Origin of the sequence: Martelella sp. NC20, assembly GCF_013459645.1 — a bacterium.
Taxonomy (GTDB): domain Bacteria; phylum Pseudomonadota; class Alphaproteobacteria; order Rhizobiales; family Rhizobiaceae; genus Martelella.
Genome location: NZ_CP054861.1, coordinates 228895 through 285748, shown reverse-complemented (window position 1 = coordinate 285748; position 56854 = coordinate 228895). Strand labels below are relative to the sequence as shown.

Here is a 56854-nt window from a genome sequence, read left to right as displayed (position 1 = left end):
CAGATGCGAAGGTGAGGATCGCGGCCAGAGAGGTGGCTCGGTTTGTCTGAACAGTTTCGGGCGTTTGGTTAAGTGGATTTCCGCCTGCTGCGGCAGGTGTCTGATCGTCTTCTCAGCCATCCTCTGGATATCTCTCCCGACTTGCCGAGCGAGAGATGATCGAACGCGATCGCCGTAAGGTCGAGCGTCGGATCGGGGCCGCCAGATTCCCGGTCGACAAAAGCCTCGACAGCTTCGGCTTCGCCGCCATCTCCGGGTTGAACAGTGATGCGCGCTTGCACGCCTCTGCCCAATGTGAGCGTCGATGATCGAGAGCGGAAAAACGTTGGAGGGCAGGCCGCGACGTTCTCCATCTCGTTCACGAGCTTGATGAAAAGGACGCATCCCTTCGTGTACTTGAACCCGAAGTCACGGCGGCCGGAAGCATTGGCCGAATGATCGTCACCCTCGCCATTGAGGCGATCCGGAGGCTGATCGGTTTCCCCCCGCAAGGACCTTTTCTAAAGCACGGCCTGAACCTGGGGCACGCGGCCTGCCGTCAGGGTTCGCCATGTGGCCGGTAGAGCGCGCGGAAGCGGGCATAACCGTCATCATAGACCGCGCGGTTCGACGCATCGGGCCTAACCGTGACGCCTTGTCCGACAAAGGCCGAAACGCCCGCCCAGTCATCGACGAGCCCGGCGCCCATGGCCGCCGTCCAGGCAACGCCCAGGCACGAACCGGGATGCCCGGTCAGGCATTGCACCGGCTTTTGCAGCACATCGGCGACGATCTGCATCCAGATTTCGCTTTGCGCGCCGCCATCGGAAACCAGAAAGCGCGTGGTCTCGAGGCCCATGTCGTTCAGCACGTCGATATGGTGTCTGAGCGCATAGCCATAGGATTCCAGCAGCGCCCGCCACAGATGGCCGATATCATGCGACAGGGTGAGGCCGGAAATCAGCCCGCGGGCATCGGGATCATGGATCGGCGTCTTCTCGCCCAGAAGATAGGGCAGGATCACCACGCCCTCCGCGCCCGCCGGACGGTTTTCCGCCAGCCGGTCGAGATAGCGATAGGTCGAGATGCCCTCCGCTTCGGCAGCCTGCTGCTCCTTGCCCGCAAAGGTTTCGATGAACCAGTTGAGCGCCGAGCCGCCTGTCGACATGCAGCCATTCGGCATATAGAGGCCGGGGATCAGATGGTAGTCGAGAAACAGGCGCGGATCGGGGCGCACCTTGTCTGTCGCCGTCAGGATATCGACCGCGCCGCCGAATTTCAAAAGAACATCGCCGGCTTCCTGAACGCCCGCGCCGAAGGCCGAGGCGACCATGTCGGCCGCGCCGCCGACAACGGGGGTTCCCGCGCAAAGGCCGGTAACGGCGGCGGCTTCATCGCTGACGGTCCCGAGCACTTCATGCGAGGCGATCTTGGGCGGAATGGCATTTGCCGGCAGATGGGCCCAGCCGATCAGGTCGTCGTCGAGCGCGCCGCTGGCGACATCGACGAAACCTGCTTCCAGCGCCCAGTTCTGCTCGACGGCGCGTTTGCCGGTGAGTTTGAAATTGATGAAATCATAGGAGCCGAACACCGTGGCGATGCGAGCGAAGACATCCGGCTCGTGCTTTTCGATCCAGCGCAGCTTGGCGGTTACAAGCTGCTGGTTGATGCCGTTTCCGGCCTTTGCGATGAAGGCGGCCTCGTCGCGCTCGCGGCGCATGGCCTCGACCTCGCGTCCCGAGCGCCCGTCGCTTTGTTGAATGCTTGGGCGCAGCACGGCCCCGGCCTCATCCAGCAGCACCACGGCCGGCAACATGCCGGTGACGCCGATGGCGCCGATATCGGCCGGGTCCGTGCCTTCCAGCGCCAGCAGTTCGCGGGTGATCGCCTGCACGTTTTGCCACCATTGCAGGGGATCTTCCTCCGCCCAGCCGTGATGCGGCGAGGACAGCGCGACGGGTCTCGAGGCGAGCCCCACGACCCTGTCCGGCAGCGCGATCAGGATGCCGATCGTGGACGTGGTCCCGATATCGAGACCGATCACATGGGTCATGGCTGGCTCCGGCTTTTTGTTTTGACCGAGGGTCAGCGCAATGTCGCGACCTTGTCCATGAAGCGGCTGACGCGGTCCTGGTCGACCGGGTTCCAGGTGTTGCCATCGACCTTGAAATGCGTGCCGATAATGCAGCCGTCGGCAACCGACATGACGTCGGTGACATTGTCGATATTGACGCCGGTATTGGCAAAAACCGGCACTTCCTCGATCGTCTCGCACACGGTTTTCAGGTCCGACTGGTCGGCGGGCTGGCCGGTAATCGGGCCGGAGACCAGAATGGCGTCTGCCATCGAGGAGAACACCGCGCTCCTGGCGCGCAGCGCGATCGGCCGCTGGTCGAGCGGATGAGCGAATTCGGCGTTGATGTTGAACAGCAGCTTCATGTCCTTTGCGCCGAGATTGGCGCGAAGCCGCGCGGGCGTGGCGCAGTCGGGCGCCCAGACCCCCATGTCGGAGGCGAAGACGCCGGTGAAGATCTCGCGCACGAAGCTTGCGCCGGTGACCGCGCCGATCGCCACACTTGCTTCCGGGTCCCAGAGGTAGTTGACGCCGAAGGGCACCTTGATTTCCGGCTTCAGCGCCTGCACCACGGCGGTCATTGCGGCAATGCCCTCGACGGGGGCCTTCTTCACATAGGGACGGTCGTTCTCGTTGCCGAACATGATCGCGTCGACGCCGCCGGCCTGCAGTTTCCCGATATCGGCAAGGACGTCCGCGATCAGCTTGTCGAGGCCGCCATCCTTGTCATATTGCGGGGAGCCGGGCAGCGCGCCGATATGGGCCATGGCGATCACCGCTTTTTTCCTGGCGCCAAAGAACTCGAAAACCATTGAAATACTCCATTTGGGAAAGCGGTCCGGCGGGCCGGGCCCGGAAATTGCGGTCAGGATGCCATTTTGCGCGCCGGGCTGGCGATGCGGATTTCGACCCTGGCGTCGGCAAGCGCCTTTGCGAGGTCGGCCGGCGGCTGGGCATCGGTGACCAGCACGTCGAACTGTTCAAGTTCGGCGACATGAACCAGCGACATGCAGGAAAATTTGGAGGCGTCGCACAAGACGACCTTCCGCGTCGAGCGGCTCAGGAACACGCGCTTCATCTCGGCGTCGTCGAAGGAATAGTCGTATATCCCCTGGGCGGTCAGCCCGGAAATGCCGATGAAGGCGATGTCGAACCAGAGCGTGGTGAAATCGGCGATTGCCGCCGGGCCGGAGATCGACATTTCGTCGCCGCGCATGCGCCCGCCCGGCAGATAGACCTCGGCCAGGCCCTCGCCGAGGAAAAAGGCGTTGCGGACGGAACTGGTGAAGATCTTGGTGTGCTGGCGGTCCTGCAGCCTTCTGGCCAAGAGCAGTGCCGTGGTGCCGACATCGAGCGCGATGGTGCGCGCGCCGGCGGAAAGCGCCTCGGCTTCGACGGCGATGGCCTGCTTGGCAAGGGCATTCTTGACGGCTCTGAGCTGGAACGACGGTTCGCCGGGAAGGGCTGTCGGGGCAAAGGCAGCGGTCTGTTCGGAGCGCACGGCGCCGCCATGGGTGCGGGCAAGCTTGCCCTCCTTTTCCAGTTCGGCAAGATCGCGGCGGACCGTCATTTCGGAAACGCCGAGCTGCCCGGCAACGTCGGAGACCGAAAGCGCGCCGAATTCGGCCAGAACATCAAGGATGCGCGAATGACGCACCTGCGCGAGAACCTTGGTCTTTTCTCCGGTCTTTTCTTCCTGGCCACCCTGCAAGACGGATCCTTTCGGCACGATTGAGATTTCGATCAGGCGCAGCGTATTCCGCCGCGGGCCGATCAAGACTGAACGTCATGATTAGCAGCAGGTTCGAACAAATTCAAACATTATTTTCTCTTGTTGTGTATGTTTTTGTTGATATATGATCGAACGAACCAATAAGGGGAACGAAAAATGACACACCCGATCTTTCCGGAGTTTGAAGGCCGCAAGGCCGTCGTCACGGGCGGCGCCACCGGTATCGGGCGCGCCATCGTCGAGGTGCTCAGACGCCAGAAGGTCGATGTCGCGCTGTGCGATATCAACCCCGAAACGGCGGCAAAGACGGCGGCCGAGACCGGTTCCGTTGCAATTGCGATCGACGTGCGCAAGCGGGCTTCCGTGGAAAAGGCGTTTGCCGAGGCGGAAGAAAAGCTTGGCGGCTTCGACATGCTGTTTGCCAATGCCGGCGTTTCCACCATGCAGCACGCGCTGGAGCTGACGGACGAGGAATGGGACTTCAATTTCGACGTCAATACGCGCGGCATCTTCCTGAGCAACCAGATTGCCGGCCGGCGTTTCAAGGCCAATGGCAAGGGCGTGATCGTCAACACCGCCTCGCTTGCCGCCAAGGTCGGCGCGCCGCTTCTCGCGCATTATTCGGCGAGCAAATTCGCCGTGCTCGGCTGGACCCAGGCGCTGGCGCGCGAGCTTGCCGGTGACGGCATCCGCGTCAACGCGATCTGCCCGGGCTTCGTCAGGACTTCGATGCAGGAGCGCGAGGTAGCCTGGGAAGCCAGTCTGCGCGGCATGATGCCGGAAGAGGTGATTGCGGATTACGTCTCGCAAACCCCGCTCGGCCGGATCGAGACGCCGGAAGACGTAGCCGATGTGGCGATCTTCCTTGCCAGCAACGCCGCCCGCTTCATGACCGGGCAGGGCGTGAACGTGACCGGCGGCGTTTACATGACGTGAAGCCCGCCTTGCGGCAGGCAATGAACTGACGAGGCAAAACCGGGAAGCGCAAAATGGCGGACATTATTTTCGACGGTATCGGCAAGCGCTATCCGGACGGGTATGCGGCGATCGCCAATCTCGATCTCCATATCAGAGACGGCGAGTTTCTGGTGCTTGTCGGCCCGTCGGGCTGCGGCAAGTCGACCGCGCTGCGCATGATTGCGGGCCTTGAGGACATTACCGACGGGCGGCTGATCATCGACGGCGTCATCGCCAACAACCTTGCCCCGCGCGACCGCGACATCGCCATGGTGTTCCAGTCCTATGCGCTCTATCCGCATCTCAATGTCGAGGACAATATCGGCTTCGGTCTCAGGGTTCGCGGCGCGGAAAAGCAGGCGTTGGCGAAAAAGGTGCGCGAGACCGCCGAGCTTCTGGAGCTTTCCGAGCATCTGAAGCGCAAGCCCGGTCAGCTTTCCGGCGGTCAGCGGCAGCGTGTCGCCATGGGCCGGGCGCTGGTGCGCAATCCCAAGGCCTTCCTGATGGACGAGCCGCTCTCAAACCTCGATGCCCGGCTGCGCGGGCAGATGCGCACCGAGATCGCGCGGCTGCAGAAACTCACCGGCGTCACCACCGTTTATGTCACCCATGACCAGGTGGAAGCGATGACCATGGGAGACCGCGTCGCCGTCATGCGCCATGGCGTTCTCCAGCAGCTCGATACGCCGCGCGCGCTTTATGACGCGCCCGCCAATCTGTTCGTTGCAGGCTTTATCGGCGCGCCGTCGATGAATTTCATGGCGGCCGACCTTGCCGCCGCCGATGGCGGGATCATTGCCCGCGTCGGGCCGTTCGATTTTCTGTTTGCCGCCGGTGATCTGGCCGCGCGGCCGGGCCTCAACCGCTCGATCGGCGACCGCGTGATCCTCGGCATTCGTCCGGAAATGTTCACGCCGGTCGAACATCCCGACAGCGCGGTCAACACCGTGACCGGCGAGGTCGTTTTCGTCGAGGATCTGGGCTCCACGCTGCTGGCGCATATCGACATCGGCTCTGCCGATGGCAGCCTGCGCGAGATCGGCCATGACGGCGAGGGTGCGCTGTCGGCGCCGCGCCTGCGCGTCGTTCTGGATGGCCGGATGCGGATCAGGGCCGGCGAGACCATCACGCTCGCCGTCGATGGCGGAAACATCCACGCCTTCAACGCGCAGACGGAAGGCGCGATCCGGGACTGAACGGGTAGGGAGACCTCGGGCTGCTTTTCGCAAGCCGGCCAGCCTTCGGAAGCGTCGTTCAGTGAATCCCCTTGGTCAGCCCCTGCACGAAATAGCGGTTCAGAAACAGGATCACGATCACGATCGGGATGGTTGAGAAATGCGCCAGCGCGCCGAGCGTCCCCCAGGTGATGTCCTTGGTGCCATAGGCCGACAGCAGTGCCACGGAGAGCGGTTTCGAGTCCAGCCGGGTCAGGAACATCGGGTAGAGGAAATCGTTCCAGGAAAACATCAGGCAGAACAGCACACAGGCGATGATCCCGGCCATCACGGCGGGCAGCGCCACCTTGAAGAAAGCGCCGAACTGGGTGCAGCCATCCGTCAGCGCCGCCTCCTCAAGCTCCGGCGGCAGGCCGCGAAAGTAGGAAAACATCAGCCAGGTGACGAAGGCCGAGTTCAGCATCGAGTTGATCAGCACGACAGACATCCAGCTTCCCAGAAGCCCGATATCGCGCATCATCAGATAGAACGGAATGAGGGCCGCGACCGAGGGGATCATCCGGATCGCCATCAGGAAATAGGCAATGCCCATGGCATAGCGGCTTTTGGAACGGGCCAGCGCATAGCCCGCCGGAACGCCGAGCGCCAGCGACAGGATGACGGAGCCGGTGGCGATCAGAACGCTGGAGCGCAGCAGGCTCCAGACATCGAACAACCGGAAGATCGTGCGGAACTGGTCGAGCGTGGGCGAGAACGCGAATGTCGGCGGAATCGAGAAGATTGCGCTTGAAGGCTTGTAGGCGGTGGTTGCCAGCCACAGGAAGGGCGCCAGGAAAAACACCAGCATGACGAGAAGAAAGGCGCGGCGGCCTGCGTGAGCCCAGTAGCTTGCACTCATTTCCCGTTGGCCTTCCTGTCGGCATGGCGGATCAGCAGCACGAAGCCCGCGGCGATCAGGGCAATGATCAGCAGGGTGAGGTTTGCGATTGCCGAAGCCCGGCCGATATTGAAGAATTCGAGCCCCTGTTTGACCGCATGCAGCATCAGCGTGTTGGTGGCATTGCCCGGCCCGCCGCCGGTTGCCACATAAACCGTATCGAACACCCGGAAGGCATCGACGGTACGCAGGATCAGCGCCAGCAGAACGGCCGGCAGCATCAGCGGGATCACGATGATCCTGAGTTTCTGAAGGCCGGTTGCGCCATCAACGGAAGCGGCTTCGAGGATGTCGGACGGCAGCGCCTTCAGCCCCGCCAGCAGGATCAGCGCCACCAGCGGCGTCCACTCCCAGACGTCTATGAAAATCAGTGTGGCAAGGGCTGCGTTCTGGTCGGCCAGCAGGCCGCGCGGATCGGTCAGCCCCCATTGGGCGAGGAAATAGCCGATCATGCCGTAGTCTGCGGCCAGCAGCCCCTTGAAGATCAGGCCGACGACCAGCGGCGTGATGGTCACCGGGATCAGGATCAGCGCCAGCGCCAGCCGGTTGAACCGGTCGTCGCGCCACAGCGCCAAGGCCAGCGCAAAGCCGAGCAGAAGTTCGAAAAAGACCGCGCCGACGGTGAAGATCGCGGTGTTGATCAGGGCCTGCCGGCTGACCGGATCGGTGACGATCTCGATATAATTGTCGAGGCCGGCGAATTTGGTCCGCTGCGGGCGGATCAGATTGTAGTCGTAAAGACTGTACCAGATGCCCTGCGCCAGCGGCCAGATGCCGACAACCAGCACATAGGCGACGACCGGCACGGCCATGGCCGCGAGAAACACCTTTCGCTTTGTGGCAAAGGGCAATCCTCTGGGTTCGATCAGCCGGGCGGGCAGATGATCTGCGATCGCATTCACGCGCGCATCCTCGATTTCAGGAAACATGCAACAGCCGGACCGCGCGGCATCAAAACGCGCGGTCCGCAGATTTCAGCGCAGGTCTCAGAACAGCTCTTCGGCCTGTGCCTGTGCGGTATCCAGCGCTTCCTTCGGATCGGCATCGCCGACCAGCACGGAATTGACCGCCGTGCCCAGGAAATCCTGGATCTGCGGATATTCCGGAATGCGCGGACGGTAATCATAATTGCCGTTCTCGAAGGTTTCGGCAAGCACCGGCAGGAACGGGAACTTCGCCAGAAGGTCCGGGTCGGTCATCTCGCTCTTGCGCAGGAAGCTGCCGGCGCCCATCAGGTTGAATTCCTTGTGGATTTCAGGGCTGTTCAGCCATTTGATGAAGGCCCAGGCGGCTTCCTGTTGTTCCGGCGAGACATCGGCATTGATCGCCATGCCCCAGCCGCCGATGCCGTAGCTCGGCTCCATGCCGGCCGAATGCGGCGCGGTGGTGATGGCGACATCGTCAACCACCTTGGAAATCTCCGGGTTGTAATAGCCCGGCGCGCCGACCGACCAGGTCTGCATCAGCGCTGCAACGCCCTGGCGGAAGCTTTCCTCGCGGCCGCCCCAGTCATAGCCGGCAGCGCCGGGCGGGGCCGAATTGCGGAACAGGTCGCGATAGACTTTCAGGCTTTCGACATTGGCGTCGGAATTGAGCGTCGGCATGCCGTCCGCGCCCATGATCGCGCCGCCCATTTCGCTGTTATACTGCATCCAGTCCTGGGCGCTGGCGGGGCCTTTCTGGCCGTTGGCGACGAAGCCGTAGAGGCCGGCGTCGGGGACGGTCAGTTTTTCGGCGGCGGTGACGAACTCTTCTATCGTCGTCGGCGCAGCAAGGCCGGCCTCGTCAAGGCGGGTCTTGTTATAGGCCAGAACATTGGCGTAGCCGGCAAACGGGAAGGCGACCTGCCGGCCTTCATAATTGCCGAGGCCCATCATCAGCTTGGGGTAGATGTCATCGACGTCGATTTCGTCGGCATCGCGTTCGATCAGCTCGGAAAGCTCGACCGAATAGCCGTTCTCGGCATATTCCCCGGCCCAGACGATGTCCATGGTGACGATGTCATAGCCTTCGGTGTCGCCGATGTAATCGGCAGTGGTCTTGGTCAGAAGCGAGCCGTAGTCGAGGATGTCGACCTTGACGGTTGCGCCTGTTTCCGCCTCGAATTTCGGCGCCAGTTCGGCGATCACCGGTGCGAACTGGTCGTTCTGCGAGGCGATGGTAAGCGTGATGCCGGAAAAAGGCTTGTCCTGCGCAAGGGCCGTTGAGCCCATCAGGCAGGCCAGCAGCCCGGCTGTCGCATATCTTGCGGCGTTAGCGTTGTTCATTCCGTTCCCCTTTATATCATGCATCTGTTGTTCTCATAAATGTCATGATCGATAACCACTATACATCAAACAAAAACGCACTCAAGCGCACTTGACAAAAAAACAATTCAAGTAAAAAATCACAAAAAAGAACATAATCGCCCAAATTTCAGACAAAAGAGACCGTTTTTGCCTGAAATTTGAGCAAACGCCTGATCGGGAACCAGAATGCAGCGCCTCACCAACCACCAGAAGTCGTTTTCCGACGGTGTCGAGCATCGACTCGAACAACTTGCCGCGCGTGCGGACTGGGAAATGGCGTGTATCGAGGCCGAAGCGCCGGTTTGGCTGAAAAAGCCGGAGGCTGATGCGCATTACAATGTCGTCATCGTTGGCGGCGGGCTGAACGGGCTATCCGCCGCGTTCGCGCTCAGACGGCGCGGGATCGAAGGCGTCCTCGTCATCGATCAGGCCGAGGCCGGGTGCGAGGGGCCGTGGATCACATCGGCGCGGATGAAAACGCTGCGTTCGCCGAAAACGCTGGCCGGTCCCGATTTCGGCATTCCGAGCCTCAGCCCGCGCGCCTGGTATGAAGCGGTCCATGGCGAGGAGACCTTTGCGGGGCTGGAGAAGATCGGTCGCGAGGACTGGATGCGCTACATGCTCTGGTTCCGCAAGGCGAGCGGCGTCACGGTTTATAACCGGACGCGGCTGGAGGCTGTCGCCGAGGCAGAAAGCGGCGTCCGGCTGACGATCTCCGGCGCAGCCCCCGTGCCCCGCGAAATCACCACCCGCCGGCTGATCATGGCGAACGGCATGGATGGCTGCGGCGGGCCCTATGTGCCGGACAATGTCCAAGCCCTTGCCAAAGCGTTCTGGACCCACAGCGCCGAGGCGGCCGATGACAGCCATCTCAAGGGCAAGGATGTCATCGTGCTCGGCTCGGCCACATCCAGTTTCGACTGGGCGGTGACCGCGCTGGAGGCAGGCGCGCGCCGCGTCACCATGGTGGCCCGCGCCAAAGGGCTGGCCTGTACCGAAGCGCTGGCCTGGACCAATTTTCCGGGCTATCTCGGCAGTTTCGCCGAACTGCCGGATGATGAAAAATGGCGTTTCTCGCGGCACTACTACGACCTGAAAGTGCCGCCGACGCAGGATCAGTATGACCGCGCAACATCCTGTGCCAATTTCGTCATGGAACTCGGCAGCGGGGTCGCATCGCTCGCCATCGAGGACGGCCGCATCCGCGCGGAGACCAAAAACGGCATAATCGCGGCCGATCATATTCTGCTTGGAACCGGCTACGGCGTCGATTTTTCGATGCGGCCGGAACTTGCCGGCCTTGTCGGGCGCTTTGCCCGCTGGCAGGATCGCTACGCCCCGCCCGATGGCGAGGATTGCCAAACGGTCTTGCAGGCGCCTTATCTTGGGCGCACATTCGAATTGACGCCGATGGACGCGGTGCGCGATCAGTGGGTTTCGCGCATCCACATGTTCAATGGCGGCGCCGTGCCGAGCCTCGGTCCGATCAGCAACGGCATTACCGGGGTCAAATACGGTATCGCCCGCATTGCCGACGGCATGACGCGGGCTTTCTTCCTGGAGGATGCCGCGCAGTTTCGGGAAGAGCTTGCGCACTACCGCGAACAGCATTTCAATCCGCGCGACAGGATCTCGGCCTGAGGGCCGGGGAGGACAATATGACCACACCGCTGACACTCGATGCCGTTCTGGCAAAGGCCCAGACACGCAGCGTCGAATTTCCCTATCTGCTCGCCAATCACGTGCCGATGGTGCTGATCGCGCTTGATCGCCTCGGCGCTTCGCCCGAACGGCTGGACGAATGGTACGAGACCTATCGCGATGCCCATGCCGTGCCGCCGATCCCGGAGCCGGTCGCGCCGGTCGATCCGGCAGACTGGCAGGACGCCCTCGGCGATCGTTCGCGCGAGGCGGATTATCGCGGCTTTTTCGTGGGCGAGGTGCAGCGGCTCGGCATCGACCGGGCGATCCGCGCCTACCTGCCGGCAACGACCCAGGGGATTTCGGCAAGCGCCACCCATCCGTTGATGCGGCTTGCCTATGGCGTGTTGAAGAATGACGCCCGCGAGGTTGGCCATGCGCTCGGCTACTGGGCGGCGACCTATCTGCCGCTGCCGGGTCCCGGCCGGTTTGAAGCCGATACCGATGATCCGGCGGATGTGCTGGCCGGCATCGTCGATATCGAAGGCATCCGGGACTATGAAACCGAGACCGACCTGCTCTGGCACAATATCCGCGCCGTTGGCGCGCTGCCGGGGTTCGCGCCGGTGATCGACCGTTTGCGGTTCGATGACAGCACGGTGCGGCGCATGACCGAGGTTTCGCTCGTCGCCTATGCCTTCACGCTTGATTTTTCCGCCCTTCACGCCGTCACCGGCATGCACTGGATGCGCCTTGTCACCGCTCATGTGGATGAGGACAGGGTCGAACCGCTCTATCGCGCCTTCTGGCAGGTGATCGCCGCCCTCGTGCCGAAGATCGGCTTTCCTGTGTTCCCGACGGCCGATGAGGTGGACGCCATGCGCGCCCGCGCCGCGCCGGAATGGCCGGAGATCAGGGCGGCGGCGATTGCCTCTTATGACGAGCATGATGTCAGCTTGACGTTCTCGGCCTTCGAGGAGCAGAAAGCCTGGGGCGGCGACCGGCTCTATCGCGTCGCCGCCGCCCGCCGCCTCCGCCTGATCGATTGAGGAAAGCTTCTTGTCTGAAAGTCTCGTGGTCGAGAATATCCGCAATACCGCAGGCGAAAGCGTGACGCTCCTGATCGAAGACGGGCGCGTGGCGGGTCTGGGCCCCGCCGCAAGCCTTGCCATCTCCGACAGCGCCGAACGGCTTGACGGCGCGGGGCGGATGATCCTGCCGGCCCTCGTCGACGGGCATATTCATCTCGACAAGACGTTTGTGGGCCTGCCCTTCATTCCGCATATCCCCGGTGAAACGGTTGCCAAGCGGATCGCGGCGGAGCGCGAATTGCGCCGCACGGTGTCGCTTCCGGTGACGGCGCGCGGCGGGGCGCTGATCGAAAGGATCGCGGCGCTGGGCACGGTCGCCGTCAGAAGCCATGTCGATATCGATACCGAGATCGGGCTCAAGGGGCTTGAGCAGGTGCTTTCGCTGAGAGAAAGCCACGGCCATCTGGTCGATATCGAGATCGTCGCCTTTCCGCAATCCGGCATCATGCGCGATCCCGGCACGGCGGAACTGCTGCATGAGGCGGTCGCCGGGGGCGCGGATCTTGTCGGCGGGCTGGACCCGGCCGGCATCGATGATGATATCAACGGTCACCTCGATGCGGTCTTTGCCGTTGCCGAGCGGCACAATGTCGGCGTCGATCTGCATCTGCATGATGGCGGGCCGCTTGGCGCGTTCGAGTTGCGCCAGATTGCCGGGCGCACGATTGCGCTTTCGCTTCAGGGTCGGGTTGCCGTCAGCCATGCCTTCTGCCTTGGCGAACTGGATGATGCAGATTTCGGAAAGACTGCGGAGCTTTTGGCGCGGGCCGAAGTCTCGATCATGACCAACGGGCCGGGGCCCGTGCCGATGCCGCCGGTCAAGCGGCTTCAGGCGGCGGGCGTGCGTGTGTTCTGCGGCTCCGACAATATCCGCGATGCCTGGTCGCCCTTCGGCAATGGCGATCTGATCGAGCGCGCCGGCATTGTCTGCGACCGGCAGGATTTCCGCGCCGATGACGATCTCGAGCGCGCCTTCGATCTGGTCACGCGCGTCTCCGGTGCGGTGCTCGGTCGTCCGGAGCCGCTTTCCATTGGCGCTACCGCCGATTTCATCCTGGTCGACTGCAGCAGTATCGCCGAGACGCTTGCCGAGCGTCCGCTGGCCCGAACCGTTTTCAAGGCCGGGCGCAGGATCGCCGAAGCCGGGCGTCTGGTGTAGAGCGATGGCCGGTATCGATTTTCTGATCCGCAATGCCCGTCTTGCCGGTGGCGGCGCTCCGGTCGATATCGCCTTTGCCGGAAGCCGCATCGCGGCGGTCGCAAGCGGCATCACCTGCGATGCGCCCGCCTTTGATGCCGGTGGGAAGCTCGCGACGACAGGGCTCATCGAAACCCACATTCATCTCGACAAGGCCGGGATTATCGGCCGTTGCGCGCTTTGCGAGGGAACGCTGTCGGAGGCTGTGCGCGAGACGGCCAGGGCCAAGGCGGCGTTTACCGAGGCGGATGTCTACGCCCGCGCCGCGAAAGTCGTCGAGCAGGCGATCGGCCACGGCACCACGCTGATGCGCACCTTTGTGGAGGTCGATCCGCGCGCGGGCTTCCGCTCGTTCGAGGCGATCAAGGCGATCCGGCGCGACTATGGCGATGCCATCGAGATCATCATCTGCGCCTTCGCGCAGGAGGGTCTGACGAATGACCCCGGCACCGAGGAAATGCTGGCCGAAGCGCTGGCAGACGGCGCCGATCAGGTCGGCGGCTGCCCCTATACCGATGCGGATCCGGCCGTTCACATCGCCAGGATTTTCGATCTTGGGGAGCGCTTTGGCGTGAATGTCGATTTCCATGTCGATTTCGACCTTCGCCCGGAAGGCTCCAATCTGGCTGCGATTATCGCCGAGACGCGGAAGCGTTCCTATCAGGGCCGTGTCTCAATCGGGCATGCGACCAAGCTTTCAGCGCTTGCCCCCGAGCCATTCGCGGCGGCGCTCACCGGGCTTGCCGAAAACGGCATCGCCCTGACGGTGCTTCCGGCGACCGATCTCTATCTGAACGGCCGGGAATTCAGCCATCTGGTGCCGCGCGGCGTGACGCCGGGCCACAGGCTGATTGCGGCAGGCGGCGTTGCGACGCTCTCGACCAATAATGTCCTCAACCCGTTCACGCCTTTCGGCGATGCCTCGCTGATGCGGATGGCCAATCTCTACGCCAACATCGCCCAGCTCGGCACGGTGGAGGCGCTTCAAACCGTCTACGACATGATGAGCGGCCAGGCCGAGCGCCTGCTGGGGCGGGAGCCTTCGGCGATTGCGGCGGGTGCGCCCGCCAATGTGGTGCTGTTCGATGCCGAAACGCCGGCGGAAGCCGTGGCGACCATCGCGCCGACGCTGTGCGGCTGGCGCAACGGTCGGAAAACATTCGAGCGGCCACGGCCACGGCTGTTCCGCGCACCCGAAGGCAATTGAGTTCTCGAAAGCCGCTGAGCGGCACGGGAATTGCATGGGAATACTTCGGGAGACCGTTTTGCGCTTGTGAAAGGCATTTTGCATGATCACGGATCAGAACGGCACGATTGATGTCCGATTTTTACGCACGACCTTCCTTCTGTTGAGCGAACAGAATGTCTCGCGCGTTGCCGGAAAGCTCGGCCAGAGCCAGCCTTCCGTCAGCGCCGTGCTGAAACGCGCGCGCCAGGTTTTCGACGACCCGCTGCTGGTCAGGAGCGGGCAAAGCATGGCCGTGACCGAACGCGGCGAGGCGGTGCGCGCCTCGCTTTGCCGCATCCTTGCCGAGCTCAGCGAAACCATCAGCCCGGAAGAGGTTTTCGATCCGGCCACCACGGCCTTTGCCATGCGGGTGTCGGCGATGAGCTGCTTCAACGGGTTCCTGATACCGCCGATTGCCGAGCGGCTGCGCAAGGAAGCGCCGATGGCCTCCATCGATTTCTTTGCGCCGGCCGAGAGCGATGACCTGACCGAGCAGCTCAGTTCCGGCGCTTCCGACCTGCTTGTCGCCAACTGGCCGTCGCCGCATGAAAGCCTGCGCTCCAGCACGATTTTCGATTGCGAGACCGCCTGCATCATGCGCGCCGACCATCCCTTTGCAAAAACCGGCGACATGTCGCTGGAGGACTATCTGGCCTGGCCGCATCTGTCGCTCGGTTCCGTCGTCCGTCCGGCCTTCAGTCCGATCGGCGGGCGGCTCAAGCAGCTTGGCGTCAATCGCCGGGTGGCGCTCTCCGTGCCCGAATACGCGCTGGTGCCGCCTGTGATTACCCGCACGGACCTGATCTTCACCACGGCGCGGCCTTATGCGGAATTTGTGGTGGATCGCTATCCGGATTACGGCCTGCGCGTTGTCGGCGCGCCGCGCGAGTTCGGCAATATGCGGCTTTATCTGCTCTGGCACGAGCGGGCGCACAAGAGCCCGGCAAACCGCTGGGTACGCAACCTTATCCGTGATGTTTCAAGGCGTTACGGGGCCGATCTGCAAGAGCGTCCGACGCCGGCCGGGATGGCGGGGCTTGCCAAACTCGCGGCGGTATAAGCTGAGGCCTATACCACTTATAAGCCGCAGCGGAATTGTTGAATGTCAAACGACATGACCATAATGTAGGCACAAGAAGTAATTGCATAAAACTTAGTCCGGTAAGCCAGCCGTGCCCGAAATCAGAGGTTTCGGGACGCAGGCGAAGCTTTGCCCGGACGACAGAAGGAAGGGTTTTGAACATGCCGCTGAAATCGCACTGGTGGTGGGATCACACGACCAAGGACTTTACCGACATGGACATGTCGGAATTCGTCGCGATCCTGCCGGTGGCAGCCGTCGAGCAGCATGGCCCGCATCTGCCGGTTCGCGTCGACAGTGCCATCAATGCCGGCATCATCGCCCGTGCCGTCGAGATCATGCCCGACGACATGAAGGCGCTGGTGCTGCCGATGCAGGCCGTCGGCAAGTCGGTCGAGCATCTGGAATATCCCGGCACGCTGACCTTGTCCTACGAGACGCTGGCCCGCGTCTGGTTCGAAATCGGCGAGAGCGTGGCGCGCGCCGGCTGCAGGAAGATCATCTTCGCCAACTCCCACGGCGGCCAGCCGCAGGTGATGGAAATCGTCTGCCGCGAACTCAGGATCAAATGCGGCATGTTCGCCGTCTCGTCGTGGGTGTCGGCGGGCGCGAGCCAGGCCGATCTCTACAGCGCGCACGAGTTGAAGCACGGCATCCACGGCGGCGAATCCGAGACCTCGACCATGCTGCATCTCCACCCCGAACTGGTCGATATGCAGTATGCCGACGATTTCCAGCCGATGTCGATTGAGATGGAGCGCGGCAATCAGGTGCTGACGGCCGAAGGCCGGATCGGCTTCGGCTGGCAGACCCAGGACCTTCACCCCTCCGGCGCCTGCGGCAATGCGGCCGCCGCCGATGCCGAGCGCGGCAAGACCTATGTCGAACGCTCTGCCGAAAGCCTGGTGGCGCTCGCGCAGGAGGTTCTTGCGTTCCCGATGGAACGGCTGACCCAGAAGACCATGTTCAAGGATTGAGCGCTTGCTGGCACGAACCCCGACATCTGCTGTTTCCCGGACCGTCGAGCGCCTCACCCTCTCAGATGGCGTGGCGCTGGCTGCGGATGTCTATCGTCCCGCCGGCGAGGGGCCGTGGCCCGTCCTCCTGATGCGCCAGCCCTATGGCAAGGCGATCGCCTCCACCGTCGTTCTCGCCCATCCGTCCTGGTATGCCCGCATGGGCTATGTCGTGGTGGTTCAGGATGTGCGCGGCATGGGTGCGTCGGAAGGCGATTTCGACTGTCTTCGTCAGGAGATCCGCGACGGCGCGGAAACGGTGGAATGGGCCAGAGGCCTTGACGGGTCGAACGGAAAAATCGGGCTTTATGGCTTCTCCTATCAGGCGATCACGCAGTATCTGGCGCTTGCCGGCGGCGCGAAGGTCGACGCCATGGCGCCGGCCATGGGCTCATTTTCGCCGGAGAAGGACTGGGTCTGTGAGGGCGGCGCGTTGCGTTATGCCGGCATGGTCGGCTGGGCCCTGCAGATGGCGTTGCTGAAAGCCGCCCATGACGGCGATTTGGAAACCCATGCGGCGCTTTCGGCATTGAGCGGCCTGGAGGAGACGGCCCGATTCCTCACACAACGCCCGGACCTGTCCCACCTGAAACGCTGGCTGGACAATGGCGGGAGCGAATGGGATCAGGTCTCTCCGGAACGGCTCCTGCGGGGCCGCGCGCTCGATATTGCGGTGCTGCACACCGGCGGATGGTATGATTTCATGCTCGAAGGCACGCTTGCCGCCGACCGGGCCTTTCGCAAGGCATCGCCTGCGACCGCGCATCTTGCCATCGGTCCCTGGACGCATATGCCGTGGAACGGGGCGAGCGGCGGATCGCGCATGCGCGAAGCCGAGACCTGGTCCGTCGATCGCGCCAATGTCGCCTTCTTCGATTTCTACCTGAAGCACAAGGGCAGTCCACCGCCGTCCCTCACCCTGTTCGATATCGGGGAGCGTCGCTGGAAGACGTTCGATCGCTGGCCCGAAACCCTGGAGAAAACGCTGGCGCTCGCCTCCGGCGGTCTTGCCGCGACGCTGGCAAACGACGGCAGGCTTGCCGGTGAGCCGGGTGATGTGGATGGCGAGGACGTTCTCGTCAGCGATCCCTTCCGCCCCGCGCCGCTTGTCGGCGGCCATGTCGGCGAACCGGCGGGCTTTGCCGATCGCGCGGCGGCGGATGACCGCTCCGATGTCGCCGTCTATACCACCGCCCCTCTGGCGCAGTCCTTCACCCTTTGCGGGCCCGTCAGGGCCGACATCACCGTCAACACGGAAGCACCGGTCTTCGATCTCGTTGCCACGCTTTCCCTGGTCACCCCCTCAGGAAGCGCAAATGTGATCCAGACCGGGATAACCCGGACAAGAAACACGGGCGCGCCGGTGAGCGTCGGTTTGCGCGCGGCCTTTGTCACAGTGCCGGCGGGCTTCAGCCTCCGCCTGTCGCTGCAGGCCGCGGCCTGGCCCGCCTTTTCTCTCCACGCACAGGACCCGGCGGATGCCGGCGTCATGGATGCAGCGCCGCTGACGCTTGCGATCCGTCACGACGCCAGCCGTCTTGTGCTTTCCGTTTTGAAAGAGGACACCGTCAATGGCGCCTAAGCCTTATCTCACCCTCGACAATGTTTCGGCGACCTATGGCGATACCACCGCCGTTTCCGGCCTGACCATCGAAGTCCCGAAGGGCGAGCTTCTGTCGCTTCTGGGGCCGTCGGGCTGCGGCAAGACCACGACGCTCAGGATGATCGCCGGTTTCGTCGAGCCATCCGGCGGCCGCATCATCCTCAATGACAAGGACATCAGCCGCAAGCCGGTGCACAAGCGCAATATCGGCGTCGTGTTCCAGTCCTACGCGCTGTTTCCGCATCTGACCGTGATCGACAATGTCGGCTTCGGGCTCAGAATGCGCAACGCCTCGCGCGCCGAATGGCGGGAACGGGCGGGCAAAACGCTCGAAACGGTCGGGCTTACCCCCTATGCCGATCGCTATCCCGCCCAGCTTTCCGGCGGTCAGCAGCAGCGCGTAGCACTTGCCCGCGCGCTGGTGATCGAGCCGGATGTGCTGCTGCTCGACGAGCCGCTTTCCAATCTCGATGCCAATCTCCGCGCCGATATGCGCAACGAGATCCGTTCGCTGCAGCAGCGTCTCGGCATCACCACCATCTTCGTCACCCACGACCAGTCGGAAGCGCTTTCGATGTCGGATCGCGTGGCGGTGATGAGCAAGGGCGTGATGAGCGAGATCGGCACGCCGCTTGCCCTTTGCGATGCACCCAAAAGCCCCTTCACCGCGACCTTCCTCGGCCACCGCACCGTCATTGACGGCAAGGTTGAAAACGGCGTGTTTTCAGCGCCCGGCATCACCTGTGAAGGCGCGCCGGAAAGGGCCACCAAGCTGGTTCTGCGCGCCTCGCGCCTGCGCCTCGGTGAAGGCAATTCTCCGCTTTCGGTTTCAGGCACGCTCGTCAATGCAGCCTATCTTGGCGAGACCTATGAAGCCGATATCCAGGCTGCCTGCGGCATGATCCGGCTTGTCGTTCCCTCCGACACGCCGCCGCCGCCGGTCGGCACTGCCTGCCGGGTCACCGCCGAACCCGGCGGGACCACCTTCATCTGAAAAACATAAAACAGGAGAACAGCTGACATGAATATCAAGAGACGTTCCTTCAACAAACTCATCCTGGGCGGCGCTGCCTCGCTTGCCGCCCCCTATTCCTTCGTTCGCGCGCAAACGGCCGATCCCAAACCCGGCGACGAGCTTGTCGTCGGCATCTGGGGCGGCACTCAGGAAAAGATCGTCAAGCAGTATATCGAGCCGGTTCTGGTCGACAAATACGGCTGCAAGATCTCCTATGTGCTCGGCGGTACCGTCGAGCGCCGCGCCCGCGCCTATGCCGAGCGCGGCCGCCCGAGCTTCGATGTGCTCTATCTCAACATCTTCGAGAGCCGCCAGGCCGTGAAGGATGGCGTGACCCAGCCGGCGACCGATGCCGTCGAAAACGCCCAGTACCTCTACCCGATCGCGAAGAAGGGCGGCTATGGCGTGGCCCTCAACCCCTGCACCATCGTCTACAACAAGACCAAGGCATCCGCGCCGATCACGTCCTGGAAGGATATGTGGAAGCCGGAATGGCAGGGCCGGATCGCCTGGCCGAACGGCCTTGGGGCCGAAGGCATTTCCGCGCTGATGATGTCGACGCTTTCCTGGTTCGGCGACCAGTCCAAGATGGCGCCGGAAGGCTTCGACAAGGTCAAGGAACTCAAACCCTTTGCCGCGATCCAGGGCAGCCAGGCGCAGCTTTTCGACATGTTCGATCAGGATATCGCCGATCTTTCGGTCGAGTTCGGCAGCTTCTGCGAAAAATACATCGAGGAACGCAATCCCGACTTCGCGCTTGCCAATCCTGAAGAGGGCAAGGCGCTCGCCATGAACGTTGCCTGCATCACCGAGGGTACGAAGAACCAGAAGCTTGCCGAAGAGTGGGTCAACCTGCATTTGTCGCCGGAAGTCATGCTGGCCTATGCCAGCGAGATCTACTACTCGCCGACGGTCGACAATGTCGAAATCCCGGCCGACCTTCAGAGCAAGCTGATCATGCCCGACCAGATCGACACCCTTGTCGACTTCGACTGGGATTACATCAATGCCAACCGCAACAAATGGCAGTCCATCTACGACCGGGAGATCGCCGGATGAGGAAATGGCTTGGACCGGCGCTTTCAGCGCCGGTCACCATCTGGCTCCTGATCGCTTTCGCCGCGCCGCTCATCGCGGTGATATTCCTGTCGCTGCATGAATATTCCGATCCGTTCGGACCGCTGATCCAGTCGCCGTCGCTCCAGCAGTTCATCGATATCGGCTCCGACAGTTTCTACTACCGGGTGGTGTTCGAGACGATCTGGCTTTCGCTCGCCGTGACCATTGTCTCCGCGCTGCTCGGCTATCCCGTGGCCTACTGGCTGGCGCGCATGCCGGGCAAATACCGCGCCTTTGCCTTTGCCATCGTCCTGATTCCGCTTTTGACCAATGTGGTCGTGCGCTCGCTCGGCATCATTCTCCTGCTGTCGCCGGAAGGGCTGATCAACATCGTCACCGGCTGGTTCGGCATTCCGCCGGTCAAGACCATGCTGTTCAATCATGGCGCGGTGATCGTCGCGCTCACCCAGGTCTACATGCCGTTCATGGTGCTGGCGCTTTACGACAATCTGCAGAACACATCGCCGCGCGTGCACGAGGCGGCGCAAAGCCTCGGGGCCTCGCCCGCAATCCGTTTTCTGACTGTCGATCTGCCGCTTTCGCTACCCGGGCTCAAAACCGGCACGATCGTGGTCTTCCTGCTGTCGTCGACCTCCTATGTTTCGGCCACCATGCTGGGCGGCAAGAAGGTCTGGACCACCGGCATGCTGGTGCTGCAGGAGGCCATGCACAACCTCAATACCTCGCTCGCCGCGGCGCTGGCGCTGGTGATGACGGCGACGGGATTGCTGTTTGCCGTGCTGGCCACCATCACGCTCAACCGGCTGATGACCTGGCGCTATGGCGGCAGGAGCCGTCCGGTTTCCCTGCCGCGCTTTATCGAGCCGGTTGTCAATCTTGCCGGTCCGGTTGTCTCCCGGCTGCTGTTTGCCGCCGCCATTGTCCTGCTGCTTCTGCCGCTCGGTCTCGTCTTCGTCCAGAGCTTCAACGATGTTGAACTGGCGACAGCCGCGGGTTTTCGAGGGTTCACGCTGCGCTGGTATCACGAGGTTTTCGTTTCGGGCTACTACACCGATTCCTTCGTCGTCTCGGTCAAGGTGGCGCTTGCGGCCCTTGCGGTCTCGCTGATCATCGCCGTGCCGGCTGCCTTTGCGCTTGCGCGCTTTCCCTTCCGTGGCCGCTCCGCGCTGCTCGCCTTCTGGCTGCTGCCGCTGACGCTTCCGCATGTGGCGCTTGGCGTCGGCATGCTGAAACTGCTGCAGATCTATGTGGCCGTGCCTGCCTTCATCGGCCTTGTCGCCATTCATGTCGTGGTGATCCTGCCGTTTGCGATCACGCTGCTGACCGCTTCGGTGATCGGCCTTGACGAGGCCCAGGAAGAGGCGGCCGCAAGCCTCGGCGCCAATGGCTGGAAGCGTTTCCTGCTGGTAATCGTGCCGGGGCTGATGCCGGGCCTGTTCGCCACCTCGATTGTCGGCTTCCTGCTGAGTTTCGACGAGGTGACGGTGACGAGCTTCCTGACCACGGCACGGCTGACGACACTGCCGGTGCGCCTCTATGCCGAGGCCTCGTTCGAACTGAGGCCGACGGCGCATGCGCTGTCATCGGTGCTGATCCTGCTGACGGTCGTGCTGCTCGCCATTGTCGGCCGCTTTGTCAGGCTGGACAGGCTTTATGCACGGTAGCCCCCATCTCAGTCGGCCATTTCCCGCATCACGACCCGGACATTTTCCACGAACACGCTGGCAATCGCGGAGATGTTGCGGCGGCCGCCGATCAGCATCAATTGCTGGGTGTCGGACTGGAACTCCCGGACCGGCACATAGACGAGGCGGCCCATGCGGCTTTCGAATGCAATGTCGAAGGGCGTCAGGAAGGTGAGGTAGCCTTCGCTCATCGCCAGATGCCGCATCATCTCGATCGAGTTGGCCTCGACCGCAAACGATATCTGCAGATTGGCGCGTGAAAACACCTGTTCGATATGGGGGCGGATCGCCGTTGTCGGATCGGCGCCGGCGACCGGATAGCCGATGCATTCCGAAAGGCGGACGCTGGTGGAGCGCGCCAGCGGATGGTCCGGCGCGACCGCGATCCCGAGCCGGCCGATGGCGATTTCCAGCACGCCGACATCGGCATCGGCCGGAAAATCGAAGCCGAGGCCCAGATCCGCCTCGCCGGCCCGCACCGCATTGCGGATATCGTCACCGGTGGTCATCAGCATCATGCGCGCGCTGACGCCGGGATTGGCGCGCTGGAACCGGCCGACGGCGCGCGGCAGAAGATTGGCGGCCAGCCCGCTCATCAGCGCGATCGTCACCACGCCGCGCCGCAGGCCCTTCAGATCCTCCATCATCGCTTCGGCGCGGTTCATGCCCTTCAGCGTCTCGCGCACATGGCCGATGAGGATTTCGCCGGCGGCCGTCAGCGTCAGCCGTCTTCGGCTGCGGTCGAACAACTGGGTGTCGAGGGCTTCCTCAAGGGCTGCGATCTGGCGCGAGATGGCGGAGGCCGAAACATTGAGCCGGTCGGCGGTCTTGCGCACAGATCCCGTGCGGGCAACCTCGTCGAGATAGTTGAGCAGACGGCCATGCAGCATAGGCTTTCCTCTTGTTGCCTTTTAGGCAACATTCTATGCGAAAATAAATGCTTTTAAAGCGACAAAAACTACCTCAACATGCTGTCAGTACTGAAGGCGCAAAAGGCCACCGCAGAGCAGTTCCCCCAGCGAAGCGGCGGCTTCAGTCTTCGGTTTCCGGCATGAGCGGCACTATAAGGTCTCCCACCACCTTGATAATGCTCCGCGCCGCTCATGCCGGCCCCTATTCGTGTTTTGTAGTTTCCAGAGGGTCCCATGCTCACCTACGCATTCGAACAGGTCGAAAAGGCCGAAGTCTTCAGGATCGCGCCGACCGACACCAATTATTTCGCGATCCTCTTCGATCCCGAGAAGGACGGGATCGACAACATCTTCGTTATCGAGATCTTCACCGTCGGCGGCGCGACGCCCCCGAACGAGCACAGCCACGCCCATGAATTCTTCTATGTGATCGAGGGCGAGGGCATCGCCGCGAGCGACGGCGAGGAAATGCCGATCAAGAAGGGCGATGCGCTGATGCTGCGGCCGGGCTCCGAACATGTCGTCAGGAACACCGGTTCCTCCAAGCTCTATACGCTGACGGTGATGACGCCGAACCAGGATTTTGCCGAGCTGATCCGTTCCGGCGAGCGCGTGTCGCTCGACGAGGAAGACCTGAAGGTGCTGGCGGGGAAGGCCGGCTGATGCAGCAAGACGCCGATGCCCTGCCGCTCGGCCCCTCGCGGCTGAACCGGTGGCAGGTCTCTGGAGGCCGGGTCGATATGATCCGCCCGCAGCCTGAGCCACGTCCGCTGTCGGTGAAAGACCGCGACCGCGAGATCGTGCTTGATCTCAACCGCACGGCGATCGTGATCGTCGACATGCAGAATGATTTCTGCCATCCCGAAGGCTGGCTTGCCGGCATCGGGGTGGATGTGACGCCCGCGCGCGCACCGATCGCGCCCTTGCAGCGCCTTCTGCCCGCGCTCCGTGAAGCCGAAGTGAAGGTCGTCTGGCTCAACTGGGGCAACCGCCCGGACAAGGCCAATCTGCCGCCCGCCACGCTGCATGTCTACAAGCCGACGGGTCGCGAAACCGGGATCGGCGATCCGCTGCCCAACGGCGCGAAAGTGCTGGAAAAGGATAGCTGGGCCGCCGCCGTCGTCGATGAGTTGGAGATCGCCGAAACCGATATCGCGGTCGACAAGTTCCGCATGTCCGGTTTTCAGGACACGGAACTCGACAGCATATTGCGCAATCTCGGCGTCACCACCGTCCTGTTTGCGGGAGTAAACGCCGACCAGTGCGTGCTGTGCACCCTGCAAGATGCCAGTTTCCTTGGCTATGACTGTCTGCTGGTGGAGGATTGCGCGGCGACCACATCGCCGCAATTCTGCATGGATGCGACCCTTTACAACACCCGCCAGAGCTTCGGTTTCGTGTGTTCCTCGGACGATATCGTCGCCGGCCTTTCCCGAGTTGAAGCATGACGCAAGACAAACAGGCCGCGGTTCAGCCGGTCAATCTCCCCGAGATCCTGGAAGAGGTCACGAAACTCTGCGATCTTTACGAAAAGGCGCTGATGGAAAACGACCTCGATACGCTGGATGCGCTGTTCTGGGAAAGCGAGCAGACGCTGCGCTACGGCGTCGGCGAGAACCTCTACGGCATTTCCGAAATCCGCGACTTCCGCAAGGGCCGGTCGGGCGGCTCGCCCCGACGCGATGTCATCCGCCGCCAGATCACCACCTTCGGCAGGGACTGCGCGGTCTGTGATCTCGAATTCCAGCGGCCGGGCGCCGCCGTTCGCGGCCGGCAAAGCCAGACCTGGATCCGCACGGCTTCCGGCTGGAAGGTCGCCGCCGCCCATGTGTCGCTGATGGGAAATTCCCATTGATGCCGGCTTCTGGGCCGTGGTCCGGCTCAGGCTGCTAACAAAATCCTTGCCAAGCTCATCCGTCATGCCGGGCTTGACCCGGCATCCAGGGCCGCTTGTGGTGAATTTCAGACAAAAGCCTTTGCGCGCAAGGACCTGGCGCTTGCTGGACCCCGGATCAAGTCCGGGGTGACGGCGGAGAGGGATGCGGCTCCGTGACCACTTACGCAGTTTGTCGACAAACTGCGCCGGGCTTCAGCCCGGCTTTTTCGGGCGTGATCTTCGCATTGCGTTTTCAACGGCCTGCGTGCATGCTCCGGCCATTACTCCTCCATTAACGGGCATGTTTCATGACGCAATCCATCGGTCCCTTTGTCGAACGTTTCGAGCCTCCGGTCATCGCGGAAACGCCGGTTTCAGACCGGCTTTCGGGGCTGACCGTTGCGGTCAAGGACAATTTCGACATCGCGGGCGCCGTCACCGGCGGCGGCAATCCCGAATGGGCGGAGGATCAGGCGCCGGCAGCGCATCATGCGTCCGCGGTCCAGACCCTTCTCGATAATGGCGCCGCTCTCGTCGGCAAGGTCCATATGGACGAGCTCGCCTACAGCCTGATGGGGGTCAATGCCCGTTTCGGCACGCCGGAAAATCCGGCCGCTCCGTCGCGCGTCCCGGGCGGCTCTTCCTCCGGCTCGGCCTCTGCCGTCGCATCGGGGCTTGCCGATATCGGGCTCGGCTCCGATACCGGCGGTTCGGTGCGTCTTCCGGCCTCCTTCTGCGGGCTTTTCGGCTGGCGTCCGACCCATGGTCTCGTATCGGGCGAGGGGCTTCTGCCGCTGGCCGAAAGCTATGACGTGCCGGGCTTTCTGACCCGCGATCTGGAAACGCTGTCGCTGCTCGGCGACGTCTTTGCCGGCGGGCAAAGCGCCGATGACGACGTCCGGCTGGTGTTCCCCGCCGATGTCTGGCGGCTGTGCGAGGATGCGGCGGCGGCAGCCCTGAAATCAGCCCTGCCGAAGGGTGACCGCAACGACAGTCCGCTGCTTCCGGGCGGGGACTTGAAATCGCTGCTGCCGGTTTTCCGCACCCATCAGGGTTATGAGGCGTGGCGGCATTTCGGGTCGTGGATCGAAAAGCGCGAACCCGATTTCGGCCCCGGTATCCGCGACCGTTTCGCCATGGCCGCGAAGATCACACCGGAAGAGTTCGAGGAGGCGAAGGCAAGGCGCGCGGCGTTCCGCGCGCATCTGAGCCGGGTCCTGTCGCCGGGGACCGTCATGGTCTACCCGACCTCGCCGGGCCCCGCGCCGCTTCTGACCGACGGCAACGACCTCGTCGAGACCTTCCGCAACCGCGCGCTTTCGATGCTGGCCATTGCCGGCCATGGCGGCCTGCCGCAATTGTCGGTTCCGCTCGCGGCAGTTCAGGGCTCGCCGCTCGGGCTTTCGCTGGTCGCGGCACCCGGCAGCGACCGGCTGCTGATCGAAACGGCGCAACGCTTCATCTGAGGGTATCATGCTTCATTCCGCGACAGGCTTTGACGGGGCGTTTTCCGCTCCGCACCGTGCAGCAGCGCTGGCGGGACGCGACATTCTGCAGGCTGGCGGCACGGCGATCGAGGCCATGGTCGCCGCCGCCGCAACGATTGCCGTCACCTATCCGCACATGAACGGGATCGGCGGCGACGGCTTCTGGCTGATCCACCGACCCGGCCGGCAGGTAACCGGCATTTCCGCCTGCGGGCAGGCCGCCCGGCTTGCAACGCCTGAATGGTATGGCGAACGCGGCTTTGTTGACGCCATGCCGACGCGCGGGCCCGTTGCCGCCCTCACGGTTCCGGGCACGGTCGGCGGTTGGGAAAAGGCGCTGTCGCTGGTGGAAGATGAAAAACGCCTGCCGCTCGAAACGCTGCTTTCCTCGGCAATCGGCTACGCCGAAAACGGCATCGCCGTCACCGGGAACCAGTCGGACTGCACGGCCGCCAAACTTGACGGTCTGCGCGATGTCCCGGGCTTCGCCGAAACATTCCTGATCGATGGCGCGGTTCCCGAGGCGGGGGCGCGGCTTTGCCAGAAACCGCTGGCGGCGACATTGCGGGCGCTCGCGGCTCTAGGATTATCTTCCTATTATTGCGGCGATCTTGCGCGCACCCATGCGGCCTTCCTTGAGGAGAGCGGTTCTCCGCTGCGTCTGGAAGACTTCGCGGCCTATGAGGCCCGCATTGTTGACCCGCTCCGTGTCGAGACGTCGCATGGCAGGCTGATGAACATGATCCCGCCGACGCAAGGGGTCGCCTCGCTGATGATCCTGGCGGTGTTCGACCGGCTCGGGGTTACAAAGGGCGAAGGATTTGAACACCTCCACGGCCTGATCGAAGCCACGAAACAGGCCTTCATCGTGCGCAATGCCGGGCTCGGCGATCCGGATTTCATGGCCGAGCCCGCGCAGGACTGGCTTGCCGATGACCGGCTCGATGCGCTTGCGGCAAGGATCGACATGAAAAACGCCTTCCCATGGCCCCATGAGCCGGCGGACGGTGACACGATCTGGATGGGGGCGGCGGACCGCTACGGCAATGTCGTTTCCTTCATCCAGAGTGTCTATTGGGAGTTCGGCTCGGGGCTGACTTGCCCTGAAACCGGTGTGTTCTTTCAAAACCGCGGCGCCGGATTTTCGCTCGCGCCCGGACCGAACCGGCTTGCGCCGGGAAAACGCCCGTTCCACACGCTGAATCCGGCCCTTGCGCATCTGAGGGACGGTCGCGTGATCGCCTATGGCACGATGGGCGGCGAGGGACAGCCGCAGACGCAGGCGGCTGTGTTCTCGCGCCATGTCCTGTTCGGCGAAGACCTCCAGGCCGCCGTGACCGCGCCGCGCTGGCTTCTCGGCCGCACCTGGGGCGAGGAGACGACAACGCTGAAGCTCGAAGACCGGTTCGACCCGGCGCTGGTCGCCCGGCTGAAAGAAGCCGGTCACGATGTCGAAATGCTGCCTGCCTTTTCGGATGCGGCAGGCCACGCCGGCGCCATCGTGCTGCATCAAAACGGGCTGATGGAGGCGGCAAGCGATCCGCGCGCGGACGGCCTTGCGCTTGTGGATTGAGGGGCGGTTTTAGCCGGAAACCAGGTTGTCGATTTACACTTCAAACGGTTCTTCCTCAAAGCCTGTGGTTAACAGAGCGTTAGCGTGGCAGTTGCTATCTTCGGGGGATGCGAACGAAATGGTCACCCGGCCCAGGGGCTAAAGTTCTGGGTATCACACTTCAGGATGAAGAAAATTGGATTGTTTCCACTGAGGCAAAACCTGTCGGAATGTGCCCAGATTGCGGTATGCGAAATCGACACAGGCATGGTTGGCACAGCCGCTGCCTCCAGGACCTACCTGCTCAGGGTCAAGTGGTGAAAATCAAACTCGCGTTGAGCCGGTGGCAATGTAATACCAAGGCGCGAAGATGCTGACGCATCTTCGCGCCTTGGTATTATTGGCGAATAGGCACTTGGTGAGGGTTTGAAGTCGAATATGGGGATCGAAAACCCGGCGTTCCGGATTTTATCCGCGCAATCCTCACCCCCAGCTGAATGATGGTCCTTCCTCGCGGAAGCGGTCGAACTGTTCGATCGCTTTCAGCGAGCGGCCGTCGTCGATGGCGGCGAGGTCGAGGATCACGGTATTGGCGATGGTCATCGGCACGACGAGCGACTGCGACTGGCCAAGCGCTCCGCGCGAGACCGTGATGTGGTGGTCCGGCGGCGGGTCGAAACGGCCGCCTGCGACATCGGTGATCGCGAGCGTGGTCGCGCGCCGGTCGGCCGCCACGGTGCGGATATCATGCATCAACGGCGGCGGGCTGCGGAAGGCGAACAGCCACAGCACGTCCCCGTCGGACATGGTCATCAGCGTTTCGCGCAGCAGGTTCGGCGTCGCCGTCAGGTCGGTGGCGTTGTAGCCGGAGCGGTTGAGGCGGAGGTTCACCAGATAGGCGAGCGCGCCGAAATGGCCGAGGCCGACCACGAAGATCCGCCGGCAGTCGCGCACAGCTTCGGAAAAACGCCTTATCTGGCCGTCATTGACCGCCTTGCGCGCGCTTTCGAGTGCCGCGATCTCGCTGTCGATGACGGAGGAGACCAGCGCGCCCTCATCGGCGCGCAGCAGGCGGGCGGCGACGCGGGCGGCGCCATTGTCGAAATCCTCGCCCTCGTCGACCAGGCTGTTCTGCAAGAAGGTGCGGAATTCCGGATACCCCTCGAAGCCGAGCCTGCGCGCAAGCCGGACGGCGGAGGAGGGGTGAAGGCCGGCGCGATTTGAAATTTCGCGCCCGTTTTCAAGGGCCGCACGCATCGGGTTCTGCATCAACACGTCGAGGAGGCGGGCATCGGCCTCCGTCAGCCGCTCGGCATTGAGCGCCACAAGCTCACTCAGGTGCTGGGGAATATCGTCTGCTCTGTCCATGTTCCTTCCCGGTTTCAGCCTTCCTGAACGGCGAATTCGCGGCGCTCGCCGGTCCCGCTGTCGAAGAAATGCGCGGCCTTCATGTCGCAGGCGATCCAGCAGTCGTCAAGATTGGCGGGAAGCGCGCTGCGATGGGCGGTCAGCGTAACCCGGCCGGCCGGCGTCTCGCAATGGAGCACGACGTCGGAGCCGGTCATTTCGCTCAAGGTGACGCGGGCGGGAAGCGCGACACCCTCGGGCTTCGCGCCGACGAGCGTCAGCGCGTCGGAGCGCAGGCCGACGGTCAGGTTCCCGGGGATGCCCGTGCCCGGCACGGCTTCAAGGAAATTCATCTCCGGCGCGCCGATGAAGGAGGCGACGAAGCGGTTCGCCGGCCGGTCGTAGATGGCCTCGGGCGTGTCGAATTGCTGCAGGTAACCGTCCTTCATCACCGCGATCCGGTCTGCGAGCGAAAGCGCCTCGGTCTGGTCGTGGGTGACATAGATGATGGTGGCCTTCAGCGCCCTGTGCAACTCCTTGATCTCGCGGCGCATGACGACGCGCAGCGCATTGTCGAGGTTAGAGAGCGGCTCGTCCATCAGGAAGGTCGAGGTCTCGCGGGCGATCGCCCGGCCCATGGCGACGCGCTGGCGCTGGCCGCCGGAGAGCGCGGCCGGCTTGCGGTCGAGATAGGGTTCGAGCTGCAGCGTGCGGGCGACCTCTTCCGCCCTGGCGTTGCGCTCCTTCTTCGCCATGCCGCGCAGTTCCAGCCCGAAGGCGATGTTCTCGCGCACCGTCATGTGCGGATAGAGCGCGTAGTTCTGGAAGATCATCGCGATGTCGCGGTCCTGCGGGGCGATGTCGTTGGAGCGCTTGCCGTCGAGGATGATGTCGCCCTCGCGGCAGGTCTCGAGCCCCGCGATCAGGCGCAGCAATGTCGATTTACCGCAGCCGGAGGGGCCGACTATGACGATGAACTCGCCGGGCTCGATATCCATCGAGACACCGTGCAGCACGGTCGGCCCCCTGTCATAGGACTTGCGGATGGTCTTCAGTGTAATGCGGCTCATGGTCTTGTCTCCTGGCGGGCATTACGGATGGAAAGGGCAAGTGTCGGACGGTCGGTGGTGAACACTTTCACGCCGAGGTCGAACGCCTTCTCGATCTGCGGCCGGGTGTGTGCCGCCCAGCAGCCGAAGGCAAGGCCGGCGTCTTCCGTCATCGCCTTCAGGGCAGCGTTCGCGGTATCGATATTGACGCCGATTTCAGCGATGCCGCGCAGGCGGGCAATATCGATGACGCCGCGGGGACCAAGCTGGTTGAGGATTGCCGGCGAGACGAGCCATAGCGCCGGCCGCTCGGTCGCATCGGCGAGATCCGTCAGCGTGTCGAGCAGGAACGATGAAAAGGTCGCCGTTGCGAGCTTGCCTCCGGCATCGAGCGCGGCGACGGCCTTCGGCACGAAACCGGGATAAGGGCGTCCGTCATGGCCGGGCTTGATCTCGCAGCGGAAGGCGACCGGGCTTTCATTGAAGATCGCGCAGAGCTCCTCGACGTAGAGCGGATGGCGGAAGCCGGCGGCGGCGTGATCGACGATCGCGGCGCGCACCTCGGCGGCCGTCATCTCCGCGATCGCGCCGGCGGTATCGGTGGTACGGTCGAGCGTGGCGTCATGATGGACGATGATCCGGCCGTCGGCGGTCGGGTGCAGGTCGAACTCGACTTCTTCGACGGCCATGGCGGCGGTTGCGGTGAAGCCCGCCCAGGTGCTGTCGCCGAATTCGAGCGTTCCGCCGCGATGAGAAGCAATGCGTGTCACAGTGGTCTTTCCAGTCATGGTCTTGATTATTTCACGGCGCCCATGGTGATGCCGCGGATCAGGTGGCGCTCGACGAGCACGAAGCCGAGGATCACCGGCAGCAGCGAGATGGTGGAGGCGGCCATCACCAGTGGCCAGTCGATGAGGCCTTCGCCGGGGTTGAGGCGGTAAAGATGGGCAAGCCCGACCTGCAGCGTGTAGAGGTCCTCGCGGCTGGTGGCGACCAGTGGCCAGATATAGTTGTTCCACTCGCCGATGAAGATGTAGAGGCCCATGGAGAGGATCGCGGGCTTGGCGATCGGAACGATCACGCGCCAGAGCACCTTGATGGGCGTTGCGCCATCCATATAGGCGGCCTCATCCAGCGCGCGGGGGATGCCTCGGATATATTGCCGGAGGAAGAAGGCTGCGAAGCCGTTCGAGATCGCCGGCAGGATCAGCCCGGCATAGGTATCGAGCAGGCCGGCATCGGCGAGCGTCAGGTAGTTCGGGATCAGGCTGATATGGCTCGGGATCATCAGCGTCGCCACGGTTGCGGCGAACAGCAGGTTGTTGCCGGGAAAGGTGAAGCGGGCAAAGGCGAAGGCCGCCATGGTGGCGAATGCCGTGCCGATCACCGTCACCGCGCCGGAAACGATCAGGCTGTTGAAGAGATAGCGGGCGAAATTGTACTGGCCGACGGCAACTTCATAGTTGACGAGGGTGAAATGCACCGTGCCGGTATAATAGGCGGTCGAAGTCTGGAACGACATCCAGATCGAATAGAGTACCGGCGACAGGAACAGCATGCCGGCGACAAGCGCAAGGCCGGAGAGCAGGGGATTGTCAGGCTTCATAATGGACCCTCCGTCCGAGGACGCGCGCCTTGAACACGGCGAGCCCCACCAGAAGAATGAACAGCAGCACGGCAAGCGCCGAGCCCTGGCCGATATCGAAGAGCGTGAAGCCGATCTGGTAGAGGCGGTTGACGAGAAGATCGGTGGCGCCGGCGGGCCCGCCCTTGGTCATGACGTCGACCAGCGTGAACACCTGGAAGGCCTCGATGACCGAGATCACCAGCAGGAAATAAGTGGTCGGCATCACCAGCGGAAAGGTGACCCGGCGGAACACGTGGCGCCTCTTTCCTCCGTCGACGGCGGCGGCGTCGTAGAGTTCCTGCGGGATCGCCTGAAGGCCGGCGATGTAAATGACCACGTCATAGCCGAGCTGTTTCCAGGTATTGATGAAGATCAGCACGCCAAGCGCCAGGTCCGGGTTCTGCATCCACCGCACCTTGTCGATGCCGAGCACCTCGAGCAGGCCGTTCATCATGCCGAAATCGGTAGCGAAAACCCAGGAGAAAACCACGGCGATCGACACGGTCGAGGTCACTGAGGGCAGGAACAGGGCGCCGCGCAGGATGCGTCGGGAAACCGTTTCGCGGGTGAGCGCGCTTGCAAACCACAGCGCCAGCCCCAGCCGGATCGGCACGGAAATGACGGCGAAGACGGTTGTGACCCAAAGCGAATTCCAGAACGCCTGCGAGCTGAACAGGATGCGGTAATTGTCGAAGCCGACAAAAGGCTTGTCGGCCGACATGAAGTCCCACTGGCGGAAACTGAGATCGACGCTGGTGATGATCGGGATATAGGTGAACACCGCGATGAACAGCATCAGCGGCAGAACGAAAAGATAGGGTGTCAGCTTGCGCGGCATGAGCGGGCTTCCTGTGCTGCCGGGCTTGCGCGGCAGGCTGGTGGCGGTTTGGCCCGCGCGCCGGAGCGGGCGCACGGGCCTTTGCGATGTCCTGGTATCAGGGCCTATTTCGCGAGGCGGTCGGCCTCTTCGCGGGTGCGGGCGGCGAAGTCTTCGAGTGCCGGCTGCACCGCCTTGGTGCCGAGTGCCACGGCCTGCCAGACGTCGTATTCGTTGGCGCGCATCCAGGTGACGACCGGCGGACGCGGACGGCCGCGGGCGAAGTCGAGCTGGTCGATGGCAACCGTGATGCCGTCCTCGTTGGCGATCGCTTCAGCGGCGCGCGGCTCGGCGGCGGTCTTCTTGTTGATCGGCATGTAGCCGGTCGCGGCGAACCAGATCGCGTTCGATTCCGGGTTTGCGGCAAACGAGATGAACTTGTAGGCCGCGTCCTTCACATCCTGGTCGGAAGAGGAGAGGATGCCGATGCCGGCGCCGCCGATCGGAACCGAGCAGACCTTGTTGCAGGGCATGGGCAGCACGACGACGTCATCGCCGAGCGCCTTCCTGACGTCGCCGTAGTCGCCGGTCGAGTTCATCATCATGCCGGCATGGCCGGAGAGGAAGACCTGCTTGTCGGTGGACTCGTCGGTCACGCCGTCGGGCGAGGCGATCCCGTCCTTCACCAGCGAGGCCATCCACTCATAGGCTTCGACCGTGTTCGGGCTGTCGATGAGGATATCGCCGGTCTTGGAATCGATCAGATCGCTGTCGTTCGACATGATCAGTCCCCAGCGGGCGAACTGGCCCGGAGACGTCATGCCCATGACATCTTCACCGCCCAGAGTATCAGTGATCCTGGATGCGGCCGACTTGATGTCGTCGAAGGTGACGAGCGGCGGTAGTTGATCGAAACCGGCCTGCTCGAAAAGGGCCTTGTTGATGTAAAGCACCGGTGTCGAGGAATTGAACGGGATGATGTAGTTCTTGTCCTGGTAGACGCCGACCTCGCGGGCGAAGTTGAACAGGTCACCGGACAGCGGGTCGCTGGCGAGCTGCCCGGAAAGATCGTCGAGCACGCCGCGATCCGCGAACAGGCCGTAGCGGGTGACTTCCATGATCACCGCGTCCGGTGCGCGATGGGCCGGAATCGCGGCCTGGAGCTTGGCGACGATGTCGTTGTAGTTGCCGATGAACTGGGCATCGATATGGATATCGGGGTTTTCCTGTTCGAAATTGTCGATGATTTCGGCAAGCGCTTCGCCGTTGGACCTGTTGTCGGCAAAGCTGTGCCAGAATTCGACGGTGGTTTGCGCGAAGGCGGAAGGCGTCATCATGGCCACGGCGCCGGCGAGGAGATATGCGGAGAGTTTGTTCATGGGAACTGTCCTTTGCAATCCGAATTGCATTGATATGGCTATTTGCAATTATGCGTTCAGGACGACAGTCCGATGAATGAAAGATGAAGCTTTGACAACAAGCCTGGTCCCCGGACAGCTGGAGCCCTGCGGTCTCGGCTGGCTGTTGCAGTCGAGAAACGCTGCGAGGCTGAACAGATATTTGTCGATTGCTATCCCGTCCGGCTCCCCTCGGTTCGACCGAAACCGATGTTCAACGCGCTGCCGATGGATCACGGCGCACGCTTTTCGGCAAAGGGGAGCATGTAGGCGTTGTCGTTATGTCAATAAGCGACCCAACTACTTCGTTGGGCGTGGTGCGGGGAACGGCCCAAATTCCGCAATATTGACAATCAGCGCGTAGATCCCCGCACCCACCAGTTAGCCTGTTGATTGGCGTCCCTGCAGGGGTCGCCACTTCTGTTGGCCAGACTTCAATATATCTCGGCGAGCTTGCCGACTACCGGGTCGGCGAGCGGGGTCTCGATCTTGGAAATCACCTTGCGGATGCATTCCTCGGCGAGCGTCACGGATGTGTCCAGCGTGCTGTCCTTGCGGCGACCGAGCCTCAGTTCGTGGTTGGCGATGTCGCGGCCGTGGATCGGCACATAAACGAGGTGGCCTTCCTTCAGATCTTCCTCGACGTCGATGCGGCTGAGGAAGGTGATCGCCTCGCCGGTGCGGGCGATGGATTTCAAGAGCTCGATCGAATTCGACAGAACGGTGGTGCGCAGCGGAAAGCCGGCAACGGCGAAGGCTTCGGTGACCAGATGGTTGATGGTCACGGATTCGTCCGGCAGCACGATCGGCCATTTCGCGATTTCGGCGAGCCTGAGATGCGGCCGGATGGCGAGCGGATGGTTGTTGCTGACCACCACGCCGAGCCGGGTCGGGAACACCGTGTTGGCGGTGATGCCTGTGCCGTTCGCCCAGGCATAGGCAAGCCCCAGATCGCATTCGCCATTGACGAGGTCGCTTTCGACACCGGCCTCCGTCTGGCTGCGAACGGTGATCGCGATTTCGGGGTGTTCGGAACGGAAGACCCTGAGGATCAGCGGAATGATGCCGGCGGAAAGGCCATGCATCGCCGAGATCCGCACGCGCTGGCCATCGGCGCCTGCCAGCTCGCTCAGACGTTTCTTCATCCGTGCGCTGTCGCGCAGCGTCTGGCGGATGTGGGCCACCACGACCTCGCCGGCGGCGGTCACCTTCATGCCGCCGGAGTGGCGGATGAACAGCGGCGTCCCGATCTCCGCCTCGAGCTGGATGATTCGACGGTTTATCGACGATGCGGAAACGTTCAGGACATCGGCCGCCGCGCGGATGGAACCGCGCCGGGCGACCTCGTCGATTTGTGACAGCAGGCTTGAGTGAAGCATCGTGTTCTGTTTTCCGGCGATTTGTTGAAACTTATCAATAAGCGTACGCTTTTTGTGCACGCTGGTCTCGCAAAAAAACGCTCGATCAACGCAGAACTTCGCCCGTATGGTTTTCCGCAAGAGCCGACGTCCTCGGACCCATCGGCCAGAGGGAACAATCAGCCATCGCCGCAAGCGCATGGACCCCGTGGCACAATCCTGCCCGGACGCCCCCGCATGCGCTGTTGCGGGAGAAGGAGCCTGAATTGAGAGAGATCGCCGGCAAACTTTCATCGGCGCTGAACAGGGTGGTCGACGCCGTGGTCGTTATCCTGCTCGCGGCCCTGGTGCTCGATGTCTGGATCGGGGTGATGGATCGTTATCTGTTCCACTGGCAATTCAACTGGCCGGAAATCATGGCCCGCTACCTGATGATCTGGGTGGCGCTTCTCGCCATTTCCTGCGGCATCGCGCGGCGTGACCACATCGGGCTGACGATCCTGATCGACCGCTTCCCGGAAACGCTGCGTCGCGGCGTGCTGATCGGCTGCGACCTGCTGGCGCTGGCGCTGTTCATCTGGACCTTTATCTACGGCCTGCAGTTCGCGATCAGCGGGGCCTCGCGCTTCGCGATGATCTTCGGCATGTCGATGGCGCCGGCCTTTGCGGCGGTGCCGACCGCTGCGGCGCTCGCCTCTGTGCAGCTTGCGCTCTGTCTGGTGCGTGATGCCGGGCGCTACGCCATCCAGGATCAGGCGGCGGAGGTCTGATCATGGCAGTTGGCATCATCTTCTTCGGGCTTCTCGTCCTCGGCATGCCGATCGCCTTCGCCATCGGCCTTGCCGGGCTCACAGGGCTGATCCAGCTCGACAATCCCCGCTTTCTGCTGACCGGCGTCTCGAAGCTCTTCACCGGCATGGATTCCTTCACCTTCCTGGCCATGCCGTTCTTCATCCTCGCCGGCGAGATCATGAACCATATCGGCATCACCAACCAGCTCATGCGGCTCGCCCATGTGATGGTCGGCCATTTCCGCGGCGGGCTCGCCCATGCCAACATGGTTGCCTCGGTGCTGTTTTCCGGCCTGACCGGTGCCGCCACCGCCGATGCCGCCGCCTTCGGCAAGACGTTGGTGCCGGAAATGGTGCGCAACGGTTATCGCCGCGATTATGCCGCCGCCGTGACGGCCGCCGGCTCGATTATCGGCCCGACCATCCCGCCCTCCGGCCTGATGGTGGTCTACGGATCGCTGATGGGGGTCTCGATCGGCGGGCTGTTTGCCGCCGGCATCCTGCCCGGGCTGATGATCTGCGCGGTCTGCATGGCGATCATCGCGCTCGGCGCAGCGCGCAACAACCTGCCGCAGGCCGAACGCCGGGCCACGCTGAAGGAGCTTGCAAAGGCCGTCTGGAGCGCCGGCCTCGCTTTGATGATGCCGGTGATCATTCTCGGCGGCATTCTGGGCGGCATCGTCACGCCGACGGAAGCGGCCTCGGTCGCCGTCGCCTATGCGCTGTTCGTCGGGCTGGTGATCTACCGCAACCTGACGATGGTCGACCTCTACCGGATGCTGCTGACGACGGCGCGCACGACCGGGGTGATCTTCGCCATCATCGCCTTCGCCTCCATGCTCGGCTGGTGGATGAGCTATGAGCGCATCCCGCAGGCGATCGCCAGCGCGGTGCTGTCGATTTCGTCGAACCCGGCCGTCATCATCTTCCTGGTGGTGCTCATCCTTCTGGCGGTCGGCATGGTGATGGATATCACCGCCATCCTGATCATCCTCGCGCCGGTGCTGGTGCCGCTCGCCAACGATATCGGGCTGCAGCCGATCCATTCGGGCATCATCTTCGTGCTGGCGCTCAACATCTCGCTGATGACCCCGCCCGTTGGCGCCTGCCTGTTCGTGCTGTCGTCGGTCACCGGCGAAAAGCTCGAACGCATCGCGGCGAAGCTCTGGCCGTTCCTGATCGCGGAGATCGGGGTGCTGTTTGTCTTCGCCTACTGGGAATGGCTCGCTTTGCTCGTGCCACGCCTGCTGGGCTTTGCGGCCTAGGATGCCGGCGACCCCTTCTGCATGCCCGGTCCGGCGGCACGTGCCGCCGGGACGTAACCCCTGTGTCGCGGTCTCCGCGGTTAACCACAATAAAAGAGGACGAACATGAAAAAGACATTGATTACTGCCCTGACGCTCGCACTGCTGGGCAGCGCCCAGGCCTATGCGCAGGAAAAAATCATCCGCTTTGCCCATGACAGCAATGGCGATATCTACGACAATCCCAACCACGCCTGCGCCTCGGTATTCGCGGCCATCGTCAACACCGGCAGCAATGGCGCGCTGAAGGTGGAAATCTATCCTGGCGGCCAGCTTGGCACCATCGGCGAGGCTGTCCAGATGGTCCGCGACGGCGTCATCGAGGTCACCAATGCCTCGACCGGCGCGCTCGCCCCCTATTACCCGAACATCGACGTGCTGAACCTGCCCTTCGCTTTTGCCAGCAACGGCGCCGCCGACACCGTGTTCAACGGCGCCTTCGGCCACGCGCTGAAGCAGGATATCGAGGACAAGCTCGGCGATGTCGTGGTGCTCGGCTACCCGGACACCGGCGGACTGTTCGTCATCTCGAATTCGGAGAAGCCGATCTCGTCGCTTGAAGACATGAAGGGCATCCGCCTGCGCACCATGACGCTGCCGTCGCATCAGGCGATCATGAACGCGCTCGGCATGGAAGCCTATCCGCTGGCATTCTCGGAGGTCTATTCCGGCCTGCAGACCGGCGTCATCGACGGCCAGATGAACCCGATCCCGATCCTGGTCTCGGCCAAGCTCGACGAGGTACAGCAGTATCTGACGCTGACCAACCACCTCTATTCGCCGTTCACCATGCTGTTCAACAAGGCCTTCTACGACGACCTGACGGAAGACCAGAAGGACCTGATCCACACCGCGGCGCAGTCCTGCGAGAACGCCGCACGCGGCATCTCGCGCATCATCGAGGCCTCCGACCGCGGTCTCGCCGGGCTTGCCGGCGAAATGACGATCACGGCACTGTCGGCCGAGGATCGCGCCCAGATGCGTGAGGTCACCGACGTGGCCTTCGACAAGTACATGGCGGAAAACCACGGCGAGGATGCCCTCGCGCTGGTCGACCTGCTCAAGGTTGAAAGCCAGAAGGCCAACTCGACCCGCTATTTCGGCGAGGAATGAGCCGATCCGAATTTCCGGGGGAGGGGGTCTTCCCCCGGAGCGCCGGACGGAGCTGCCCGGCAACCCATCAGCCAGTACAGGAATTCAATATGCGTTCGAGCCTTGGTGAAACCCGGTCGAGCATCAAGCGTTCCCACGCGCTCATCTGCGTGGACAGCCACGAGATCATCAGCCTGCCGCACTGGCCCGGCGCAGAAGTCGTCTCCTATGTGACGCCGGGTCTCGGCGCGGGCTTCTCCCTTTTCAGGATAGTCGCGACGCGGCAAACCCGGATACCGCCCCCGCCGCATGACGGTGTCCGCTTCGTCCTGCTGCGTGCCGGCCAGGCCGAAATCCGCGACGGCGCGGATGTGCACACGCTCGGGATGGACGAATATGCCTATCTGCCGCAGGCGAGCGGCTTCACTCTGGAGATGGCGGCGGGGACGGAGATCCTCTGCCTCGAACATGCCTACAAACCGATGCCCGGTGTCCAGCCGCCCGGACCGGTCTTCAATTCGATGCCGGCAATTGCTGCCGTTCCGCTGAAGGGAAACGAGCAGCTCCGTGTCCAGAAGCTGCTGCCGGAGGAACCGGGCTTCGACATGGAGGTCAATGTGATGACTTTCGCGCCCGGCGGCTCGCTGCCCTATGTCGAAACCCATTTCATGGAGCACGGCCTGGTGATGCTCGACGGCGGCGGCATCTATCGCCTCGATGACCAATGGTACCCGGTCGCGCGCGGCGACGCCATCTGGATGGCGCCGTTCTGCCCGCAATGGTTCGGAGCGCTCGGGCGAGGCGATGCGCGCTATCTTATCTACAAGAACTGGAACCGCGATCCACTGGCGTGATCCGCCTTGCAGACGGACGGGGGGGGCGTGGCCGGGCCCGTTCTCCGTTCTCGGTTCAAATCTAAAAAAGTTTAGCCCGTGTGCCCGGCAGTCGGCCCTTTCATTTGTAGTCAGGGCCTGGTCAGGCCAAGATGCGCAGCGCAGATGTCGGCCATGGGGGTGAAGGGCATCAGGCCAAGGGAGCATTGTGCAATGCCCGGACCGTTTGCCAGCACAGGGACACGTTCACGCGTGTGATCCGTGCCGGGCCAGGTCGGGTCATTGCCGTGGTCGGCGGCTATCACAAGCAGATCGCCTTTACGGAGGCGCCGGAGCAGCGACGGCATGCGGGCATCGAAGGCTTCGAGCGCGCGGGCATAGCCGGCCACATCCCGGCGGTGACCCCACAGACTGTCGAATTCGACGAAGTTGGCGAACACCAGATCGCTGGATCCCGCCTTGCCTGTCCACTCCAGCAGCCCGTCGAACAGCGCCATGTCATCCGCGCCCTTGGTGACATCGTCGATGCCGCGATGCGCGAAGATATTGCCGATCTTGCCGACCGCGTGAACCGCCCCGCCGTTTTCGCGAACCCGGTCCCACAGCGTTCCATGCGGCGGCGCGATCGCGAAATCACGACGGTTCGCGGTGCGGCGGAAGCTTTTCCGGGCTTTCTCCCGCAAAAGGACGGGCGATCACCCGTCCGACATTCATGGGATGGAATATGTCCGCAGCGATGCGGCAGAGCTCCAGGAACCGTTCTAGCCCGAACCACTGCCCATGCGCGGCGATCTGCACGACACTGTCGGCGGAAGTGTATACGATCGGCCAGCCTGTTTCGATGTGCTGCCTCAGCGATATGCAGGAGCGAGTTGGCGCCCTCGTCGCCGTAAAGCGCGGCGTCGGCAGCGCCTCGTACAGATGTCTACAACGTCATGGCATTTCCAGGCTGCCAGAGGTCGAGGGTGACAAAACGGCCAAGAAGAAATTCAAAACTTATCCCATCGGCTATTTCCACATTGATATTGCTGAGGTTCAGACCGCAGAGGGCAAACTCTACCTCTTCGTCGCCATCGGCCGGACATCCAAGTTTACCTATGTCGAACTGCACGAGAAAGCCGGCAAGATGGCGGCAGCCCAGTTCCTGCGCAATCTGGTCAAAGCGGTTCCTTACACAATCAATATCGTACTGACAGACAACGGAATTCAGTTCACCAATCGCACCCGTGACATTCATGATTTCGGTCACATCTTTGATCGCGTCTGCGACGAAAATGTCATTGAACACCGGCTGACCAAGGTGAAGCATCCATGGACGAGTGGCCAGGTCGAGCGGATGAACAGTTCGCGGTTGCCTTTATCAGGCAGCATCGCATTGTCGTCCTCCGGATTGCTCCGGTCACGTTCTGTCGTTCAGTGGCTCCGGTACAGGTTCGGTCAACAGCCGGTCACGGCCGGACATGAACTCACCCTGCACCTGTTCCGACAGGCGTTCATTGTCACGTCTGCGGATGTCCTCGACTGTTTCCGCCACGTTGGCCTCGGCAAAACCCAGCGCCCGCAGCCCTTCCGCGCCCATCAGATAGGCGGATTCGACCGTTTCGCGGATCTGGTAATCGACGCCGGCGCGGATGAGCTCGACGGAATGGCCGCGATCATAGCTGCGCACCAGGAGCCTGGCCTGAGGAAAGGCATGCCGCGCCAGTTCCACGATCTGAAGGGCGGCCTTGCGGTCATCGATACAGATCATGATCGCATCCGCTTCGCCAGCGCCGGAACTGCGCAGAACATCGAGGCGGGCGCCATCGCCGAAGAACACCTTGAAGCCCCAACGTCCGGCATCGCGAATCCGGTCCGGATCATTGTCGATGGCGGCGAGGTCGATGCCTCTCGACAGCAGAAACTGCGAGGCGATCTGTCCGAAACGGCCGAAGCCGATGACCAGGATACGGCCTTTCAGATCATTCGCGACATCGACGCCATCCATGGATGTCTCGCGACGAAGAAGTCTGTCCGCGCCGATCAGAATGAAGGGCGTGAGTGCCATGGACAAGATCACGACGGTGGAGAACAGGGCGTTTTCCCGCGCGTCGATCACGCCGTCCGAAACGGCCGCCGCATAGAGCACGAAGGCGAATTCGCCGCCCTGAAGAAACATCGACGTCCGGCGCAGGGCCTGACGGTTGTCGCCGCCGAAAAGCCGGGCGATGGCGTAGACGGCGATCCCTTTTGCGAGCGTGAATGCGGCAAGCACGGCGAGCAAAAGCGGCCATTCGGCAGCAACCACGGAGAGGTTCAGCGACATGCCGACGGCCAGGAAGAACAATCCCATCAGCAGGCCGCGAAACGGTTCGATATCGCTTTCGATCTGGTGCCTGTAGCTCGACCCCGACAGCATCACACCGGCCAGAAACGCGCCCATCGCCATCGAAAGACCGGCAAGTTCCATCAGCAGCGCGGCGCCCAGGACAACCAGAAGCGCGCCGGCGGTCAACACCTCCCGCGCCCTGCTTCGCGCCAGAAGCGCGAAAAACGGGTTGAGGCCGAAGCGGGAGACGGCCAGGAGCGCCAGCAGCGCGGCAGTGGCCCACAGGATATCCATCCATCCCGACTGCCCGCCGGCGACGGGTGAAAGGAAGGCGACCACGGCCAGCAGCGGTACGATCATCAGGTCTTCGAAGAGCAGGATCGAAACCGACTTCTGACCCTCGCTGCTTGCAACCTCACCCCTGTCCTGCAACAGCGACATGATGACGGCTGTCGAGGACAGAACGAAGCCTGAGCCGGCAACGAAGGCGACAGCGGCGGAAAAGCCGAATAGTGCCATGCCGGCCAACGAAAGCGCGGCGGTCGCCACGGCCACCTGTACGAGGCCCAGCCCGAAGATCTCACCGCGCATGGTCCATAGTTTTTGCGGCCTCAGTTCCAGTCCGATCACGAACAGGAACATCACCACGCCGAGCTCCGAGAAATGCAGGATGGAACCGGCATCGGTGATCAAGCCGAGCACGGAAGGGCCGACAAGCACGCCGGCGGCGAAGTAGCCGAGGACCGATCCGAGGCCTAGCCGCTTGAACAAAGGGACTGCGACGACGGCCGCGCCCATCAACACGATGGCGGGTCCGATCGTTTCTCCGAGGCTTGCTTCAGCCATCTATTCGCCTTTCTGGTTCAGTCTCTTGTCTGTTGCGGGATCAGGCAATGGCCCGCCGGGTCTCATGAGGCGGTCAGGGCAGCCCAGATCATCAGTGCCCCGAACGCGATGAAGATCAGGCCGGTCAGCATCCGCCCGCGTCTTGCGTGTTCCGGCTTGTGCAGAAGCCTGACAGCCTGCCGCGCTCCAAGCGCGTAGCCGCCCAGGATGACAAACTTCACGATCACGAACGTGACGACCAGAAGCGCCATCAGAGACGGTCCGCCATCCTCGGGGAGAAACTGGGGGAACAGCGCCGCGAAGAACAGGACGGCTTTCGGATTGCTGATGCCGACCCCGAAGGAATGCATCCACAGCGCCGCTCCGCTTCGCTGCGGCAGGACGGTCCGGCCGGATTGCGGCGGTGGATACCGCAGATAGGTCCAGCCGAGCCAGATGACGTAGGCGGCTCCCACAAGCCGCAGAACGAGGAAGGCGACGGGATAGGCGACCAGCAGGGCGCCCATGCCGAGCACGGAAAGCGTGGCAAGCAGCGCGATTGCCGCCAGATCGCCGCTTAAGGCGACAAGCGCGCGCTGTGGGCCGACGGCCAGCGCGTTGTTCACCAGAAAAAGCGTCGATGGACCTGGCGTCCCGGTCTGCACGGCTGCGACGAGGATGAAGGCAATGAACGACGAAAATTCCATCTCGGGTCCAGAACCCCTTATCGTGTTAGCGGTGAATGAAGGGTGGGCAGGGGCACCGCGCCATTCATGTCGGGTCAACGGTTTCCGGGGACCGGCCTTTTGAGAAGCTGTTTCCCACCGGAATGCGTGATGTCCGGGCGCTTTATTGCCGCGCGCAACAAGATGCGATAGTGCGCTGATGTGATATTCTGTGTCGCGCAACGGGGAACGATGAGTTGGATATTGAAGACCTTCAGACATTCGTGGCGGTGGCTGATGCCGGAGGCATTTCGGCTGCCGCGCGCAGGTTGGGGCTTTCCAAGTCGATCGTCAGCCGACGGCTCTTCAGGCTCGAAGCGGAACTCGGGGCCCAGCTTCTCGCGCGCACAACCCGTGGCGCCGCCCTTACGGAAGCAGGCGCCACCTTCCGGGACCATGCCGCCCGGGTCAGCGCCGAGATGGACATGGCGCGGGAGGCCATTCTGCCCAGCGGCGAGCTTCGCGGACGCCTGCGCATCGCCGCGCCGCTTTCATTCGGGCCGACCCATGTTGCGCCGGCGCTTGCCGAGATGGCGCGCAGACACCCGCATCTGCAGCTCGACGCGTCCTATAGCGATCGCTTCGTCGATATTATCGGCGAGGGTTTCGATTGCGCGATCAGGGTCGGGCTTCTGCCCGATTCCAACCTGATCGCCAAACGCGTCGGGCCGATCTTCGGAAAGCTACTGGCAAGCCCGGACTATATCGAAAGGCACGGCGCGCCCAAAACGCCGGAGGACCTCGTCAGTCACGAGGCGCTGATGCAGGAAACGGAAATCTGGCGGTTGATGAATGGCGACAAGGTTGTTTCGGTTCAGCCGCAGGGCCGCTTCAAGGCGGATAACGGTCTGGCGCTGACCGCCGCGGCGGTCGCGGGGCTGGGAATTGCCAACCTGCCGGATTGCCTGACGCACAGATATGTCGCTTCCGGCGCCCTCGTTCCCGTGATGACCGATTATCCGCCGCCCAACGCCGGCATTTATGTCGTCCGTCCGCCGGGCCAGCACCTGGCGCGCAAGCTCAGGGTCCTCACCGACGTGCTGTCCGAATATATTCGGAAAAACCCCGAACATTGGGGGATCGAGCGGTAGTGGAATGAATTTGACATTTGAGGCCCGTTTCAGCGACCTCGTACTTCAAATGTCAAATTCTAAAATTCCACTAGAAAACATATACTTGCTAGTGGTTCCCATGATTCCAACATTTGCTGATGAGGTCGCAGCGAGGGGAACCAAATGTTGGAATCGAACCACTAGAGCAGCGGGGCCGGTCTTTACATCGGCTCGTTTCCGCGCGCTTTCCTGTTTACGTTCCACCTGCCGCGACACAGCATGCCTCATCACGGGACTAGCCGGAGGTTTGCGTCCCGGTTAGTTCGGAAGAACGATGGCACAGGCTTTAAAAAACCGAAAGCCGGATTGACCGCCGACAATTTCCTTGCCCGGAGCAGGCCGCTCCAGATCCCGCGAAAGGATGACGCCCATGAGCTGGAACCCGACGATCGAACCGGGCTGCCCTGACGAGGTGGGCATTGACGTAATCGAAACGCTGATACTCCCGCGCGCCCGCGATATCGGCGGTTTCGAGGCTCGCCGCGCCCTGCCAGCGCCGAAGCGGCAGATGGTCGGCCCGTTCATCTTCTTCGACCAGGCGGGACCGGCCGAGTTCCTGACGGGGCAGGGCGTCGATGTCCGGCCGCATCCTCATACCGGGCTTGGAACCGTCACCTACCTGTTTCGGGGGGACTTCCATCATCGCGACAGCACCGGCGCCGATCAGGTCATCCGTCCCGGCGAACTGAACTGGATGGTCGCGGGACGCGGCGTCACGCATTCCGAACGCACGAGCGCCGAAGCCAGAAGCGGCCCGAACAGCCTGTTCGGCATCCAGACCTGGCTGGCACTGCCCGACAAGGACGAGGACATGGCGCCGGCGTTCGAACATCACGGCAAGGACGCGCTTCCGCTCATCGAGGATGCAGGCGTCAAGCTGCGGCTTATTCTCGGCAATGCCTATGGCGAGACGGCGCCGGCAAGGATGCTCTCGGAAACCTTCTACGCCGATGTGATGCTCGCGGCGGGAAGCCGTCTGCCGATGCCCGACGATCACGAGGATCGCGGCATCTATATCGTTGACGGCTCGATATTGGTGGCCGGGCAGGAATATGCGGCCGGTCAGATGATGGTCTTCCGCCCCGGCGACAGGATCACGGTCGCAGCGGGAGAAAGAGGTTCCCGGCTGATGATCCTGGGCGGCGCCACGCTGCCGGGACCTCGCTATATCTGGTGGAACTTCGTGGCGTCATCGCGGGAGCGCATCGAGGAGGCCAAGGCCGAATGGCGTGCCCGAAAGTGGGGGCAGGGCCGCTTTGACCTGCCTGTCGGCGACCGGGAAGAACACACGCCCCTGCCGGAATGAAAAAAGCTGGCGCAAAGCCGGAAACCGAAACTGCAACGAGAATGGAACGAAGGAACGAGGAAATGAGCAATAACTGGCCCCGACTCGACTATCTCGGCTGGCGTGAGACCTGTTCCGCGCTGCACCTCTATCTGCAGATCGCGGGAAAATACCGGCTGGCCCATACCCCCTGGCTCAACCACTCCTGGAACGCGACCTTCTACGTGACGCCGCGCGGTCTTACATCGTCCCTGATCCCCGATGGTCCGGGCATCGAAATCCAGTTCGATTTTCAGGACCATCAGCTGCGCGGGATCGCCGGAGACGGCAAGACGGCGCATTTCTCGCTGGAGCCGATGACGGTTGCGGCATTTTACGGAAGGTTCCTGCAACTGGTTGCCGACCTTGGCGGCACTCCGACCTTCAACGGCATGCCGAACGAGGTGCCGTTCCCCGTTCCGTTCAGGGAAGATCTTCGTGATCGGCCGTATGACGGCGACGCGGTCCAGCGTTTTCATCAGGCGCTGATGAACATCGATCGGGTGTTCAAGACGTTCCGCACTTCTTTCCTTGGAAAATCGAGCCCGGTTCATCTGTTCTGGGGCAGTTTCGATCTCGCCGTAACCCGGTTTTCAGGGCGTCGTGCACCGCGCCACCCCGCCGGCGTTCCGGCCTTGCCCGACGGTGTCGCGTACGAAGCCTATGACCGCGAAGTCTCTTCCGCCGGTTTCTGGCCGGGCGGCGGCGGCATCGATTATCCCGCCTTCTACGCCTATGCCTATCCCGAACCAAAAGCCTTCCGCGCCGCCCGGGTGGCGCCGGACGCCGCTTTCTGGGAGGAAAACCTGTCGGAATTCGTGCTTCCCTATGAGGCCGTGCAATCGTCTCCCGATCCCGAAACCGCGCTCATGGACTTCCTTCAGACGACTTACGAGGCCGCTGCCGCTCTGGGCGGCTGGAACCGGGACGGGCTCGAGTGCCAGCCCGGGCAAAAAGGTCAGCCCCGTCCGCATGACGCCACGCGCACGGCCCCGACTGCCGCTGCGGCAAACGGCAAGGTGGAGCGCCAGGATGCGGGATCGAAGGGGCGCTATGTGATTGTCGTCGATGGCGTCGAGGCCGAAATGACCTACAGCCGCGTGAATGAAAGCATGATCATCATTGATCACACCGAAGTGCCCGCGGTGCTGCGCGGCCGGAAGGTGGGGGAACAACTTGTCCTGCGCGCGGTCGAGGATGCCCGGCGCGACGGCGTCTCCATCCTCCCCCTGTGCCCCTTCGCCAAGGCACAGATCAAACGCCACTCCGAATGGCAGGATGTTGTTGCCGGATCGTAATTTGCGGCTTCGCCCCAAGGCAAAGCTGGATCACTGAATTCAGCTTCCTTGAGGCAGAGCGAAAGCTCCGTTATGCGGCGTCCTTCACAGGTGAAGCACTGTATTCGGCTGACTTGGCAGGCAATGAGTGTGTGCTCGGAGAGATCTGCCCGCATCGGAAAGGATGCCATGAACCTTCACCGCTCCGTTTTTGACGTTGAGCTTCCCCGAGGAACTTCAGGAGCCATTCCGGTGTCGCGTTGCAGGAGCGAAGTGCTTGTCAGGCCTCTTGTCGTATAGTGATAAAAGGGTCTCCAAATCCTGCCCCCGCAACCCATGATAATTGCGATGGCCCCACCCCTCCAGCGGAGTTCTTGCTTTGTACCGAAAGCGTAAGGCTTCCAGCGAGATCGCCGCTGACCTTGCCCCGGTGAAGTAATCCATCTTCAGGTAAGCTCATGGCCCATGAGAGGACCAGAGAATGAGGCGCACACGTCCGCACCATCGCGGCGAGGTCATGTTCCTGATCCGTCGACGGGACAATCGATAGGAAGAAATTATCGAACGTTTTCAAGAAGTTGAAGTTCTATATGTTTGCTCCCGGCATTTTCTGGAGCGGATTGACGTCGAAGCGTTGGGGCTGTGATGACCACGCCTTGCAGATGAACTCGTAAGGTGTGAGGGACTTGAGCCTGCGAGCAAAGTTGTAAGCTGCGACGAAGTCGGCGAGTGTTGTCGGAGTTGTTCGTGGCTCTCTTAGTAGAAGCGCTTGACCGTGGCATCTTTGATGGTGCGGTTCCTGCGTTCGATCTGTCCATTGGCCGTGGATGCCTGGCCCTGGTCGTGCGGTGCCTTGCGCCGCAGGCGACCGACGTAGGCTGAGCCGACTTTCTTTCCGCAGCACCGGATTGTTTCATAGGAGACAACAATACCGCGCTCCAGCAGCATCTCCTCTACCATGCGAAGGCTCAACGGGAACCGAAAATAGAGCCCGACGGCATGGGCAATCACATATGGCGGGAAGCGTTGGCACTTGTAGCTCACAGAGTTCAGGTTCATGGCTGCGAGATAGCCGCAAAACCTCACCCGAAGTTTAACCTGACATCACCGATCGCCGAATTCAACCACGCGGTTCACGGCAAACGGTCCGAGAAGCTCAGCGAAGATGACCGGCAACTGGCCTTTGAGGGTTCTCGAGGCGGCAGTCGCCGAAGCCGAGGCGAAGCAGGTGACGCAGGCACCGTCCGAGCGCCGGCCCCGGCTCTGGTGGGTGCTTCGAATTTCCCGCATCCAGGATTGACCCTGAATATTGAGCTCGATGTCCAGGTGACGGGCTCTCCAGTCACTGTGCTTCAGGAATGGTTCGAAGAACACTGGGATGAAGCGGAGGATGTGACACCAGAGTTACTCCAAGTGGTCGAGAAGGACGCTCGCGATTACAAACCCTTCGAAGTTTATGCAACTGCTATCGGACAGGCAAGTGCGGGTGATCGGCGAGAAACAGTCCTGAGAATGCTTGACTCCGGATGAAGTTTTACGTAAAAACGATTTACGTAAAACGATTCACGTTATACGGACTCCTGGGAGGAATATGTGTCGGTAACGATCAAGCAGGTCGCCGAATATGCTGGCGTATCTGCGGCAACTGTTTCCAATGTGCTTGGCGAATCTAAGCCGGTGCGTGAGGAGTCGCGTCGCAAGGTGTTTGCCGCCGTAAAGGCGCTGAACTATCGCGCGAACCCGGCAGCGTCGCTGTTGCGTTCAGGAAAGTCGAACGTGATCGGCGCAGTCGTGCCCAACATACAGAATCCGTTTTTTTCAGCGATGCTTGCCGCAATCGAACGCCATTGCGGCAGCTATGGCTATGACCTGATCGTCGCCTCTTCCAATGATGATGAAGCGACGGAGATAGCGCGGGTCCGGTCGTTGCTCACCTGGCGTCCTGCCGGTCTGTTCGCCATTCCTTGTAGCCGGAATTTTCGCAGCCAGGAGCTGATAACAATAGCCAATGTTCCTCTCGTTCTTGCGGACCGGTGTGTTAACGGGCAAAATGCGGACTTCGTCGAAATTGACAACCGGCTTGCAGGGCGAATGGTCGCTAAGCATCTGATGGAGCTTGGTCATTCCCGTATAGCCGTGATCGCACCTTCATTCACGGTGGACAACGTCAAGGAGCGTCTTGCTGCGATGACCGACGAGCTGGGGCAGCCGGCCGTACAGATTGAAATCGGTCACGCAGTCAACCGACTTAGTGTAGACAACGTGGCCGCCCGCTGGAGGGATGATTGTACGGCTGTCGTGGCCTTCACCAATTCCGCCACACTGATGGCGCTGGCCGCCCTGCGCCATCTCGGGCGCAGGGTGCCCGATGATGTCTCGCTGGTTGGCTTTGACGACTACGACTGGATGGCGGTGGCCGGTCCGTCGATTACGGCCATCCGGCAGCCGGTCCGGGAAATGGCTCAGTTTGCCTGGGATAGCCTACGCATGCGGATCAAGGGTGGAGAAAACCTGAATACCCACACCATGCACCGACCCGAACTTATTATCAGAGAATCTACCGCGCCGGCCTCGCGCTGAGGCCGGGCATAGCCGACGAGGGGGGCACCCCTCAAATTTTGGGAGGAAAATATGAAACGATTTACGCAAAAGGCAATCTTTGCAACGCTGACGGTGTTTTCCGCGCAGGCGCTGCACGCACAGGACATTGATTGGTCGTCCGATCTGGGCAGTCTCGATGGAACCAGTCTGGTGATTTCGACCATTACCGACCCGTTCATCGACTCGATGGAAGAGACGATACCTGAGTTTACTGCCCTGACCGGCGCCGATGTGACAATCGACGGCTTTGGCTACGATGCGCTTCACGACCGTCAGCTTCTGGGGTGCTCGCAAAACGACGGCAGTACCGACGTACTGGTGATCGACGGCATCTGGATGGGTGAGTTCGTTGAAGCCGGATGCCTTGAGCCGCTCGACGATCGCATCGCTGCGGACGAAGATAGTTTCGCCTGGGATGACTTCGTTGCCGATGGCGCGACGCAGGCCAGTTGGGACGGCACGCGCTACTGCGCCCCGATCGGTATCTACTATGGTCTTATGTTCTACCGGACCGATCTCTTCGAAGCAGCCGGGCTTGATGTGCCGGAGACTTTTGACGAGTTGAAGGAAGCTGCTGCCTTCTTCACCGACAATCCCGACTTTCCAGGCGTTTATGGCTATGCGATGAACAATCAGCGCGGCGCGGCAGCCGGGCAGCAATACTTTGAGTGGGCTTTCTCTGCCGGTGTGTCGCCATGGAAATCCAACACGATTGGCGCGGAAAATCCCTATGCCGATCTGACGCCCACCATGAACGGAGAGCGCTCAGTTGAGCTTGTACAGTTCTTCAAGGACATGACGGCTTATGGTCCGCCTGGCGTTGAGAGCTACGCATGGGACGAGCGCGCAACGGGCTTTGCCAATGGCTCGCTGGCAATGATCAACGACTGGTCGGTTCGCGCGCAGATCGCCGAAGATCCGGCAACCAGTCAGATTTCCGGTAAGTTCGCTGCCGCGCTGATGCCACACGCCGAAGGCGAGAAGACGATATCTCCGGTCGGTGGCTGGGTAATGTGCATGAATGCCCACAGCGAACAGAAAGGCGCCGCCTGGGACCTGATCCGCTGGTTCTCGAGCCCGGACGTTCACAAGGAGTTCGTTCTGGCCGGCGGCCCGCCGAGTCGCGTGTCTGCCATGGAAGATGCCGACATTCAGGCGAAATGGCCGTGGACCGTACAGCTCAATGAAGCCCGCCAGACCGCATGGGCCGAAGGTCGGCCGCGTCACCCGCTGACTTTCCAGCTCATCGACGAGACCGGCGTCGAGGTCAACCGCGCCATTATCGGCGAAAAGACCCCGCAGCAGGCGATGGACGATGCCAATGCGCAGGCGGAAAAGATGTTGCAGCGGGCTGGTCTGCTCTAAGCATCATCAAAACCAGACAGAGCGGCGCCTTATGCGCCCTCTGTTCCTCTCATGCCTGGCCTGCCAAGGAGAACCGCATGTCTCGCGGAACCGCAACCCCTCCGTTAGATGGACAATCCTCCGTCCTGTCCGGGGAGCGTGCCTCTGCTGTGATGCGCCACAGCCGCAAGCGTTGGTGGTCGCGCGATCGCGTCCAGCAACCGGCATTTCTGTGGCCGCCGCTGCTGTTCTTGCTGCTTCTGACGCTGTTCCCATTCGTCTACTCGGTGTGGCTCAGTCTTCACTATGTGCGCCTCACGCGCCTTGACAACAAGGTATTCGCGGGGTTTCAGAATTATATTGACCTGTTCCAGGACGAGATTTTTATCAGCGCAATTCGCAACACCCTGCTGCTTGCCGGCGCTACCCTGACCATCGAGCTGATCCTCGGTTTCGCCATCGCCAAAGTGTTCTACGAGCTGGCACATCGACCCTGGGTGAATTCGCTGCGCTCCGCGTATCTCGTGCCAATGATGGTTACGCCGATCACCATCGGGGTTATTGCCAATTATGTCATGAACCCGCAACTGGGCATCATCAACCAACTGCTTGCCAGCCTCGGGATCGATCCGGTCAGTTGGTTCGGCGATCCCATGATGGCAAAGCTTTCAATCCTGCTGATCAACGTCTGGCAATGGACGCCCTTCGTGGCGGTGCTGCTTCTGGCCGGCCTGATGTCCGTACGCCACGATGTGCTTGAAGCCGCCCGCGTCGACGGGGCCCGCTGGTATCATATCACGGCGTTCATCGAGATTCCCTCGATCCTGCCGATAGCCCTGCTGGCCGTCATCTTGCGGTTGATCGAGATATTGCGCTTTTTCGATATCGTCTACATCACCACCCGCGGCGGCCCCAGCGACGCGACCATGGTGATGACCCTATTCACGTACCAGCAGGAATTTCAGTACTTCCAGGTCGGGCTCGGATCTGCGTCAGCAGTCATCATCCTTGCCATGTCGATCGTCATCACAACATTCGCCGTGGCGCTTCTGCGGAGGATCGAGCAATGAGACGCGCCTTTTGGAAAGACGCCACCCTCGTCATCGTCGCACTCGGCGTGACGTTTTTTTCCCTCGCCCCGCTGCTCTGGATGTTTCTCGGCGCCTTCAAGACGACTGCGCAGATGATTGCCGTTCCGCCGGTCTGGGCTGTTGATTTTACCTACTTGAAGAACTTCACCGACCTGTTTGCTGATTACTGGCCGAATATGCGCAACTCGCTGGTCGTCACGGTGGGGACCACGATCCTTGCGCTGGTTCTTGCGCTTCCGGTGGCTTTCGCACTGGTGAATTTCAAGCTGAAGCGACGCAATTTCCTGGCCGACTGGATTCTGTCGACCCGCATGATGCCGCCCATTGCCGCAGCCGTTCCGCTGTTCATCATATTCAACGGTCTCGGCATTCTCGACAGCGTCCCGGCGCTGATCATTGCCTATGCGGGCTTCAACATGCCATTTGCCATCTGGGTATCGATGTCCTTCCTGAAGCAGGTGCCGAAAGAGTTGATCGAGGCTGCTCGCTTGGAAGGCTGTTCCTGGTTCCAGATACTGATGCTGATCGCCATACCGCTCAGCCTGTCCGGCATTGCCGTAGTAGCCACCTTCGTCTTCATTTTTGCCTGGAATGAGTTCCTTCTGGCGCTCTTCCTCAGCGGCGGCTCATCCCGAACCTTCCCGGTTACCATCTCGTCTTTCATCGGTACGGGTCGGATTTATTGGGAATATATCGCTGCCGCTACGGTCGTGCAGTGCGTTCCCCCCATCGTCTTCGCCTTCGCCATGCAGCGACACATCGTGTCCGGCATGACGATGGGCGCCATAAAGGATTGATACCTATGACCTTAGCCCGTGAAAACCCCGGAGCGGCGCTGATCACCGGTGCATCGCGCGGCATCGGTCGCGCCATCGCCGAGCGGTTCGGCGCAGACGGCTACCATGTCCTCGTCAGCGACCTTGAACGCCAGCGTGGCGAGGCTGAGACGGTGGTCGAATCCATCCGCAACGTCGGCGGTAAGGCGGATTTTCTGCCCTGCGACGTCGGCGACCCAAAGTCCATCGAGACGCTGGTTAACGATACCGTTGCGCTTTCGAGAGGCATCCGGGTCCTGATCAACAACGCCGGAGTGCTTTCGGTATCATCCGTCGATGACCTTTCGCCCGAGGAATGGGATCGGATGTATCAGATCAATACGCGGGGCACCTTTCTCGTCACGCAGGCGATGTTGCCGCACCTTCGCAAGCAAGACCGTGCACGCATCATCAATATCGCTTCCATTGGTGGCAAACGCGGTGCGCCGGGGCAGATCCACTATTGTTCCTCAAAGGCCGCGGTCATCAGTTTCACCCAGATCCTCGCCGAGGAAGTGGCTCAGGACGGCATCAACGTCAATGCGATCTGCCCGGGCATTATCGATACCGATATGGGCCGCAACAATTATCGCACGCCAGATGCGCTGGCGGCTGTCCACGCCAAGACCGCGCTGAAACGCCTCGGCTATCCCGAGGACGTTTCCGGCCCGGTGGCCTTTCTAGCCTCCGACGATGCGGCCTTCATCACCGGCCAGGCGATCAACGTCTGCGGCGGCATCCTTTTTCACTAAGTTCTCACGGAGACCGAAACCCTATGAATAAACTTGGTTTGCACGCAAATGTCTGGGTCGCCGGCTGGAGCGAAAACGAAGCGGCAATGGCTATCGAAAAGACCGCCGCGACAGGCTTTGATCTCATCGAAATCCCTGCGCTGGAGCCATCGAGCCTACGTCCGGACGAGACGCGCAGGCGGCTCGATGCAGCCGGCATTGGCTGCACGCTGTCGCTCGGCTTGGACGATAGGAGCGATATTTCGTCGGGTGACCCGCAGATGATGAAGGCCGGCGAGGAAAAGCTGCGCACCGCGCTGTCCGTGGGCCGGGACCTTGGTGCAACCCACGTCTGCGGTATCCTCTACAGCGCATTTCAGAAATATTTCGAACCGCCCACCCGGAGGGGCATCGAAGCCTCTGCCGAGGTCATGCGGCGGGTGGCGGACTATGCGGTGGAAAACGACATTACGCTGGGCATGGAGGTTGTGAACCGCTACGAGAGCAATGTGTTGAACACCGCCGCGCAGGCTGTGGCCTATTGCAAGATGGTCGACGCCCCCAATGTGAAAGTGCATCTCGACGCCTATCACATGCACATCGAAGAACAGAGCCCGCCGGACGCTATTATGGCGACCGGCAAGCAGCTCGGCTATTTCCATACCGGAGAATCGCATCGGGGCTACATCGGCTCCGGCTCCATCGACCACCCAAGCCTGTTCCGGGCGCTGGTCGCTTCAGGTTATGACGGGCCGATCACCTACGAGTCCTTCTCGTCCGAGGTCGTCGGGCAGCCGCTCACCGGCATTCTCGGCATCTGGCGCAACACCTGGACGGATGGCGAGGATCTGGCGCGCCACGCATACACATTTACGCATGCCCAGTTGAAAGCCGCGCGCGAAACGGTGCTGAGGGCTTCCGGGTTTACCGAAATGGAGGCCTGAAATGGGAGCCATACACCTCGATAATGTGCGTAAAAGTTTCGGTAATGTCACCGTCATTGAGGGCATAGAACTTGAGATTGCAGACGGCGAGTTCGTGGTCTTCGTCGGTCCATCAGGGTGTGGCAAGTCTACGCTACTGCGTCTGATCGCCGGCCTCGAGGAGATCGACGATGGTAGAATCAGCATCGACGGCGAACAGGTCGACATGAAGGAGCCCGCCGACCGTCACATCGCCATGGTGTTCCAGAGCTATGCGCTCTATCCGCATATGAGTGTTCGCAAGAATATTGGCTTTGGCCTCAGGATCGCCGGGTTCCCCAAGGCTGAGATCAACGCCAAGATCGAGGAGGCCGCACGCCTTCTTGAGCTGACGCCGCTGCTGGAGCGCCGTCCGCGCGACCTGTCTGGCGGTCAACGGCAGCGCGTGGCCATCGGACGGGCGATCGTGCGCTCGCCATCGGCCTTTCTTTTCGATGAGCCGCTGTCGAACCTTGACGCGGCGCTGCGCGTGCAAATGCGCATGGAGATCATCAATCTGCACACCGACCTGAAGCGAACGATGATTTATGTAACCCATGATCAGGTTGAAGCGATGACCATGGCCGATCGTATTGTCGTGCTGAATGGCGGAAGGGTGGAGCAATTCGATACGCCGGTCGAACTTTATGATCATCCGGCCAACCTGTTTGTTGCGGGCTTTATCGGTAGTCCGAAGATGAATTTCCTCGACGTCACGCAGGCTGAGGACAACCGGCTTCACCTTGAAGGGGGGCTCCAGGTCACGCTTCCTGACCGCAGTCCGGCTGAGTGCGCCCGGACGAAAATACTGGGCATCCGGCCAGAGCATTTCCTGCATCAGGGCTCGGGCGGGCTGTGGGATGGCAAGGTCACGGTGGCGGAGCAACTCGGCAGCGACGCCTATCTTCATGTGGCGGTTGCCGGCCTCGACAAACAACTGGTTGTGCGCGGCGTCGGCGAACGCGCCTTTGGCAGAGGCGACGTGATTTCCCTGACGCCGCAAGCCGGGAATTGTCACCTGTTTGATGCCCAGGGTGCCACGATCCGAAACGTTCAACTGCCCGGCGCAGCCTGACCGGCGCGTCGGATTCGCGAGGGTTCGAAGATGTATATGGAAAAATTATCTCTTTTCGGGCGCCGCGCGCTCGTCACGGGGGCTGCCCGGGGCATTGGCTATGCCTGTGCCGATGCGCTGAGCGAGGCCGGAGCCCATGTGGTCCTGGCCGATCTCGATGGCGCGGCTGCCGCGGCTGCGGCTACGAGACTGGCTGAAAACGGACGCAGCACCGAGGCAATGAGCCTCGATGTCAAGGACAGTGCCGCCGTCGATGATGTCGCCGCCACTATCGGCGATCTGGATATTCTGGTTGCCAATGCCGGTATCGGACGCTTGCCCATGCCAGCCGAAGACATTGCCAACGAAGATTGGCTCGAAGTGCATCGCGTCAATCTCGACGGCGTCTTCTACTGCAACCGGGCGTTTGGTCGGAAGATGCTGGATCGTAGGCGCGGCAGCATCGTCAACGTTGGCTCGATGTCTGGTATCATCGTCAACCGTCCACAGGGGCAAGCGCATTACAACAGTTCCAAGGCCGCCGTCCATCACCTAACGAAGTCGTTGGCCGCCGAATGGGCTGATCGCGGTCTGCGGGTGAATGCGGTGGCGCCGACCTATATCGAGACGCCCCTGACGGCTGTTGCCCATGAGAACGGAATGGCCGCCATCTGGATGCGTGACACGCCAATGGGGCGTTTCGGCCAGGTGGATGAAGTCGCATCTGCCGTGCATTTTCTGGCGAGCGATGCCGCCAGTCTGATAACTGGATCCGTTTTGGTGGTCGATGGCGGGCTCACATGCTGGTGAGCGGGCAAAAATCCCTTCCGACTGACGAAACTGACCTTTTGACCCGGTTGATAGCCTTCGCTCATGGCGATGTGCGCAGGTTTGTCGCCATCGCTGGAGCGCCAGCTTCCGGCAAGAGCACACTTGCCCAGCGCTTGTTCAAGACGGTTGAAGCGGAAGCCCCCGGCCGCGTGGCGGTTCTGCCTATGGACGGGTTCCACTACGATAATGTCCTCTTGCAGTCTTATGGCTGGCTTGCGCGCAAGGGCGCTCCCCACACCTTTGACGTAGACGGGCTGGCATCTGTGCTCGACCGGCTTGCCCGGTATGATCGAGCGGTTGCGGTTCCTGTCTTTGACCGCGCGCTGGAGATCTCCCGTGCGGGCGCCCGCGTGATCAAGCCTTCGGTGCGCCTGATCCTTGTTGAAGGCAATTATCTGTTGTTGGAAGAACCAGGATGGAAGTCTTTGCATGAACGCTTCGACTTGAGCCTGTATCTGGATGTGCCTTTGGAGTTGCTGCGCCAGCGCCTGCTCGACAGATGGCGTTCTCTGCAGCCTGAGGAGGCGCGTGCCAAGATCGAGGAAAACGATCTCCCCAACGCCAGAATAGTTATCGAACACAGTATCGCGGCTGACCTTGTCCTGAAGACATGACAGGTCGTGACTAGCAGCT

Annotated in this window: 51 protein-coding genes and 5 pseudogenes; 37 read left to right on the top strand and 19 right to left on the bottom strand. The window is 62.0% G+C overall.

Going from position 1 to position 56854, the window contains the following annotated elements:
• Nucleotides 1-128: 128 nt before the first annotated feature.
• Nucleotides 129-299: pseudogene (locus tag HQ843_RS29165) on the top strand (ATP-binding protein); the annotation flags it as partial.
• Nucleotides 300-538: 239 nt separating this feature from the next.
• Here HQ843_RS29165 and HQ843_RS01365 read toward each other — a convergent pair.
• Genes HQ843_RS01365 through HQ843_RS01355 form a run of 3 tightly spaced genes read right to left on the bottom strand, consistent with a single transcriptional unit; the run spans nt 539 to nt 3764 of the window.
• Nucleotides 539-2032 carry an FGGY-family carbohydrate kinase gene (locus tag HQ843_RS01365; protein ID WP_180900171.1) on the bottom strand — a complete coding sequence of 498 codons (1494 nt, stop codon included), beginning with the start codon at nt 2030-2032 and terminating at the stop codon, nt 539-541.
• Nucleotides 2033-2064: 32 nt separating this feature from the next.
• Nucleotides 2065-2865 carry a BtpA/SgcQ family protein gene (locus HQ843_RS01360; protein ID WP_180900172.1) on the bottom strand — a complete coding sequence of 267 codons (801 nt, stop codon included), beginning with the start codon at nt 2863-2865 and terminating at the stop codon, nt 2065-2067.
• A 53-nt stretch (nt 2866-2918) separates the two neighbouring features.
• The gene (locus HQ843_RS01355) at nt 2919-3764 is read right to left on the bottom strand and encodes a DeoR/GlpR family DNA-binding transcription regulator (protein ID WP_180900173.1); all 846 of its coding nucleotides are present in this window, start codon (nt 3762-3764) and stop codon (nt 2919-2921) included.
• A 177-nt stretch (nt 3765-3941) separates the two neighbouring features.
• On the opposite strand from HQ843_RS01355, the gene HQ843_RS01350 reads away from it, so the two are divergent.
• Nucleotides 3942-4721, top strand: coding sequence for an SDR family NAD(P)-dependent oxidoreductase (locus tag HQ843_RS01350; protein ID WP_180900174.1), 780 nt, complete (start codon nt 3942-3944; stop codon nt 4719-4721).
• A gap of 53 nt (nt 4722-4774) precedes the next feature.
• Entirely contained in the window at nt 4775-5938 is a 1164-nt protein-coding gene (locus HQ843_RS01345; protein WP_180900175.1) for an ABC transporter ATP-binding protein, read from the top strand.
• 58 nt (nt 5939-5996) lie between these two features.
• On the opposite strand, the gene HQ843_RS01340 is transcribed toward HQ843_RS01345, so the two are convergent.
• The 3 genes from HQ843_RS01340 to HQ843_RS01330 all read right to left on the bottom strand — a co-directional run bounded on the left by HQ843_RS01340 (nt 5997) and on the right by HQ843_RS01330 (nt 9121).
• Nucleotides 5997-6815: a carbohydrate ABC transporter permease gene (locus HQ843_RS01340; protein WP_180900176.1), complete on the bottom strand. Its 819-nt coding sequence runs from the start codon at nt 6813-6815 to the stop codon at nt 5997-5999.
• A complete protein-coding gene (locus HQ843_RS01335) occupies nt 6812-7666 on the bottom strand; it encodes a carbohydrate ABC transporter permease (protein ID WP_180902000.1) in 855 nt (284 codons plus the stop codon). Before HQ843_RS01335 ends, HQ843_RS01340 begins: the two co-directional genes overlap by 4 nt.
• Nucleotides 7667-7840: 174 nt before the next feature.
• A complete protein-coding gene (locus tag HQ843_RS01330) occupies nt 7841-9121 on the bottom strand; it encodes an ABC transporter substrate-binding protein (protein ID WP_180900177.1) in 1281 nt (426 codons plus the stop codon).
• Between the two features lie 207 nt (nt 9122-9328).
• Between HQ843_RS01330 and HQ843_RS01325 the strand changes: the two genes are divergently transcribed.
• From HQ843_RS01325 to HQ843_RS01280, 10 genes are all read left to right on the top strand, one after another.
• On the top strand, nt 9329-10783 hold the full coding sequence (locus HQ843_RS01325) for an FAD-dependent oxidoreductase (RefSeq protein ID WP_180900178.1): 1455 nt from the start codon (nt 9329-9331) through the stop codon (nt 10781-10783).
• A 17-nt stretch (nt 10784-10800) separates the two neighbouring features.
• Nucleotides 10801-11832, top strand: a complete 1032-nt coding sequence (locus HQ843_RS01320) for a questin oxidase family protein (RefSeq protein WP_180900179.1) — start codon at nt 10801-10803, stop codon at nt 11830-11832.
• A gap of 10 nt (nt 11833-11842) precedes the next feature.
• Nucleotides 11843-13033 (top strand): amidohydrolase, encoded by a 1191-nt coding sequence (locus tag HQ843_RS01315; protein WP_180900180.1) that lies wholly within the window; start codon nt 11843-11845, stop codon nt 13031-13033.
• A gap of 4 nt (nt 13034-13037) precedes the next feature.
• Nucleotides 13038-14279 (top strand): amidohydrolase family protein, encoded by a 1242-nt coding sequence (locus HQ843_RS01310; protein WP_180900181.1) that lies wholly within the window; start codon nt 13038-13040, stop codon nt 14277-14279.
• Nucleotides 14280-14361: 82 nt separating this feature from the next.
• The gene (locus HQ843_RS01305) at nt 14362-15360 is read left to right on the top strand and encodes a LysR family transcriptional regulator (RefSeq protein WP_180900182.1); all 999 of its coding nucleotides are present in this window, start codon (nt 14362-14364) and stop codon (nt 15358-15360) included.
• Nucleotides 15361-15542: 182 nt separating this feature from the next.
• Entirely contained in the window at nt 15543-16358 is an 816-nt protein-coding gene (locus HQ843_RS01300; protein WP_180900183.1) for a creatininase family protein, read from the top strand.
• A 4-nt stretch (nt 16359-16362) separates the two neighbouring features.
• The gene (locus tag HQ843_RS01295; RefSeq protein ID WP_180900184.1) at nt 16363-17979 is read left to right on the top strand and encodes a CocE/NonD family hydrolase; all 1617 of its coding nucleotides are present in this window, start codon (nt 16363-16365) and stop codon (nt 17977-17979) included.
• Entirely contained in the window at nt 17969-18994 is a 1026-nt protein-coding gene (locus HQ843_RS01290) for an ABC transporter ATP-binding protein (RefSeq protein ID WP_180900185.1), read from the top strand. The genes HQ843_RS01295 and HQ843_RS01290 overlap by 11 nt, the downstream gene beginning before the upstream one ends.
• A gap of 27 nt (nt 18995-19021) precedes the next feature.
• Entirely contained in the window at nt 19022-20074 is a 1053-nt protein-coding gene (locus HQ843_RS01285; RefSeq protein WP_180900186.1) for an ABC transporter substrate-binding protein, read from the top strand.
• Complete coding sequence (locus tag HQ843_RS01280; protein ID WP_180900187.1) at nt 20071-21759, top strand: ABC transporter permease subunit; 1689 nt, start codon at nt 20071-20073, stop codon at nt 21757-21759. Before HQ843_RS01285 ends, HQ843_RS01280 begins: the two co-directional genes overlap by 4 nt.
• An 8-nt stretch (nt 21760-21767) precedes the next feature.
• Here the strand turns inward: HQ843_RS01280 and HQ843_RS01275 are convergent, their stop codons facing one another.
• Nucleotides 21768-22670 carry a LysR family transcriptional regulator gene (locus HQ843_RS01275; protein ID WP_180900188.1) on the bottom strand — a complete coding sequence of 301 codons (903 nt, stop codon included), beginning with the start codon at nt 22668-22670 and terminating at the stop codon, nt 21768-21770.
• Between the two features lie 255 nt (nt 22671-22925).
• Between HQ843_RS01275 and HQ843_RS01270 the strand changes: the two genes are divergently transcribed.
• From HQ843_RS01270 to HQ843_RS01245, 6 genes and pseudogenes are all read left to right on the top strand, one after another.
• Nucleotides 22926-23354 (top strand): cupin domain-containing protein, encoded by a 429-nt coding sequence (locus tag HQ843_RS01270; protein ID WP_180900189.1) that lies wholly within the window; start codon nt 22926-22928, stop codon nt 23352-23354.
• Nucleotides 23354-24139: a cysteine hydrolase family protein gene (locus HQ843_RS01265; RefSeq protein ID WP_180900190.1), complete on the top strand. Its 786-nt coding sequence runs from the start codon at nt 23354-23356 to the stop codon at nt 24137-24139. Before HQ843_RS01270 ends, HQ843_RS01265 begins: the two co-directional genes overlap by 1 nt.
• Complete coding sequence (gene hpxZ, locus HQ843_RS01260; RefSeq protein WP_180900191.1) at nt 24136-24546, top strand: oxalurate catabolism protein HpxZ; 411 nt, start codon at nt 24136-24138, stop codon at nt 24544-24546. Before HQ843_RS01265 ends, hpxZ begins: the two co-directional genes overlap by 4 nt.
• Before the next feature lie 329 nt (nt 24547-24875).
• The gene (locus HQ843_RS01255) at nt 24876-26033 is read left to right on the top strand and encodes an amidase (RefSeq protein WP_180903388.1); all 1158 of its coding nucleotides are present in this window, start codon (nt 24876-24878) and stop codon (nt 26031-26033) included.
• Nucleotides 26034-26040: 7 nt separating this feature from the next.
• Complete coding sequence (locus tag HQ843_RS01250) at nt 26041-27627, top strand: gamma-glutamyltransferase family protein (RefSeq protein ID WP_180903386.1); 1587 nt, start codon at nt 26041-26043, stop codon at nt 27625-27627.
• Between the two features lie 107 nt (nt 27628-27734).
• A pseudogene (locus HQ843_RS01245) lies at nt 27735-27977 on the top strand (transposase family protein); the annotation flags it as partial.
• 112 nt (nt 27978-28089) lie between these two features.
• Here the strand turns inward: HQ843_RS01245 and HQ843_RS01240 are convergent.
• The 7 genes from HQ843_RS01240 to HQ843_RS01210 all read right to left on the bottom strand — a co-directional run bounded on the left by HQ843_RS01240 (nt 28090) and on the right by HQ843_RS01210 (nt 35222).
• Complete coding sequence (locus HQ843_RS01240; RefSeq protein WP_180900193.1) at nt 28090-28974, bottom strand: MurR/RpiR family transcriptional regulator; 885 nt, start codon at nt 28972-28974, stop codon at nt 28090-28092.
• A 14-nt stretch (nt 28975-28988) separates the two neighbouring features.
• Complete coding sequence (locus HQ843_RS01235) at nt 28989-30023, bottom strand: ABC transporter ATP-binding protein (RefSeq protein WP_180900194.1); 1035 nt, start codon at nt 30021-30023, stop codon at nt 28989-28991.
• Complete coding sequence (locus HQ843_RS01230; protein WP_210275269.1) at nt 30020-30772, bottom strand: glycerophosphodiester phosphodiesterase family protein; 753 nt, start codon at nt 30770-30772, stop codon at nt 30020-30022. The genes HQ843_RS01235 and HQ843_RS01230 overlap by 4 nt, the downstream gene beginning before the upstream one ends.
• Nucleotides 30773-30798: 26 nt before the next feature.
• The gene (locus tag HQ843_RS01225) at nt 30799-31608 is read right to left on the bottom strand and encodes a carbohydrate ABC transporter permease (RefSeq protein WP_180900196.1); all 810 of its coding nucleotides are present in this window, start codon (nt 31606-31608) and stop codon (nt 30799-30801) included.
• Nucleotides 31598-32467 (bottom strand): carbohydrate ABC transporter permease, encoded by an 870-nt coding sequence (locus tag HQ843_RS01220; protein ID WP_180900197.1) that lies wholly within the window; start codon nt 32465-32467, stop codon nt 31598-31600. The genes HQ843_RS01225 and HQ843_RS01220 overlap by 11 nt, the downstream gene beginning before the upstream one ends.
• Nucleotides 32468-32571: 104 nt before the next feature.
• Entirely contained in the window at nt 32572-33825 is a 1254-nt protein-coding gene (locus HQ843_RS01215; RefSeq protein WP_180900198.1) for an ABC transporter substrate-binding protein, read from the bottom strand.
• Nucleotides 33826-34277: 452 nt separating this feature from the next.
• Complete coding sequence (locus tag HQ843_RS01210) at nt 34278-35222, bottom strand: LysR family transcriptional regulator (protein ID WP_180900199.1); 945 nt, start codon at nt 35220-35222, stop codon at nt 34278-34280.
• 245 nt (nt 35223-35467) lie between these two features.
• On the opposite strand from HQ843_RS01210, the gene HQ843_RS01205 reads away from it, so the two are divergent.
• The 4 genes from HQ843_RS01205 to allE all read left to right on the top strand — a co-directional run bounded on the left by HQ843_RS01205 (nt 35468) and on the right by allE (nt 39242).
• Nucleotides 35468-35971: a TRAP transporter small permease gene (locus HQ843_RS01205; RefSeq protein WP_246710245.1), complete on the top strand. Its 504-nt coding sequence runs from the start codon at nt 35468-35470 to the stop codon at nt 35969-35971.
• Between the two features lie 2 nt (nt 35972-35973).
• A complete protein-coding gene (locus HQ843_RS01200) occupies nt 35974-37257 on the top strand; it encodes a TRAP transporter large permease (protein ID WP_180900200.1) in 1284 nt (427 codons plus the stop codon).
• Nucleotides 37258-37362: 105 nt separating this feature from the next.
• A complete protein-coding gene (locus HQ843_RS01195) occupies nt 37363-38409 on the top strand; it encodes a TRAP transporter substrate-binding protein (RefSeq protein WP_180900201.1) in 1047 nt (348 codons plus the stop codon).
• 89 nt (nt 38410-38498) lie between these two features.
• Nucleotides 38499-39242, top strand: a complete 744-nt coding sequence (allE, locus tag HQ843_RS01190) for a (S)-ureidoglycine aminohydrolase (protein WP_180900202.1) — start codon at nt 38499-38501, stop codon at nt 39240-39242.
• 110 nt (nt 39243-39352) lie between these two features.
• Here allE and HQ843_RS01185 read toward each other — a convergent pair whose 3' ends face one another.
• Nucleotides 39353-39904: a hypothetical protein gene (locus HQ843_RS01185; RefSeq protein ID WP_371822091.1), complete on the bottom strand. Its 552-nt coding sequence runs from the start codon at nt 39902-39904 to the stop codon at nt 39353-39355.
• 224 nt (nt 39905-40128) lie between these two features.
• Between HQ843_RS01185 and HQ843_RS01180 the strand changes: the two are divergent.
• Nucleotides 40129-40563: pseudogene (locus HQ843_RS01180) on the top strand (DDE-type integrase/transposase/recombinase); the annotation flags it as partial.
• A gap of 57 nt (nt 40564-40620) precedes the next feature.
• On the opposite strand, the gene HQ843_RS01175 reads toward HQ843_RS01180, so the two are convergent.
• On the bottom strand, nt 40621-42375 hold the full coding sequence (locus HQ843_RS01175) for a monovalent cation:proton antiporter-2 (CPA2) family protein (RefSeq protein WP_180900203.1): 1755 nt from the start codon (nt 42373-42375) through the stop codon (nt 40621-40623).
• 62 nt (nt 42376-42437) lie between these two features.
• Entirely contained in the window at nt 42438-43061 is a 624-nt protein-coding gene (locus tag HQ843_RS01170; protein WP_180900204.1) for a LysE family translocator, read from the bottom strand.
• 215 nt (nt 43062-43276) lie between these two features.
• Between HQ843_RS01170 and HQ843_RS01165 the strand changes: the two genes are divergently transcribed.
• The 3 genes from HQ843_RS01165 (at nt 43277) to HQ843_RS01155 (ending at nt 46813) form a co-directional block, all read left to right on the top strand.
• Nucleotides 43277-44170: a LysR family transcriptional regulator gene (locus HQ843_RS01165; protein ID WP_180900205.1), complete on the top strand. Its 894-nt coding sequence runs from the start codon at nt 43277-43279 to the stop codon at nt 44168-44170.
• A 391-nt stretch (nt 44171-44561) separates the two neighbouring features.
• Nucleotides 44562-45497 carry a pirin family protein gene (locus HQ843_RS01160; RefSeq protein WP_180903384.1) on the top strand — a complete coding sequence of 312 codons (936 nt, stop codon included), beginning with the start codon at nt 44562-44564 and terminating at the stop codon, nt 45495-45497.
• Between the two features lie 62 nt (nt 45498-45559).
• Nucleotides 45560-46813: a DUF5996 family protein gene (locus HQ843_RS01155; RefSeq protein WP_180900206.1), complete on the top strand. Its 1254-nt coding sequence runs from the start codon at nt 45560-45562 to the stop codon at nt 46811-46813.
• A 565-nt stretch (nt 46814-47378) separates the two neighbouring features.
• Here HQ843_RS01155 and HQ843_RS01150 read toward each other — a convergent pair.
• Together HQ843_RS01150 and HQ843_RS01145 are read right to left on the bottom strand one after the other, a co-directional pair.
• Nucleotides 47379-47643 (bottom strand): annotated as a pseudogene (locus HQ843_RS01150) (integrase core domain-containing protein); the annotation flags it as partial.
• Nucleotides 47639-47851, bottom strand: a pseudogene (locus tag HQ843_RS01145) (IS6 family transposase); the annotation flags it as partial. The pseudogenes HQ843_RS01145 and HQ843_RS01150, both read right to left, overlap by 5 nt.
• Here HQ843_RS01145 and HQ843_RS01140 point away from each other — a divergent pair.
• The 10 genes from HQ843_RS01140 (at nt 47792) to HQ843_RS01095 (ending at nt 56835) form a co-directional block, all read left to right on the top strand.
• Nucleotides 47792-48322 (top strand): phospholipase D-like domain-containing protein, encoded by a 531-nt coding sequence (locus HQ843_RS01140; protein WP_180902338.1) that lies wholly within the window; start codon nt 47792-47794, stop codon nt 48320-48322. The pseudogene HQ843_RS01145 and the gene HQ843_RS01140 overlap by 60 nt on opposite strands.
• Before the next feature lie 63 nt (nt 48323-48385).
• Nucleotides 48386-49372, top strand: a complete 987-nt coding sequence (locus HQ843_RS01135; RefSeq protein ID WP_180900207.1) for a LacI family DNA-binding transcriptional regulator — start codon at nt 48386-48388, stop codon at nt 49370-49372.
• Nucleotides 49373-49423: 51 nt separating this feature from the next.
• On the top strand, nt 49424-50758 hold the full coding sequence (locus HQ843_RS01130) for an ABC transporter substrate-binding protein (RefSeq protein ID WP_180900208.1): 1335 nt from the start codon (nt 49424-49426) through the stop codon (nt 50756-50758).
• 77 nt (nt 50759-50835) lie between these two features.
• Nucleotides 50836-51807 carry a carbohydrate ABC transporter permease gene (locus tag HQ843_RS01125; RefSeq protein WP_180900209.1) on the top strand — a complete coding sequence of 324 codons (972 nt, stop codon included), beginning with the start codon at nt 50836-50838 and terminating at the stop codon, nt 51805-51807.
• A complete protein-coding gene (locus HQ843_RS01120) occupies nt 51804-52625 on the top strand; it encodes a carbohydrate ABC transporter permease (RefSeq protein WP_180900210.1) in 822 nt (273 codons plus the stop codon). Before HQ843_RS01125 ends, HQ843_RS01120 begins: the two co-directional genes overlap by 4 nt.
• A 5-nt stretch (nt 52626-52630) precedes the next feature.
• Nucleotides 52631-53395 carry an SDR family NAD(P)-dependent oxidoreductase gene (locus HQ843_RS01115; RefSeq protein WP_180900211.1) on the top strand — a complete coding sequence of 255 codons (765 nt, stop codon included), beginning with the start codon at nt 52631-52633 and terminating at the stop codon, nt 53393-53395.
• A 23-nt stretch (nt 53396-53418) separates the two neighbouring features.
• Entirely contained in the window at nt 53419-54318 is a 900-nt protein-coding gene (locus HQ843_RS01110; RefSeq protein ID WP_180900212.1) for a sugar phosphate isomerase/epimerase family protein, read from the top strand.
• A gap of 1 nt (nt 54319) precedes the next feature.
• A complete protein-coding gene (locus HQ843_RS01105) occupies nt 54320-55411 on the top strand; it encodes an ABC transporter ATP-binding protein (RefSeq protein WP_180900213.1) in 1092 nt (363 codons plus the stop codon).
• Nucleotides 55412-55441: 30 nt separating this feature from the next.
• Nucleotides 55442-56200 (top strand): SDR family NAD(P)-dependent oxidoreductase, encoded by a 759-nt coding sequence (locus HQ843_RS01100; protein ID WP_180900214.1) that lies wholly within the window; start codon nt 55442-55444, stop codon nt 56198-56200.
• Complete coding sequence (locus HQ843_RS01095; protein ID WP_180900215.1) at nt 56191-56835, top strand: nucleoside/nucleotide kinase family protein; 645 nt, start codon at nt 56191-56193, stop codon at nt 56833-56835. The genes HQ843_RS01100 and HQ843_RS01095 overlap by 10 nt, the downstream gene beginning before the upstream one ends.
• Nucleotides 56836-56854: the final 19 nt, after the last annotated feature.

Coding starts and splice junctions, on each gene's coding strand:
- HQ843_RS01365 (WP_180900171.1), bottom strand. CDS start 2,032: ATGACCCATGTGATCGGTCTCGATATCGGGACCACGTCCACGATCGGC.
- HQ843_RS01360 (WP_180900172.1), bottom strand. CDS start 2,865: ATGGTTTTCGAGTTCTTTGGCGCCAGGAAAAAAGCGGTGATCGCCATG.
- HQ843_RS01350 (WP_180900174.1), top strand. CDS start 3,942: ATGACACACCCGATCTTTCCGGAGTTTGAAGGCCGCAAGGCCGTCGTC.
- HQ843_RS01345 (WP_180900175.1), top strand. CDS start 4,775: ATGGCGGACATTATTTTCGACGGTATCGGCAAGCGCTATCCGGACGGG.
- HQ843_RS01340 (WP_180900176.1), bottom strand. CDS start 6,815: ATGAGTGCAAGCTACTGGGCTCACGCAGGCCGCCGCGCCTTTCTTCTC.
- HQ843_RS01335 (WP_180902000.1), bottom strand. CDS start 7,666: ATGGCCGTGCCGGTCGTCGCCTATGTGCTGGTTGTCGGCATCTGGCCG.
- HQ843_RS01330 (WP_180900177.1), bottom strand. CDS start 9,121: ATGAACAACGCTAACGCCGCAAGATATGCGACAGCCGGGCTGCTGGCC.
- HQ843_RS01325 (WP_180900178.1), top strand. CDS start 9,329: ATGCAGCGCCTCACCAACCACCAGAAGTCGTTTTCCGACGGTGTCGAG.
- HQ843_RS01320 (WP_180900179.1), top strand. CDS start 10,801: ATGACCACACCGCTGACACTCGATGCCGTTCTGGCAAAGGCCCAGACA.
- HQ843_RS01310 (WP_180900181.1), top strand. CDS start 13,038: ATGGCCGGTATCGATTTTCTGATCCGCAATGCCCGTCTTGCCGGTGGC.
- HQ843_RS01305 (WP_180900182.1), top strand. CDS start 14,362: ATGATCACGGATCAGAACGGCACGATTGATGTCCGATTTTTACGCACG.
- HQ843_RS01300 (WP_180900183.1), top strand. CDS start 15,543: ATGCCGCTGAAATCGCACTGGTGGTGGGATCACACGACCAAGGACTTT.
- HQ843_RS01290 (WP_180900185.1), top strand. CDS start 17,969: ATGGCGCCTAAGCCTTATCTCACCCTCGACAATGTTTCGGCGACCTAT.
- HQ843_RS01285 (WP_180900186.1), top strand. CDS start 19,022: ATGAATATCAAGAGACGTTCCTTCAACAAACTCATCCTGGGCGGCGCT.
- HQ843_RS01280 (WP_180900187.1), top strand. CDS start 20,071: ATGAGGAAATGGCTTGGACCGGCGCTTTCAGCGCCGGTCACCATCTGG.
- HQ843_RS01275 (WP_180900188.1), bottom strand. CDS start 22,670: ATGCTGCATGGCCGTCTGCTCAACTATCTCGACGAGGTTGCCCGCACG.
- HQ843_RS01270 (WP_180900189.1), top strand. CDS start 22,926: ATGCTCACCTACGCATTCGAACAGGTCGAAAAGGCCGAAGTCTTCAGG.
- HQ843_RS01265 (WP_180900190.1), top strand. CDS start 23,354: ATGCAGCAAGACGCCGATGCCCTGCCGCTCGGCCCCTCGCGGCTGAAC.
- hpxZ (WP_180900191.1), top strand. CDS start 24,136: ATGACGCAAGACAAACAGGCCGCGGTTCAGCCGGTCAATCTCCCCGAG.
- HQ843_RS01255 (WP_180903388.1), top strand. CDS start 24,876: ATGACGCAATCCATCGGTCCCTTTGTCGAACGTTTCGAGCCTCCGGTC.
- HQ843_RS01250 (WP_180903386.1), top strand. CDS start 26,041: ATGCTTCATTCCGCGACAGGCTTTGACGGGGCGTTTTCCGCTCCGCAC.
- HQ843_RS01240 (WP_180900193.1), bottom strand. CDS start 28,974: ATGGACAGAGCAGACGATATTCCCCAGCACCTGAGTGAGCTTGTGGCG.
- HQ843_RS01235 (WP_180900194.1), bottom strand. CDS start 30,023: ATGAGCCGCATTACACTGAAGACCATCCGCAAGTCCTATGACAGGGGG.
- HQ843_RS01225 (WP_180900196.1), bottom strand. CDS start 31,608: ATGAAGCCTGACAATCCCCTGCTCTCCGGCCTTGCGCTTGTCGCCGGC.
- HQ843_RS01220 (WP_180900197.1), bottom strand. CDS start 32,467: ATGCCGCGCAAGCTGACACCCTATCTTTTCGTTCTGCCGCTGATGCTG.
- HQ843_RS01215 (WP_180900198.1), bottom strand. CDS start 33,825: ATGAACAAACTCTCCGCATATCTCCTCGCCGGCGCCGTGGCCATGATG.
- HQ843_RS01210 (WP_180900199.1), bottom strand. CDS start 35,222: ATGCTTCACTCAAGCCTGCTGTCACAAATCGACGAGGTCGCCCGGCGC.
- HQ843_RS01200 (WP_180900200.1), top strand. CDS start 35,974: ATGGCAGTTGGCATCATCTTCTTCGGGCTTCTCGTCCTCGGCATGCCG.
- HQ843_RS01195 (WP_180900201.1), top strand. CDS start 37,363: ATGAAAAAGACATTGATTACTGCCCTGACGCTCGCACTGCTGGGCAGC.
- allE (WP_180900202.1), top strand. CDS start 38,499: ATGCGTTCGAGCCTTGGTGAAACCCGGTCGAGCATCAAGCGTTCCCAC.
- HQ843_RS01175 (WP_180900203.1), bottom strand. CDS start 42,375: ATGGCTGAAGCAAGCCTCGGAGAAACGATCGGACCCGCCATCGTGTTG.
- HQ843_RS01170 (WP_180900204.1), bottom strand. CDS start 43,061: ATGGAATTTTCGTCGTTCATTGCCTTCATCCTCGTCGCAGCCGTGCAG.
- HQ843_RS01160 (WP_180903384.1), top strand. CDS start 44,562: ATGAGCTGGAACCCGACGATCGAACCGGGCTGCCCTGACGAGGTGGGC.
- HQ843_RS01155 (WP_180900206.1), top strand. CDS start 45,560: ATGAGCAATAACTGGCCCCGACTCGACTATCTCGGCTGGCGTGAGACC.
- HQ843_RS01140 (WP_180902338.1), top strand. CDS start 47,792: ATGGGCAATCACATATGGCGGGAAGCGTTGGCACTTGTAGCTCACAGA.
- HQ843_RS01130 (WP_180900208.1), top strand. CDS start 49,424: ATGAAACGATTTACGCAAAAGGCAATCTTTGCAACGCTGACGGTGTTT.
- HQ843_RS01125 (WP_180900209.1), top strand. CDS start 50,836: ATGTCTCGCGGAACCGCAACCCCTCCGTTAGATGGACAATCCTCCGTC.
- HQ843_RS01120 (WP_180900210.1), top strand. CDS start 51,804: ATGAGACGCGCCTTTTGGAAAGACGCCACCCTCGTCATCGTCGCACTC.
- HQ843_RS01115 (WP_180900211.1), top strand. CDS start 52,631: ATGACCTTAGCCCGTGAAAACCCCGGAGCGGCGCTGATCACCGGTGCA.
- HQ843_RS01110 (WP_180900212.1), top strand. CDS start 53,419: ATGAATAAACTTGGTTTGCACGCAAATGTCTGGGTCGCCGGCTGGAGC.
- HQ843_RS01105 (WP_180900213.1), top strand. CDS start 54,320: ATGGGAGCCATACACCTCGATAATGTGCGTAAAAGTTTCGGTAATGTC.
- HQ843_RS01100 (WP_180900214.1), top strand. CDS start 55,442: ATGTATATGGAAAAATTATCTCTTTTCGGGCGCCGCGCGCTCGTCACG.
- HQ843_RS01095 (WP_180900215.1), top strand. CDS start 56,191: ATGCTGGTGAGCGGGCAAAAATCCCTTCCGACTGACGAAACTGACCTT.